The sequence below is a fragment of the Streptosporangium sp. NPDC051023 genome (genome assembly GCF_040689595.1).
Taxonomy (GTDB): Bacteria; Actinomycetota; Actinomycetes; order Streptosporangiales; family Streptosporangiaceae; genus Streptosporangium.
Genome location: NZ_JBFBCE010000074.1, coordinates 1 through 47405, shown reverse-complemented (window position 1 = coordinate 47405; position 47405 = coordinate 1). Strand labels below are relative to the sequence as shown.

General features: G+C 67.9%; 50 protein-coding genes, 2 tRNA genes and 1 pseudogene. 29 read left to right on the top strand and 24 right to left on the bottom strand.

The window, feature by feature from the left end; translation table 11 throughout:
- The 3 genes and pseudogenes from AB0395_RS35885 to AB0395_RS35875 all read left to right on the top strand — a co-directional run.
- Positions 1-894, top strand: a pseudogene (locus AB0395_RS35885) (phospholipid carrier-dependent glycosyltransferase); the annotation flags it as partial.
- A 111-nt stretch (positions 895-1005) separates the two neighbouring features.
- Positions 1006-2220 carry a hypothetical protein gene (locus AB0395_RS35880; protein WP_366288683.1) on the top strand — a complete coding sequence of 405 codons (1215 nt, stop codon included), beginning with the start codon at positions 1006-1008 and terminating at the stop codon, positions 2218-2220.
- A gap of 288 nt (positions 2221-2508) precedes the next feature.
- Positions 2509-3810 carry an AI-2E family transporter gene (locus AB0395_RS35875; protein ID WP_366288687.1) on the top strand — a complete coding sequence of 434 codons (1302 nt, stop codon included), beginning with the start codon at positions 2509-2511 and terminating at the stop codon, positions 3808-3810.
- A 122-nt stretch (positions 3811-3932) separates the two neighbouring features.
- On the opposite strand, the gene AB0395_RS35870 is transcribed toward AB0395_RS35875, so the two are convergent.
- A complete protein-coding gene (locus tag AB0395_RS35870; protein WP_366288681.1) occupies positions 3933-5042 on the bottom strand; it encodes a L,D-transpeptidase in 1110 nt (369 codons plus the stop codon).
- 411 nt (positions 5043-5453) lie between these two features.
- Positions 5454-6188 (bottom strand): Clp protease N-terminal domain-containing protein, encoded by a 735-nt coding sequence (locus AB0395_RS35865; protein ID WP_366288679.1) that lies wholly within the window; start codon positions 6186-6188, stop codon positions 5454-5456.
- A gap of 43 nt (positions 6189-6231) precedes the next feature.
- Here AB0395_RS35865 and AB0395_RS35860 point away from each other — a divergent pair, with 43 nt between their 5' ends.
- On the top strand, positions 6232-6384 hold the full coding sequence (locus tag AB0395_RS35860) for a hypothetical protein (protein ID WP_366288678.1): 153 nt from the start codon (positions 6232-6234) through the stop codon (positions 6382-6384).
- Positions 6385-6457: 73 nt separating this feature from the next.
- On the opposite strand, the gene AB0395_RS35855 is transcribed toward AB0395_RS35860, so the two are convergent.
- Positions 6458-6934, bottom strand: coding sequence for an NUDIX hydrolase (locus tag AB0395_RS35855; protein WP_366288676.1), 477 nt, complete (start codon positions 6932-6934; stop codon positions 6458-6460).
- Between the two features lie 108 nt (positions 6935-7042).
- On the opposite strand from AB0395_RS35855, the gene AB0395_RS35850 reads away from it, so the two are divergent.
- Positions 7043-7654 carry a DUF6461 domain-containing protein gene (locus AB0395_RS35850; RefSeq protein ID WP_366288674.1) on the top strand — a complete coding sequence of 204 codons (612 nt, stop codon included), beginning with the start codon at positions 7043-7045 and terminating at the stop codon, positions 7652-7654.
- A gap of 24 nt (positions 7655-7678) precedes the next feature.
- On the opposite strand, the gene AB0395_RS35845 is transcribed toward AB0395_RS35850, so the two are convergent.
- The gene (locus AB0395_RS35845) at positions 7679-8569 is read right to left on the bottom strand and encodes a LysR substrate-binding domain-containing protein (RefSeq protein WP_366288672.1); all 891 of its coding nucleotides are present in this window, start codon (positions 8567-8569) and stop codon (positions 7679-7681) included.
- Positions 8570-8667: 98 nt separating this feature from the next.
- On the opposite strand from AB0395_RS35845, the gene AB0395_RS35840 reads away from it, so the two are divergent.
- The 5 genes from AB0395_RS35840 (at position 8668) to AB0395_RS35820 (ending at position 11984) form a co-directional block, all read left to right on the top strand.
- Positions 8668-9033, top strand: a complete 366-nt coding sequence (locus tag AB0395_RS35840) for a nuclear transport factor 2 family protein (protein WP_366288670.1) — start codon at positions 8668-8670, stop codon at positions 9031-9033.
- 181 nt (positions 9034-9214) lie between these two features.
- Positions 9215-9736 carry a MarR family transcriptional regulator gene (locus AB0395_RS35835; protein ID WP_366288668.1) on the top strand — a complete coding sequence of 174 codons (522 nt, stop codon included), beginning with the start codon at positions 9215-9217 and terminating at the stop codon, positions 9734-9736.
- Between the two features lie 94 nt (positions 9737-9830).
- Complete coding sequence (locus AB0395_RS35830; RefSeq protein WP_366288666.1) at positions 9831-10292, top strand: hypothetical protein; 462 nt, start codon at positions 9831-9833, stop codon at positions 10290-10292.
- A 53-nt stretch (positions 10293-10345) separates the two neighbouring features.
- Entirely contained in the window at positions 10346-11212 is an 867-nt protein-coding gene (locus AB0395_RS35825) for an NmrA family NAD(P)-binding protein (protein WP_366288664.1), read from the top strand.
- A gap of 178 nt (positions 11213-11390) precedes the next feature.
- Entirely contained in the window at positions 11391-11984 is a 594-nt protein-coding gene (locus AB0395_RS35820) for a hypothetical protein (RefSeq protein ID WP_366288662.1), read from the top strand.
- A gap of 192 nt (positions 11985-12176) precedes the next feature.
- Here AB0395_RS35820 and AB0395_RS35815 read toward each other — a convergent pair whose 3' ends face one another.
- The 3 genes from AB0395_RS35815 to AB0395_RS35805 all read right to left on the bottom strand — a co-directional run bounded on the left by AB0395_RS35815 (position 12177) and on the right by AB0395_RS35805 (position 15438).
- The gene (locus tag AB0395_RS35815; RefSeq protein ID WP_366288660.1) at positions 12177-13316 is read right to left on the bottom strand and encodes an NAD(P)/FAD-dependent oxidoreductase; all 1140 of its coding nucleotides are present in this window, start codon (positions 13314-13316) and stop codon (positions 12177-12179) included.
- Positions 13317-13813: 497 nt separating this feature from the next.
- Positions 13814-14977: an MFS transporter gene (locus AB0395_RS35810; RefSeq protein ID WP_366288658.1), complete on the bottom strand. Its 1164-nt coding sequence runs from the start codon at positions 14975-14977 to the stop codon at positions 13814-13816.
- On the bottom strand, positions 14974-15438 hold the full coding sequence (locus tag AB0395_RS35805) for a GNAT family N-acetyltransferase (RefSeq protein ID WP_366288656.1): 465 nt from the start codon (positions 15436-15438) through the stop codon (positions 14974-14976). The genes AB0395_RS35810 and AB0395_RS35805 overlap by 4 nt, the downstream gene beginning before the upstream one ends.
- Positions 15439-15464: 26 nt before the next feature.
- Between AB0395_RS35805 and AB0395_RS35800 the strand changes: the two genes are divergently transcribed.
- Positions 15465-15992, top strand: coding sequence for a CGNR zinc finger domain-containing protein (locus AB0395_RS35800; protein WP_366288654.1), 528 nt, complete (start codon positions 15465-15467; stop codon positions 15990-15992).
- On the opposite strand, the gene AB0395_RS35795 is transcribed toward AB0395_RS35800, so the two are convergent.
- Positions 15971-16147: a hypothetical protein gene (locus AB0395_RS35795; RefSeq protein WP_366288652.1), complete on the bottom strand. Its 177-nt coding sequence runs from the start codon at positions 16145-16147 to the stop codon at positions 15971-15973. The two genes, AB0395_RS35800 and AB0395_RS35795, sit on opposite strands and share 22 nt — an antisense overlap.
- 46 nt (positions 16148-16193) lie before the next feature.
- Here AB0395_RS35795 and AB0395_RS35790 point away from each other — a divergent pair, with 46 nt between their 5' ends.
- Positions 16194-16946 (top strand): hypothetical protein, encoded by a 753-nt coding sequence (locus tag AB0395_RS35790; protein WP_366288650.1) that lies wholly within the window; start codon positions 16194-16196, stop codon positions 16944-16946.
- A gap of 599 nt (positions 16947-17545) precedes the next feature.
- Here AB0395_RS35790 and AB0395_RS35785 read toward each other — a convergent pair.
- Entirely contained in the window at positions 17546-17692 is a 147-nt protein-coding gene (locus AB0395_RS35785) for a hypothetical protein (RefSeq protein WP_366288648.1), read from the bottom strand.
- A 453-nt stretch (positions 17693-18145) separates the two neighbouring features.
- Between AB0395_RS35785 and AB0395_RS35780 the strand changes: the two genes are divergently transcribed.
- The 5 genes from AB0395_RS35780 (at position 18146) to AB0395_RS35760 (ending at position 21926) form a co-directional block, all read left to right on the top strand.
- The gene (locus AB0395_RS35780; RefSeq protein ID WP_366288646.1) at positions 18146-18355 is read left to right on the top strand and encodes a hypothetical protein; all 210 of its coding nucleotides are present in this window, start codon (positions 18146-18148) and stop codon (positions 18353-18355) included.
- A gap of 87 nt (positions 18356-18442) precedes the next feature.
- A complete protein-coding gene (locus AB0395_RS35775; RefSeq protein WP_366288644.1) occupies positions 18443-18970 on the top strand; it encodes a MauE/DoxX family redox-associated membrane protein in 528 nt (175 codons plus the stop codon).
- A gap of 36 nt (positions 18971-19006) precedes the next feature.
- Positions 19007-19564, top strand: coding sequence for a TlpA disulfide reductase family protein (locus tag AB0395_RS35770; RefSeq protein WP_366288642.1), 558 nt, complete (start codon positions 19007-19009; stop codon positions 19562-19564).
- Positions 19561-21459, top strand: a complete 1899-nt coding sequence (locus tag AB0395_RS35765; RefSeq protein ID WP_366288640.1) for an ABC transporter ATP-binding protein — start codon at positions 19561-19563, stop codon at positions 21457-21459. Before AB0395_RS35770 ends, AB0395_RS35765 begins: the two co-directional genes overlap by 4 nt.
- Positions 21456-21926 (top strand): S26 family signal peptidase, encoded by a 471-nt coding sequence (locus tag AB0395_RS35760; RefSeq protein WP_366288638.1) that lies wholly within the window; start codon positions 21456-21458, stop codon positions 21924-21926. The genes AB0395_RS35765 and AB0395_RS35760 overlap by 4 nt, the downstream gene beginning before the upstream one ends.
- A 343-nt stretch (positions 21927-22269) precedes the next feature.
- On the opposite strand, the gene AB0395_RS35755 is transcribed toward AB0395_RS35760, so the two are convergent.
- Positions 22270-22950 carry a hypothetical protein gene (locus AB0395_RS35755; protein ID WP_366288636.1) on the bottom strand — a complete coding sequence of 227 codons (681 nt, stop codon included), beginning with the start codon at positions 22948-22950 and terminating at the stop codon, positions 22270-22272.
- On the bottom strand, positions 22943-23506 hold the full coding sequence (locus AB0395_RS35750) for an RNA polymerase sigma factor (RefSeq protein WP_366288634.1): 564 nt from the start codon (positions 23504-23506) through the stop codon (positions 22943-22945). Before AB0395_RS35750 ends, AB0395_RS35755 begins: the two co-directional genes overlap by 8 nt.
- A gap of 95 nt (positions 23507-23601) precedes the next feature.
- Between AB0395_RS35750 and AB0395_RS35745 the strand changes: the two genes are divergently transcribed.
- Positions 23602-23997: a CGNR zinc finger domain-containing protein gene (locus tag AB0395_RS35745; protein WP_366288632.1), complete on the top strand. Its 396-nt coding sequence runs from the start codon at positions 23602-23604 to the stop codon at positions 23995-23997.
- 158 nt (positions 23998-24155) lie between these two features.
- Here the strand turns inward: AB0395_RS35745 and AB0395_RS35740 are convergent, their stop codons facing one another.
- Positions 24156-25808, bottom strand: a complete 1653-nt coding sequence (locus AB0395_RS35740; protein WP_366288630.1) for a hypothetical protein — start codon at positions 25806-25808, stop codon at positions 24156-24158.
- 178 nt (positions 25809-25986) lie between these two features.
- Between AB0395_RS35740 and AB0395_RS35735 the strand changes: the two genes are divergently transcribed.
- The 3 genes from AB0395_RS35735 to AB0395_RS35725 all read left to right on the top strand — a co-directional run bounded on the left by AB0395_RS35735 (position 25987) and on the right by AB0395_RS35725 (position 28213).
- Entirely contained in the window at positions 25987-26226 is a 240-nt protein-coding gene (locus AB0395_RS35735) for a hypothetical protein (RefSeq protein WP_366288628.1), read from the top strand.
- Between the two features lie 373 nt (positions 26227-26599).
- On the top strand, positions 26600-27055 hold the full coding sequence (locus AB0395_RS35730; protein ID WP_366288626.1) for a hypothetical protein: 456 nt from the start codon (positions 26600-26602) through the stop codon (positions 27053-27055).
- Between the two features lie 75 nt (positions 27056-27130).
- A complete protein-coding gene (locus AB0395_RS35725) occupies positions 27131-28213 on the top strand; it encodes a DUF6461 domain-containing protein (RefSeq protein ID WP_366288624.1) in 1083 nt (360 codons plus the stop codon).
- Positions 28214-28347: 134 nt separating this feature from the next.
- On the opposite strand, the gene AB0395_RS35720 is transcribed toward AB0395_RS35725, so the two are convergent.
- The 7 genes from AB0395_RS35720 to galU form a co-directional block, all read right to left on the bottom strand.
- Positions 28348-28421: transfer RNA gene (locus AB0395_RS35720), tRNA-Ala, on the bottom strand.
- A 68-nt stretch (positions 28422-28489) separates the two neighbouring features.
- Complete coding sequence (locus AB0395_RS35715; RefSeq protein WP_366288622.1) at positions 28490-29317, bottom strand: hypothetical protein; 828 nt, start codon at positions 29315-29317, stop codon at positions 28490-28492.
- Between the two features lie 124 nt (positions 29318-29441).
- Positions 29442-30095, bottom strand: a complete 654-nt coding sequence (locus tag AB0395_RS35710; RefSeq protein WP_366288685.1) for a GNAT family protein — start codon at positions 30093-30095, stop codon at positions 29442-29444.
- Positions 30096-30348: 253 nt separating this feature from the next.
- A complete protein-coding gene (locus AB0395_RS35705; RefSeq protein WP_366288620.1) occupies positions 30349-30822 on the bottom strand; it encodes a MogA/MoaB family molybdenum cofactor biosynthesis protein in 474 nt (157 codons plus the stop codon).
- A gap of 123 nt (positions 30823-30945) precedes the next feature.
- Entirely contained in the window at positions 30946-31416 is a 471-nt protein-coding gene (gene moaC, locus AB0395_RS35700; RefSeq protein ID WP_366288618.1) for a cyclic pyranopterin monophosphate synthase MoaC, read from the bottom strand.
- Between the two features lie 326 nt (positions 31417-31742).
- Positions 31743-32930, bottom strand: coding sequence for a gephyrin-like molybdotransferase Glp (gene glp, locus AB0395_RS35695; RefSeq protein WP_366288616.1), 1188 nt, complete (start codon positions 32928-32930; stop codon positions 31743-31745).
- Positions 32931-32953: 23 nt separating this feature from the next.
- Positions 32954-33853 carry a UTP--glucose-1-phosphate uridylyltransferase GalU gene (gene galU / locus AB0395_RS35690; protein ID WP_366288614.1) on the bottom strand — a complete coding sequence of 300 codons (900 nt, stop codon included), beginning with the start codon at positions 33851-33853 and terminating at the stop codon, positions 32954-32956.
- 23 nt (positions 33854-33876) lie between these two features.
- Between galU and AB0395_RS35685 the strand changes: the two genes are divergently transcribed.
- From AB0395_RS35685 to AB0395_RS35675, 3 genes are all read left to right on the top strand, one after another.
- Positions 33877-34458: a 5-formyltetrahydrofolate cyclo-ligase gene (locus tag AB0395_RS35685; RefSeq protein WP_366288612.1), complete on the top strand. Its 582-nt coding sequence runs from the start codon at positions 33877-33879 to the stop codon at positions 34456-34458.
- A gap of 51 nt (positions 34459-34509) precedes the next feature.
- Positions 34510-36015, top strand: coding sequence for a potassium/proton antiporter (locus AB0395_RS35680; protein ID WP_366288610.1), 1506 nt, complete (start codon positions 34510-34512; stop codon positions 36013-36015).
- Positions 36016-36134: 119 nt separating this feature from the next.
- Positions 36135-36446, top strand: coding sequence for an FmdB family zinc ribbon protein (locus tag AB0395_RS35675; RefSeq protein WP_366288608.1), 312 nt, complete (start codon positions 36135-36137; stop codon positions 36444-36446).
- A 485-nt stretch (positions 36447-36931) separates the two neighbouring features.
- Here AB0395_RS35675 and AB0395_RS35670 read toward each other — a convergent pair whose 3' ends face one another.
- Positions 36932-38926: an MDR family MFS transporter gene (locus AB0395_RS35670; protein ID WP_366288606.1), complete on the bottom strand. Its 1995-nt coding sequence runs from the start codon at positions 38924-38926 to the stop codon at positions 36932-36934.
- Between the two features lie 721 nt (positions 38927-39647).
- On the opposite strand from AB0395_RS35670, the gene AB0395_RS35665 reads away from it, so the two are divergent.
- From AB0395_RS35665 to mscL, 3 genes are all read left to right on the top strand, one after another.
- Positions 39648-40457: an S-methyl-5'-thioadenosine phosphorylase gene (locus tag AB0395_RS35665; RefSeq protein WP_366288604.1), complete on the top strand. Its 810-nt coding sequence runs from the start codon at positions 39648-39650 to the stop codon at positions 40455-40457.
- Between the two features lie 752 nt (positions 40458-41209).
- Positions 41210-41872: a flagellar biosynthesis protein FlgA gene (locus tag AB0395_RS35660; protein ID WP_366288602.1), complete on the top strand. Its 663-nt coding sequence runs from the start codon at positions 41210-41212 to the stop codon at positions 41870-41872.
- An 81-nt stretch (positions 41873-41953) separates the two neighbouring features.
- Positions 41954-42358: a large conductance mechanosensitive channel protein MscL gene (mscL, locus tag AB0395_RS35655; protein ID WP_366288600.1), complete on the top strand. Its 405-nt coding sequence runs from the start codon at positions 41954-41956 to the stop codon at positions 42356-42358.
- A 105-nt stretch (positions 42359-42463) separates the two neighbouring features.
- Here the strand turns inward: mscL and AB0395_RS35650 are convergent, their stop codons facing one another.
- Positions 42464-43564: a D-alanyl-D-alanine carboxypeptidase family protein gene (locus tag AB0395_RS35650; protein ID WP_366288598.1), complete on the bottom strand. Its 1101-nt coding sequence runs from the start codon at positions 43562-43564 to the stop codon at positions 42464-42466.
- A 982-nt stretch (positions 43565-44546) separates the two neighbouring features.
- On the opposite strand from AB0395_RS35650, the gene AB0395_RS35645 reads away from it, so the two are divergent.
- Positions 44547-44619, top strand: a tRNA-Arg gene (locus AB0395_RS35645).
- 217 nt (positions 44620-44836) lie between these two features.
- Positions 44837-45550 carry an HAD family hydrolase gene (locus AB0395_RS35640; protein WP_366288596.1) on the top strand — a complete coding sequence of 238 codons (714 nt, stop codon included), beginning with the start codon at positions 44837-44839 and terminating at the stop codon, positions 45548-45550.
- On the opposite strand, the gene AB0395_RS35635 is transcribed toward AB0395_RS35640, so the two are convergent.
- The 3 genes from AB0395_RS35635 to AB0395_RS35625 form a co-directional block, all read right to left on the bottom strand.
- A complete protein-coding gene (locus tag AB0395_RS35635; protein ID WP_366288594.1) occupies positions 45528-46889 on the bottom strand; it encodes a tyrosine-type recombinase/integrase in 1362 nt (453 codons plus the stop codon). The genes AB0395_RS35640 and AB0395_RS35635 overlap by 23 nt on opposite strands.
- Complete coding sequence (locus tag AB0395_RS35630) at positions 46886-47077, bottom strand: helix-turn-helix domain-containing protein (protein ID WP_366288592.1); 192 nt, start codon at positions 47075-47077, stop codon at positions 46886-46888. Before AB0395_RS35630 ends, AB0395_RS35635 begins: the two co-directional genes overlap by 4 nt.
- The coding region (locus AB0395_RS35625; protein WP_366288590.1) for a replication initiator at positions 47074-47405 on the bottom strand (332 nt) is incomplete at its 5' end. The genes AB0395_RS35625 and AB0395_RS35630, both read right to left, overlap by 4 nt.

Sequence of the window (47405 nt, the reverse complement as noted above, 5' to 3'; positions counted from 1 at the left end):
TGGCGGGTCGCGGCCGGGCTGTGCCTGGGCGCGGCCTGCGCGGTCAAGTGGTCCGGGGTGTTCTTCCTGATCGCCTTCGCCCTGATGTCCCTCCTCTGGGACGCGGGAGCCCGTCGCGCCGTCGGCCTGCGCAGGCCGTACAGCGGGGCCTTCGGCAAGGACCTGCCGACCGCACTGGCCGCGATGGGGGCGATCCCCGCGCTGACCTACATCGTCTCGTGGACCGGCTGGTTCATCAGCGCGACCGGCTGGGGCCGCAACTGGGCCCAGGCGACCTCCCAGGGCCCGGCCTTCTTCGTCTTCGACTCCTTCAGGTCATGGCTGAACTATCACTTCCAGGTCCTGAGCTTCCACACCGGCCTGTCGACCCCGCACAACTACCAGTCGGAGCCGTGGAGCTGGCCACTGCTGCTACGCCCGGTCGCGTTCTTCTACGAGAGCCCGAAGAACGCCTGCGGCGCCGAGACCTGCTCCCAGGCCGTCCTCGGCGTCGGCACCCCGGTCATCTGGTACGGCGCGCTCGCCGCCCTCATCGCCATGATCGCCTGGTACGTCGCCACCCGCGACTGGCGCGCCGGAGCCGTCCTGCTCGGCTACGTCGCGGGCTGGCTGCCCTGGTTCTACTGGGCCATCGCCGACCACCGCACCATGTTCATGTTCTACGCCATCCCCATGGTCCCGTTCATGATCCTCGCGCTCACCCTCGCCGCCGGGCTCATCATCGGCCCGGCCGACGCCACGTCGTCGCGGCGAATCGTCGGCTCCGCGGTCGTCGGTGGGTTCACGGTGCTCGCGCTCATCAACTTCTGGTGGCTCTACCCGGTGCTGACCGCCGAGATCATCCCCTACGCGGAGTGGAATTCCCGCATGCTCTTCAAGAACGGGTGGATCTGAGCGTTCCGCACATGATCCGCTTGGCACTGATTTCCTAGGGTAGGCGACGTGCACGATCCATTACGTCACGTTCATCGTCAGGGCAGGCCCGTATACGGCAGACTTCGAAGCATGCCTGCACCGGACGTGGCCGCGCTCCTCTCCGAGCTGGAGCGGTCCGAGCCCGACTACGCCGAGCACGCACGGAGCGCGATCGACTGGCTGACCGGCGGCGAGCCGCTGGAGACGATCACCGAGCTCAACGTGTGCGAGTTCCTCTGGTACACACTGCCGACCAAGGTCGGCGGTGACCGCGCGGCGATCGCCCGCGCGCTGGGCCGCCTGCTGCGTCTCGGCGGTCTCGAGCGTTATGCCACGCTCTGTACCTCCTCGACGACCACCAGGATCCTGCGCACCTACACCCGTGCGGGCGAGGACGCCGGAATGGCCGCCTACCAGAGCGCGCTGAGCGCGACCGGCGTGCTCCCTCCCGACGTCCCCGAGCTGCGGTGGAGCTCGATCATGGGGCCGGAGGAGCTGGGCGCGCACGGCGCGTGCTCAGCCGCGCTCGAGCTCGCCATCGTCTCGGGCGAGCTGGCCCCTGACTCACAGGAACGGGGCGCGCTGACCCGTCACTGGCTCACCACGCCCCGCCCCGAGCTCGGCGGCGACAACTGGCTCCACCGGGTCCAGGGCGAGCGGCTCAACCGCTGGGTGCTCGGCAGGGGTACGGCGTGGCGCGAGCTCGCGCAGCCCTTCGAGGTGTGCCTGCACGCCCCGATCCCGGCTCCCGCCGAAGATCACCTCGAGGCACTGCGGTGGCTGCTGAGGGTGGGCAGGATGCCCGGCGGCATCCCGCTGACCCAGCGTCACAACCTGGCCCGCTCCGTGCTCGCGGAGAGCACCTGGAGCGCCGCCGAGCTGGCCGCGGCCCGCGAGGTCGCCCAGACCCAGATGGGCGCGCTACGCCGCGCGGGCAGGCGGCTGGTGACCACCTCGGCAGGGCAGCGCCTGCTGGAGGATCCCGACCTGCTCTGGGAGACCGCGTCCGCCGCGCTGCTGGCTCCGGCGTCGGGAGAACACGAGTTCAGGGCCTCCGCCAGGGAGGTCGCGCTGATGCTGCTCGCGGACGGCTCTCCCGCCGACCGTGAGCACGTCGCAGCGGTGATCGACTGCGAGGAGTGGCAGACCGCCGAGGTCGACGCCTCGCTGGCGGAGCTCGGACAGCGCCTGGACGCCTTCGGCCTCAGGGTGGGGGGCAAGCTCACCCCCGCGGGCCGCGCCGCCGCCCTGGCCGCGCTGCGAAGCCACGCTCTGCGCCCCCGCCAGTACGTCAACCTGACCTGACGCCCCTTCCTCATTCCCCCATGGCCGGACCACTCACCCCCAACCGCCGCTCCCCACGACTAGACAGGCCTTCCTCCCAACACCACCCCGCTCCCCGACGACCAGGACAGGCCCCACCCCAGCGCCGCTCCGACTCACTGCCACGACCAGGCTCCCCATCCCGCGCCGGTACGGCGAGCGGTGACGCCGGCCTGTCCGGCGCCGGTCAACGGCGACACAGCCCGGTGAACACCCATGGCCATCATCCCAAAGCAGACTATTTAGCGGCATAACGGGCACTTGCCCGATGTGCCCGAACCCACCACCGACGAGCACGGCGAAACACCGCGAACGCCGCCGGCCCCGCCCGGCATCGCCCCCTCGCCGACCGGCTCGGCCCCCGCAACCCCCACCGCCTCCACCATCGCCTCCGTCGCCTCCGTGACCCCCGACGTCCCCGAGGCCGAGCCGATCCTCACCTCTGCGGGCCCCATGCGCCCTCCCGGGGCCCGGGAATCCAGGAGCAGCGCCGTACCGGCGGCCGAGAGCCTCGCTTCCGACCTCCCCTTCGGTAGGCCGGGCAGGCCGATGAGCGGCAATCCGTTCGTCTTCGGCTTCACCGCCGCCCTCGGCGTGCTCACCGCCTGGTGGCTGGTGCAGGCCGTCGTGGGCGCGAGCTCGGTGCTGATCCTCATCGTCGTCTCCCTCTTCCTGGCCATCGGCCTGAACCCGGCCGTCGAGGGCCTGCAGGAGCGCGGCCTTCCCCGTCTGGCCGCGATCACGGTGGTCTTCCTGGGCGTCATCGCGGTCTTCACCGCCTTCGGGCTGGCCGTCGTGCCGCCGCTGACCGCCCAGTCGACCGACTTCGTGCAGAAGGTCCCGCAGTACGTCCGGGAACTGCAGGACAACCCGCTGATCCGCGACCTGGACCAGCGGTTCCAGATCCTGGACAAGCTCCAGCAGTACGTGACGAGCGGCGACTTCGGCAGCCAGATGTTCGGCGGCGTGCTCGGCTTCGGCCAGGTGATCATCGGGGCGGTCTTCAACGCGCTGACGGTGCTGGTCCTGACGCTCTACTTCCTGGGCTCGCTGAACTCGCTCAAGAAGATGGCCTACCGTCTCGTCCCCCGGTCCCGCCGGACCCGCGCGAGCCTGCTCGGCGACCAGATCGTCGACAGCATCGGCGGCTACGTCGGGGGAAACCTGATCATCTCGTTGATCGCCGGAGTCACGACGTTCTTCTTCCTGGTCCTGATGAGGGTCCCGTACGCCCTGGCGCTCGCCCTGATCGTGGCCCTGACCGACCTGATCCCAATGGTTGGCGCCTTCATCGGCGCGGGGGTCGCCTCCATCGTCGGGTTCTTCGTCTCACCGACCGTCGGCATCGTGTGCGTGGTCTTCTTCACCGTCTACCAGCAGATCGAGAACTACTGGATCGCGCCGAGCGTCATGAGGAGCTCCGTCGACGTCCCGCCCCTGGCCACGATCGTCGGCGCCCTGCTCGGCGGCGCGCTGTTAGGCGTGGTCGGCGCGCTCCTGGGCATCCCGCTGGTCGCGGCGCTCCTGCTCATCGTCCGCGAGGTGATCCTGCCGAGGCAGGAACGGGCCTGACCTCCGTGGTACGACGGGCGCCCGCCGTACCACGGAGAGGCCACCCCTGAGGCGGCGAGATCGGGCCCGCCCCTCCTCTGGACGCGAGGTCAGGCCCGCTCTCCTCGTCGGGGAGGCGAGGGTCAGGCCCCGCTCTCCTGTCCCGACTGCTCCCCACCGTCCGTCGGGTCCGTCGCGGGGGGCGCACTCGAGGTCGGGGAGGGGGTCGGGGTCGGGCCGGTCGCGGGCAGCGCGCTGCCCTGCTTCCACTGCTTCCAGCTGAGCTGCCAGAAGCCCCAGCCGTTGCGCCAGTCCAGCTTCCGCTTGGTGCCGGCGATCTTCACGACGTCCCCGCGCTGGGCGATGCCGTAGAACCACTTGGCTCCGGCGGGCGTGGCGCGCACGCAGCCGTGGCTCTGGTTGGAGCGGCCGAGGAACTGGTAGTAGCCCGCGCTCTGGTGGACGTACTCACCGCTGTCGGAGATCCGCACCGCCCAGGGGATCTCCTCCTTGTAGTAGCGCGGGTCCTTGGGGTCGGTGACGCCCAGCCAGGAGGAGGTCATGGTCTCAACCGCCTTCTTGCCCATCGTGAGATGGACGCCGCTGGTGGTGAGATACACGTCCACACCATTCTTGATCATGCCGCCGCGGCCCGCGCTGATCGGGATGGTCTTGGCGAGCTTGCCGTCCCGGTAGACCTTCATCAGGTGCTTGCCGGTGCTGACCGTGGAGATGTTGGCCACGCCGATCGCGAAGCGGCGGCTGACGTCCTTGGCCTCCTGGTTGCCGGGGATCTGGTTGAGGCGGGCGGTGAAGAGGACCTTCTGGTGCGGCTTCCAGTAGGTCTTGGTGCGGTAGACGACCTTGCGGTCCGAGACCCAGCGCCACGCGCCCTCGACCGGCTTTTCCGCCTGGACCTGGAGCACTGCCTCAACCAGCGCCGGCTTGGCGACCGCCCTGTCGAAGGTGACGATGATCGGCGCGCCGACGCCGATCTTCTCGACGTCCTCGCCCATCGGGGTGATGTCGGCGATGCCGAGCACGGGCGTGCGCCGCGCGACCTTGACGGCCGCGCCTCCGGCGGCACGCGGGGCGTCCGCCTTGGCCGTGGTCTTGACGGGGGTGGGCGCGGGCGTGGACACGGGCGCAGGTGCGGGCTGTGCGGCCGAGCCGCCCTCCGCCGCGCAGGCCGCCACGGTGGCGACGGCAACGAGAGCAAGCGAGGCCTGGGCCGTCCGCCTGAGGGTCTTCACGGTCTGCTCCTCATATGCATGCTTTCGCGCCGGTTTCAGCCCTGGCGCGTTCCATATGTGAGACAACCGAAAACCGAAATATGCGTACCGGATCCTGTAACGATCAAATAACAGTGCGCTTGACAGAGTTTGGGGGAAATCCCCTCACGGTCCCGCAAACCCCGAAACCCCACAAAACCCCAGGGCCCCACGAGCCTCCAGTCCCCCGCCCCCTCCGCCCCTCGGGCCCTCCAGCGAGGCCGCGACCGGCACCGCCCGTGCCGCGGCCGACGGAGAACGACCGATCCGCTCGGTCATCCGTACGGCCGCGGCCGGATCGCGGGGAGTCGGAGGTCAGGGACTCAGGGGGTTAGGGGGCAGGGCCGTGCCCCCCTCGGCGCCCCCTCGGCGCCCGCCAGGCGCTCCTCGGGGTCACCCCTGCTCGCGGGCGGCGAGGAGGGCGGCCACGGCCTCGGCGATGTTCGCCTCCGCCGCCGCCTTGTCGACCCCCAGGCCGGAGAGCACGCCCTGGCCGTCTTCGAGCTCCAGCAGGGCGAGCAGGATGTGCTCGGTTCCGACGTAGTTGTGGCCCAGCTTCAGCGCCTCCCGGAACGTGAGCTCCAGCACCTTACGCGCCCGCGAGTCATACGGGATGACGTCGGGCACCCGCTCGGCCGCCGCCGGCAGCACGGCGGTCGCAGCCTGCCTGACGGCCTCAAGCGACACGCCCTGCCCGACGATCGCCTTCGCGGCCAGCGCGTCCGGCTCGCTCAGGAGCCCCAGCACCAGGTGCTCGGGGAGGGTCTCGTCGTTGCCCGCCGTACGAGCCTCGTTCTGCGCCGCCATCACGGCGTTCCTCGCCCGGTCGGTGAACCGACCGAACCCCTGGCTGGGCTCGAGGTCCGAAGGCTCGCCCTTCGGCACGAAACGCTTCTGGGCCGCCTGCTTGGTCACCCCCATGCTCCTGCCGATGTCCGTCCAGGACGCGCCGGAGCGCCTCGCCTGGTCCACGAAGTGGCCGATCAGGTGGTCGGCCACGTCGCCGAGGTGATCGGCGACGATGACCGCACCGGAGAGCTGCTCGAGAGCGTCGGAGTGGGCCTTCTTGATGGCCTCGATCAGGTCGTCGAGGCGAACCGTGTTCGTCATGCGAGTCGGATTCGTCATGCGTCAACCATAGGTTGACGATCCAGAAAACGTCAACCCTGAGTTGACGACACGGGTGCCCGGCGATCGGTCGGCGTCGACCGTCCTCGCCGAACGGCTCGGCACCCCGCTCGTGGAGTTCCCCGGCGACCACGTGGGCTTCCTGAGGTGTCCGGTCGAGTTCGCCAAGGCCCTCCGCGACGTGCTCGACCGCTAAGCGCTCCCCTGCCCGGCGCTCCCCTCCGCCGGGCGGTCACCCCTGCCGGACCCGGTGACCCGGCCCCGGCCGGTCACCGGGTTCCGAGCGTCCGGCCGTGCTCCAGATAGACGGTCTCCCCCCGCTCGCGAGCGGCCACCGCGGCCGTGACCCTGCGGGCCAGGCCGGGGACCAGCAGACCGTCCACGTCCCGCACCGGATGGAACCCGAAGGCGGTTATCTCGTTGTCGGCGAAGGTGACCTGCTCGAGCGTCCCGGCGTCGAGCAGCCCGCCGTCGAAAACGAAGAGGATCAGCTCCCCCGCGACCGGATCGGGAGCCCAGTCGGCGACGAGCAACCGGCCGATCGGCGGTCGGATGCCCAGTTCCTCGGCGACCTCCCGAACACACGCCTCGTACGGGGTCTCTCCTGGCTCGACGAAGCCTCCGGGAATGTCCCGCTGTGGTTTGTAGGACGGCTGGACGATCATGACCCGGCCGTCCGGGTCGAAGAACAGCGCGCCCGCGGCGGCTCTGGCTCTGACGAACGCCAGGATCTCCTGACCGCTCATGATCCCGACCATACGGCAGCCGGCGCGTGGCGACCGGACGTTTTTGTCGGTGACGGCTGCGACCATGTCGCGGGCGTGATCGAAGCGGCTGTGGTCGAAGGAGTGACGATGACGGATCCCCGAGCGGAATTCCGCTGGCTCTCGTGCCACGGGCCCCTGCATGACATCTACTGCGTGTCCTTCGTCCGCGGCCTTTCCCCACACGAAGTGCTGGCCCGGCTCGAAGTCGACACGAACACGACCGAGGAGATGACCTTCGACGAGCTGGACGACCGCGCCCTGAGGGGGGTCGAGGAGTTCGACGGCGAGGAGGCCGGTTACGTCGGTGCCGTGAAGGTCGCCGACTGGACCGTGCTCGTCGAGCCCTGGGGCTGGAGGGTCCCCGTCAATCCCGGTGTGCTCGATCGCCTCTCCCGGGGAAGCGAGGTCGTCTCGGTCAAGCGGCATGACTACGCCTCGGACCGCTTCGTCCACGCGATCGAGGGAAAGGTGATCCTCGGTTTCGAGCCCGAGGCGCCCCAGCACCGGGAGGGCAGTGATCCCCGGCGCTGGGAGGCCGCGATGCGCGAAGTCGGTCTGGGACGCCGCAGCTTCGACGACCCGATGCCCGACGACCCGATCGCGAGCGCGTTCGCCCTCGCCGAGAGGATCACCGGCGTCGCCTTTACGAAGAACGTGCTCGACATGCGCTTTCTCTGCGCCATCGCCCGCGAGGAATGACCACCTCTCCGGCCGTCCCACGGATCAAGCGGGGCGCGGGGCGGCGAACGCCCGCCTGCCGTACACAAGCAGTTCACGCACGGCGGGGTTGTGTGTGCTCCTCCAGACCAGGGCCAGCAGGGCGGGTGTTTCGACGTCGTCGATGGTGAGGGCGGTGAGCCGGTCGCGGTAGTGCGCGGCCATCGAGGCGCTGAGAACGGCGACGGCGAGCCCCCGGGCGGCGAGATCGGCGATGGCGTCCGCGGCGCTCGCCTGCAGCGCGATCACCGGCTGGAGGTTCTGTGCCGCGCAGGCCTGATCGAACACCATTCGCAGGCCGGTGCCGGGCGGCATGCACACAATCGGATGGGCACCCACGTCACGCAGGGTGACCCGCGACTGTTCCGCCAGGGGATGCCCGGGCGGGACCGCCGCGACGAGCCGCTCACTGATGATCGTCAGCGCGTCCAGCCCCTCGGGGGGTGCGGTCGCCGTCCCGACGAGAGCCAGGTCGACGGTGCCGGCGCGCACCTCCTCGACGAGCCGGTCGGAGTTGTCCTCCAGCAGGGAGATCTCCACTCCGGGATGCGCCCGGTGGAACGCGGCGAGGGCATCGAACAACGGCGTGACGGTGCAGCCGATGACCATCCCGACCGTGAGCTTTCCCCGGATCAGGCCGGTCACCTCACCCACCGCCTGGCCGACCGCCCCGGCGGCGGCGAGCGCGGCGCGGGCGTGTTCGAACGCGGCCTTTCCCGCGACAGTGAGGGTGACGGTTCGTGCCGACCGATCGAACAGCTCGGCCCCGAGCTCACGTTCCAGCTGGCGGATCTGGGCACTGACCCCGGACTGGCTGATGTGCACCCGTTCTGCCGCCCGGGTGAAGCTCCGTTCCTCCGCGACCGCGACGAAGTATTCCAGCTGCCTCAGCTCCATAACTACAGATTCTAGTTCTCATCAGATCAATCTGTTGGACTTCTGATCAGCGGGCGACCAGGCTGGAAGGTATCGCCATCCACCATCAGGAGGAACCTGTGACGGAGTACGAGAAGGCCCTGCGGCCCGAGGACATCACCCGCTTGTTCGTCGAGCGATCCAACGCCGGTGACGCGGCCGGAGTCGCCGCGCTCTACGAGGAGGACGCGGTGCTCGCCTACCCTCCCGGCGGCCAGACGGTTGGCCGCGAGGCGATCCGCGCCCTCTGGGAGAAGGTGCTGGCCAACGGTCCCCGCTTCGAACTGGAAGAACCGCTGCCGACGCTGGTGAGCGGCGACATCGCCCTCACCTCGACCCCGCCGAAGGACGGGAGCGGCGCCCGCGCGCAGGTCGTACGGCGCCAGCCCGACGGAAGCTGGCTACGCCTGCTCGACCAGCCCGAGTTCGTTTCCCCCACACACTGAACCGCCCGCCGTACAACACGCCTTACGCGCCGCCTTCGTCCGGTACTCGTCCCGATGGCGCACCCGATGCACCACCTCCGTCACTACCGGGATTCCGGTCCGCCGGACAGAGTCCCCGCGTGTTCCGCTTCAGGGTGCCGCGCGACTTGACCTGTAGGTAGTTAGCCGCCATATTAGTTTCATGAGTGACGAGGATGCGAACCTTGGCGCTGTTCCTACGCATGATCAGGCACGGCGGCAGATCGCACGGTACGGGCTTGATGCCGACCCGCAGGCAGTGCTTGTGGCGGTGCGCCTGATGGCCGCCGGAGCACAGCTGGACCGCGCATCCGAAGTGCACTTCTCGCGTTTTGGGCTGTCGACCGGTCGCTACCGTCTCCTGATGGACCTCGAGGACAGCGACGGCGAGAAGGCGCCGTCGCAGCTTGCGAAGAGCCTTGGCGTCTCGCGCGCCACGGTGACCGGCCTGGTGAACGGGCTCGAACGCGAAGGCCTCGTGGCCCGCCGCGCGTCCACGGAGGACGGGCGAGGTGCGGTGGTCGTCCTTACGGCACGCGGCGCCCAGCGACTGCGCGATATGGCCGGGGATCACTTCGCACGACTCCAGGAGTTGGTTGGCGGACTGGCCGTCGACGAACGCGGGCTGTTCCTGGAGCTCCTGGAAAGGATCACACAGCGGATCGGCGCACTGACCGCCGAGTAGCGTCCGCGCCCCACGAGAAGTGGCCGCCTTAAATGGTCGGAAGGCTCCCTATGACCAAATAGTTAGCCTCCTAATTATATTTTCGAGGAGTCGCGTGAGTCATACCCGCAAGACCGCCAAGCGCGGTTTCACCGCACGTCCGTTCACACTCTGGAAGGAGGTCGCGGTCGCTTACCTGTCCCCCGCGCTCACAGCCGGGCTCGGTGGATTCCTCAGCGGACAGCCCGAACTGACCGTGGCCGCCTTCACCTCCATCGGAGTCACGTCGGCCGTGGTGGCCGCCGTCGTCGGCGCATGGCTGCATCGCCGGGGTCGGCCGCGCCGGTGGACGACGTCGGTGCCGCGACCGGTACTCACCATCGGACTCGGTATTGCGGCTGCCGGAATCGCAGGCATGGCCGGGTGGTTCGCGTCCAATTGGCTGCCGTCGCACACATCGGTGCCCGACGCCTGGTGGCTGAAGCGGTTGCAAATCGACCTGCCATTGTCGGTCGGCCTGGCCGCCGCGATCGTCACCTGGCGGTGGCACGGCATGGCATCCCGGCAGCAGAAGTAACCCGGCCAATCTCCACCCGTTTCCCTGGACCCACCAACCACGAAAGGCACACGATGATCACCATCATGGGCGCGACCGGCGCCACCGGCGGCGCATTACTCCGGCAACTGGTCGCGCTGGACGTCCCCTGCCGCGCCGTCAGCCGCACTCCGGACACACTGCGCGCCGCGATCGGTGTGGAAACGCCGGTCGAGATCGTCGGCGCGGACGCCGCGGACCCCCGCGCGCTCCGCGCCGCGTTCACCGGATCCACACAACTGTTCCTCGCCATGGCCAACAGCCCGCGCCAAGTCGAACTGGAGATCAACGCGATAGACGCCGCAGCCGCGTGCGGGGTACGGCACGTCATCAAACTCTCCGCCCCAGCAGCCGAGCCCGACTCGCCGGTCGCCATCTCGCGCGGGCACTGGCGGGTTGAGGCACACCTCGCGACAACCGGCATGGTGGCCACGGTGCTTCGGCCGTACGCGTTCATGCAGAAGCTACTTTTGAACGCCCCAGCGGTCGCCGAGGGCGTGCTCATCGGGGCGATGCGCGACGCACCCTGCAACTACATCGACGTCCGGGACATCGCCGACGTCGCTGCGGAGACCCTCCTCCACCCCGGCCTTGCCGGGGCCACGTACGCGCTGACCGGCCCGCAGGCCTTCAGCTATCCGGCACTCGCCCGTCTTCTCGGCGAGCTGACGGGCCGGCCCGTCAGCTACATCGACCTATCGCCGAACGATTTCCACAGCCATCTCGTCCGAACCGCGCACATGCCGAACTGGCTCGCGAGCCACGTCGTGGAGATCCAGCAAATGGCCATCGAGCGTCCGGAGTCCCCCAACAACACCGTGGAGACCATCCTCGGCCGCCCCGCCCGAACCCTCGACGCCTTCGTCCGCGAGCATCTCTCCATGTTCGCGAGAATCACCTGACCGGCAGCTACCTCGATACCCCGGAAAAGACTGGCCTGTCCATAAGCGAATGGCCGCAGGACGACATCCTGGTCGTCCTGCGCGAGGACTTCTGCCTCTCGTCCCGCAGGAGGCTATGGCAGCGAGAAGAAGCACCATATGCGCATGTTTCATCTCCAACTTCCATCACAATGATCATGTGATCGACTACTACCGCAGTTTCTTCGAGCGGCATCAGTGGCTGGAGAACGGACTCTCCTGGACCGTGGTGCAGCCCCTCAACGAAGAGATCACGGTGGACGACCTCCTGCGGCGGCTGAACGGAGGCCGCGCCCCCGAGCAGCGCATCATGGAATATCCCCGAGAAGAGGCCATGGAGGAAAGTTGCCCCGTACTCCTCGTCTCCGAGGGAGAAGGAACCTGGGGCTTCCTCGAACTCGCCTACGGCTTCGGCCTGTCCGACCGCGTCCTCACCGAACTCAGCAGGGAGTCACGCGTATGGATGGTGACCTGGCACTTCAACGGGGGATACACGATCCTCTACGCGGCCGACGGCAAGATCAGAGCACGGATGTGCGACTTCATCTTCACCGAGCACAGGATTGAGGATGACGCTCCGAGCATTTTGGCTGACTTCCGCGCCATGCTCGACACGCTCGGCCCGGAGGACTACCGCGGTAAGCGCAGTGCGGCGTTCGCCTTCGTCGAGGCGGCCACCGGCATGGACCTGGACAGTGAGTTGCCGGATGTGGAGAACGCCCCCGTCGTCATCCTCGACAACCCCGATACCTGACCCAGTCATCGACCGACACCCCCGCCACGGGTGGCAGCTCACCCGCCCCGAAGACGTCCGCTGACTTTTCGCTGACTCCGATCCCTGAGCCCTCAGCGAACGCCACCCCGCGCGGTCCCGGCCGCTGACGACCTACACGTCACCTGAATAGCGAAAAGGCCCGGTTCCATGTCACAGGCGAGCCGGTCGGCGTTACCGGTAAGGGCGGCCGATCGCCAGGTCCGCGAGCCGTGGGTCGACTTCGGGAAACGAGCCGTCGCCGAACAGGACCCGTGCCGCCAAGGCACGGCCGGCACGACCGCGTAGCACGGTCACCGCCGCCTCTGCCGCGGCAGGGGATCGAATGCCGGCGAACACGTGGCGCAGCAACAGTCGGCCTCGGAACCGGTTCCGCAACGCGTCCCCGTCGTACCGGCTCAGCACGCGTTGGTCGCCAGTACGCAGGTACCCGGCGGTGACCGCCGCGGCCAGTTCGGACATGCGGAGGCAAGGGTCCAGCCCACCGGCCGTCAGCGGCGACACCGCGCCCGCCGCGTCTCCGACGAGCAGCCCGGCGGGGCACACCAACCGTCGCAGCACACCGCCGACCGGGATCGGACCACCTCGGCGCTCAACCGGCCCGGCCGGCGGTGTACTGCCGGGCGCATCTGCGGCGAAGGCGTCCAGCAAGTGGCGGATGCCGGTGCGCATCGCGTTCGGATATCCCGCGACGCCAACATGCGCATGCCGGCCGTCGTCGATGACCCATCCCAGGTACCCCGGGGCGATCCGGGGGTCCAGCACGCAGTGGAACGCCGGGGTGGTCGTGCCCGACGTGATCGGGTGGACGATCTCGGCACCGACGAGGAAGCGCCGGTTGACATCAAGACCGAGATCACGGGCCACCCGGGAGCGGGCGCCGTCCGCGCCGACGACGAACCGGGCCGTCACCGGTTCCGCACCCGCGAACCGCACAAAACCCATCGACGCGTCGACATACCGTACGCCCAAAAGGACTCGTGCCCCGGCCGACTCCGCCGCGCGGTGCGCGTGCTCGTAGACGGCCGCCATGTCGGCCACGCGGTACTCGTCCCGGTCGCTGGTGAGCCGGATCGGTGCCCGCCGCGACGGCGGATACAGCAGCACGTCCCGGACACCTGGCCCGAGCAGGTGATCCGGCACGTCGAAGTCATCAAGGGTGCGGCGCACGAAGATCCCTGTCGTGCGGATGCCCGTCGACAGCGACCTGCGACGGTCGACCACCATCACGTTCAGTTCCCGTCGCGCGAGCAGGCGGGCTGTGCGCAGGCCGGCCAGGCCCGCACCCACGACCAGTACATCCACTGTCTGCATACCTTGCGACGGTAGGGGCGATGCCTCATCCATACGCTGGTTTGCACGCTACCTGCCCCATACCTCCACACCGTCGCCACACTCGACGAGCCACAATCAGCCCACCCAGCGGCCACAGGACCTCGGAAACGAGGAAATCCCGCCCGATCAAGCGATCGGACGGGATCTCGTCAACCGTTCTTGAGCCAACTCAAGAACGACCCTTCGGTGAGGCGTTCACGGGTACGGCTGAGCTGTGCGAATCCGAGGGTTCGATGATCGCTTCCCGGATACGCAATGATCGTTTCCCAGTGCTTACAGTCCGCCGAGGAACTGATCTACTGCCGGCTCGCCAGGGGTCCCCGCTCCGGCGAGCCCGGCGTCGGAGGGGCTTCAGGCCGAAAACGTGGTGGCGCACGCACACTGCAGCATCTTCTGCGCAGCGATCCCGTGGTGACGGGCCTTCGCGAAGACGCCGGCCGTCGTCCGAGGACTGCAGCGGCTGACGTCCGAACCGGTCACAGCCGGGCTGTCGCCGTCAGGGTGACAGCGGTCAGCGCGGCGAGCAGGGCCCAGACGGGCGCGAAACTGCCGGTCAGGTCCGTGAGCAGGCCGAGCACGGGTGGCGCCAGGATGACCGCCACCTGGTTGACGGCCATGGCCAGGCCAAGGGCGAATCCGGTATGGTCCGGCGGCGCCGATTCGGCGGCGTAGGCGACCCAGGGGCCGTACCAGCCGATTCCGAAGAAGCCGAGCCAGATGAAGACCAGGCAGGCCACGACGGGGGAGCGGCCGATGGGGGTCGTCAACACGGTCGTCCCGATGATCACAGCGGCCAGGCATGTCAGGACGCAGGCGTAGCGGCCGGATCTGTGGCGGTCGCTCCAGGCCGCCAGGCAGATACGGCCCAGCGCGCCCGCGCACTGGACCGCGACGTAGACCAAGACCGCCGAGGCGGAGGCCATGGACGTCACCTCGTGCAGGTACAGCACGGTGAGGACGCCCACACCGCTGTGCACCGACACCATACTCGTACCGGACAAGATGATCTTCTTCATGTACGGTTCGCGGAGCAGTTCCAGCCGCACGCGGGACGTGGTCGGCATTGGGCGTTGGTCCGGTGGGCGGTGGTAGAAGGCCATGAAGGCGACGGCGCCTGACAGTGCGACGAGCGCGCCGGCCACGAGCGTCGACCGCCAGCCGAAGGCCGTTGCCAGTGAGGGAAGTGCGAAGGCGGCGAGGACGCCCCCGAGCGGGAGCCCCGCCTGGCGGATACCCATGGCCAAGCCACGCTGCCGGGCGTCGAACCAGGACGCCACCGATTTACTGCCGCCCGGCTGAATGGTGCTGTACCCCGCACCGACGATCAGCAGGACGACGAGCAAGGAGACATACCCCGGGGCCGCGCTTCCAGCGGCCAGCGCGACGGCGACCACAAGAGCGCCGATCCCGACGATCCAGCGTTCGTCGTGGCGGTCCAGCACTCGTCCCGCCACGAGTAGTCCGGCTAGAGGAAGTAGCTGAGCCGCCGACAGCAGCAGGCCCAGTTGGGTCGTGTTCAGCTCCAGGTCTCGTTGAAGGTGGACACTCATCGCACCGATGCCCTGCACGAAAAACGCGGCTGCGGCCTGAGTGAAAGTCGCAACCCCCAGAATGACCCAGCGGTATTGCGATGTCTTCACGGCTTCCAGCACAGCAGGGGATCGGGGTGGTCGGAGAAGCCGAGCTGCCGGTAGAGCGGTTCCGCCTCGTGGGAGGCGGTGAGGTCGACCCGTACGGCGTTGCGGTCGCGGAACCAATCAAGCAGGCCGAGCATGATCGCCCGGCCGTGCCCGCGCCGCCGGTACGACGGGTCGGTGACCATGCCGATGACGTGGCCGATCCTCCCGTTGCGGGAGTGGGGGCCGGGGAACCACTGTTCGATCGTGCCGATGCCGCAGGCGGCCAGGCCGGTGTCGCCGTCCACGACCAGGATCTGGCAGTCGGGTTCGGTCAGCTTCTGCTGGAAAATCCGTGCGAGCGCGTCGCGCCAGTCGTCACCGGCGTTCGCGGGGTTGAAGAAGTCGCCGCCGAGGTCGTCGAAGAGCAGTGCCCGGAGGCGGACAAGTTCTGGAATGTCGCGTTCTGTTGCTGTTCGCGTCATGACGTACAGGCTGATGTAATGAGCTTGTGCACCTCAACCCTTACGGCGCGGACGTGGTGAACTTCGCCGCGGAACTGGCGAACCGCCCGCCGACGAGCGCCGATGAACTCGCCGACCGCTGCCGCACGGCCGGTCTGGTGCTGGAACGCCCCGTCGAACCATCGGATCTCGACCAGACCCTCGCCGTCATCGACGCCTGGACGAAGGTCGTCGACGCCACGGGGGAGCACGCGAAGGCCGAGTTGGTCAACGAGATGCTGGCCCGGTCGGCCGCCTACCCCCGGCTAACCGACCACGCCCATGGTTGGCACCTGCACTATCGCGACGACCTGCAGCCGCTCGGCGCGGTGCTGTTCGCGCTGATCTCCGTGGGCACGGCGATGCACCTCGTCAGCCGGGGCATGGACCGGCTCGGACGGTGTGCCGCCGCCGGTTGCGAGACGATCTTCGCGGACACCTCACGCACCGCACGGCAGCGTTACTGCTCCCAGCCGTGCGCCAACCGGGACGCGGTACGCCGCCACCGCGCCCGTCAGTCCACCTCCCCCACCTGACCTGCCGGCAGGCGACGGTAGCCGGCGTCGTCGGCCGGCAGCTCGTCGTGGGTTCCGGTGGCGATCGTACGGCCGTCCTGGAGCATGGCCACGCGGTCGGCGGTACGGATGGCGGACAGGCGGTGAACGATGACCAGGGTGGTTCGGCCTTCCATGACCTGCGAGCGGCGAAAAGGATCTTGCAGACGGTAGTGACTGCCAGTGCTTTTTTACCGGGCCTTCGACCGGCTCACCAGCCTCCTCGACCCGGCCCGGCATGACCGCCGTGCCTGCCTGCCCCAGCACGAGGCCGACCGGCTCGCCACCGCCTGGGAAGACGACGACCTCGAGCATCATCGGCGGCGGGACCTGCTGCAGGAGATCGTCACCGCGCTCGTGCCGACCCCGGTGAGATGGGCCAAAGGCCGCGGCTGTCTGGCGAACTTCCAGGGCGACATGGGGCTCGACACTACCGCCGTCCCCGTCTTCGCCCGTCCGCCACGAGTCCGCCGTTCCACCGGCGAGGAAACAGCCTCCACTGAGATCACCACGAGCTGGCACTACTCCGCAGAGCAGGGCACGCCGGAGTTCGGCTACAGCGCCACCCTCACCGTCGCCGCCCGCACCCGCACCACCTGCGGCCCGTTCCCGCAACTCGCGCTCGGTTTCAAACTGGCCCTGGACTACAGGGTCAACCAGCGCGGAGTTCAAGGCAGCGTCCACGGTGCTCTGCTCATCGGTCACCTGTCCCGCTTCGACCGCCTCCGCCAGCGCGAACCCAGCCGACCAGCTGTCGTTGATCTGGCCGACACCCGGCAGCGGGCAGCTCACCCTTCGGCCAAATCCCGCATCCTGCCGCCGGCACCCGACAACAGACCCGGCGAGCTGCCGAAGACCTGCCGCAGCAGTCCATCACCCTGCACCCCGACGATCTCGGACACCCGGACAAGTTCCGCCAGGACCTTCCCTACCTGAACCCCGCCTGGGCAGGCACTTACCGCGCCGTCCGGGCCAACACCGAAGGGATCAGCGGCAGACTCAAAGCCCACGATCTCGACCTCGGCGACCCCAAGAACCGGCTCGCCCACGGCCGCGTCGCCCAGACCCTGCTGGTCGCGCTCACCATCACCGTCGCCAATGACCACTTCCTCGACCGGGATCCCGTCAACTACAGTCCAGCCGTTTCAAGAACGGCCCTCGGTGGGGTGTTCACGAGTGTGCGTGACGTGCGGTCGAAGCAGGGGTTTGTTGATCGCTTCCCAGGTTATGGATGATCGTTTCCCAGCTGCCTTCTCAGCGCCGGGAAAGGGGAGGACGCCGGGGTGGTCCGCTCGCGTCGCACTGAGATGGCGAAGGCCCCGCCGAATCTCGGCGAGCCCTTCGCGGGGTGCTCACTGAGCGAGTACATGGGAAACCGGGATCGTTTCCCGGAACGAAAGTGATTCTTTCCTCTCCACGCCTTGAGGTGAAGAGGCGCTAACGCGCTGCTTCAGATATGCGAGCCATCAGGCAGGGACGCTTCCCCTGGAGCCATTCACCGCTCAGCCTTGCTCCGGTGGTCCGGTCGACGACCGTCAACCAGCCGCCCTGCGGTCGTAGTCGTCGCCTCTTTCCTCGAACTCGGCGAAGAAGTCCGTCATAACCGCCGGTTCGGGCCACCGCCCCAGGTGGGAATGGCCGTCCGGCCGACCAGGAAAGAGCCCGTCGATCGTCAGGAACACTTCGCCTCCGATGGCGAGGGACAGACGGTTGACGCTGTTGACATTCCACCCGGCGCCGTAAACCTTGACTCCTTCGCCCAGTCGCGCCTCTCGGCTTCTGAATTTGGCAGGTAACCGTCTATATGTGGCAGAAAAGCCGCTGGATGGGTCAACCGCGCATGATTACGATTTCGGTAAATCACCAAGCCAAGGGATGTGAACATGGTTCGTATGCTCAAGGCCGCGGGCGATCGCATGCTCATGATGATGGCACCACGGACCGAAGCGGCCGCCGACCCGACATATGTGCAGTGTTACTGCAATGACTCGTACGGGCTGATGCAGCGAGTATGCGGCCCCGGCGGCTGCAGCGGATGGTCCCGCATCGGCGGGTGCCTCACGCCCACCGGCATGTACTCCTGCTGACGTGGATCTCCACAGGCCCCATCCCAACTCGAAATCACAGAGGTTCATGTGACTCGTCTGCTGAACAAGGTCGGGGACGCACTCCTCACTTTGACCGTCCCTCAAGCCGAGGCGGCCGCCGACCCGACATACCTGCAGTGCTACTGCAACGCCTGCAACCTCTGGCGGCGGATCTGCGGTCCCGGCGGTTGCAGCGACTGGGACCTCATCGGGCAGTGCACCGCCGGAGGCTGCAATCACGGGCCGTGGACCTGCTGAACGGCGGTCCTTCGTGACAGCACGCATTTCCTCTGAAAGGCCGACTCAATCGCGCCTTACCCATTCAGCAGGGGATTCGTGATATTGATGGCCTATTTGAGTTTCATATGCCGCCTGTTACTCGCCCTGGTGTTCTTCGTCGCCGTCGCCACTAAGGTGCGCGGGCGAAGTGATCTGGCGCAGTTCCGCGCCGCCGTCCGCGAGTTCGGCGTGGGGCTGCCTTGGAGCTCCGCCGCCTCGGGTGCGGTGATCGCGGGCGAACTGGTCGCCGCATCGTTGATGCTGATCGACGCCGTCGCTCCCGTGGGTCTGGGGCTCGCCGCAGTGCTGCTGGCGGCCTTCACGGGAGCGATCGGCTCGGCCGTGCGACGGGGCGCGACGACGAGCTGCCGGTGCTTCGGCGCGTCCGATCAGCCTTTGGGTGTGCGGCACGTGGTGCGCAACGTGATTCTCCTGTCGATCACGGCGGCGGGCATGACGGGGACCCTGCTGGCCCCCGGCGGAGTCGGCGGACTCGACGTGACCGCCCTGTTTCTCTCCGGTTTCGTGGCCGTCGTCCTGGCCACGCTGGTCATCGCCTACGACGACCTCGTGGCGCTGGTCCTCGTCCGCTGACCCCCTTTGGAAGCCTCTCAGGTTGGGAGTGTGTCGATGGATGCCGTACTGATCGCCGCTGTGGTCGTCGTCGGTCTTTTTGGCGTGCTCAACTTATTGCTGCTGCTCGCCGTCCTGCGCCGGTTGCGGGATTACGAGGCGAAATGGGCGCGGGCCGGCCTCGACCGGCTCGTGGAGCGCAAGTCGTCGCCGGAGTCCGGATACCGCGTCGCCGATTTCGAGGCGACGGCGCTCGACGGCGCCACGGTGTCTCTGCGCGATCTGGAGGCTCCACTGTTCACGGGCTTCTTCTCCACGGGATGCCCGTCATGCCGCGAGGAGGTTCCCCGTTTCATCGAGTACGCCGCCGCCATGCCCGGCGGCCCGGAGCGGAAACTGGTGGTGGTCTCCGGCACCGTGGAGCAGGGCGCGGACATCATCGACGCCGTGCGTCAGGTGGCGCGGGTGGTCGTGGAGCCGCAGGACGGTCCGGTGACCGGCGCGTTCGGCGTGCAGGGCTCGCCCACGTTCGTCCTGCTCAACCAGGACGGCACCGTACGCACGAGCGCGGTGAGCGTCCGCGAGCTGGCGTCACCCCAGGTCGCCGCACGGTGACGAGCGGACGCGGCCCCGCTGTCGAGACCACTGCCGACCTCACTGCCGACCATACCGGCAGCGAGACGACGTGGCGGGAGAGGGCGGTCGCCGCCCTGGGCATCGCGTGGCACGCCGGACCGGCCCTGCTGCTGACCTATCTGGCCGCCGCGCTCGTCACGGGCGCCACGCCGGTCGGCGTCGCCTGGCTGACCAAGCACGTGCTGGACGGACTGCTGGCGGGGCGGATGCCCATCGGCTGGCTGGTGACGCAGGCCGTCTTACTGGCGTGCCTGGGACTGGTCGCGGCGGCGCTGCCGTACCTCTCCCAGTACGTGCAGGCGGAGCTCGGCCGGGTCGTCCGATTCCACGCCCAGGACCGGCTGTATGAGGCGCTGTCCCGCTTCGGCGGGCTGGCCCGGTTCGAGGATCCCGAGTTCCACGACCGCATCGGCCTGGCGCGGCAGGCGAGCGGGATGGCGCCGCAGATCATCCTCGACGCGGTGCTGGGAGGCGTGCGCGCCACCGTCACCATGACCGGGTTCGCCGGAACGCTGCTGGCGGTGCACCCCGTCATGGCGGGGTTCGTGGTGCTCTCCGCCGCGCCCGCCGTGGTCGCCGAGCTGGCCCTGAGCCGCAGGCGCGGCGAGATGCTCTGGACGACCAGCCCCAACGTGCGCCGGGAGCTGTTCTACTCCCAGCTCATGACTGACCGCGCGGCGGCCAAGGAGATCCGACTGTTCGGCTTGGGCGACTTCATGCGGTCGCGGATGCTGGCCGAGCTGCGGCAGGTCAACGCCGCAGGGCGCGAGCTCGACCGGCGGACTTTCCGCACCCAGATGGGCCTGGCCGCACTCGCCGCCGTGGTGTCGGGCGGCGGGCTGGTCTGGGCCGTCCTGCTGGCCCGGACGGGCGAGCTGACCCCGGGCGACGTGGTCGTCTTCGTCGTGGCGGTCGCGGGCGTGCAGGCCGGGCTGTCCGGGCTGATCACGCTACTGGCGAGCGGACACCAGGGGCTCCTGCAGTTCGGCCACTATCTCGCCGTCCTGAACGCCGGCCCCGACCTGACGACGCCGGACGCCCCGTTGCCCGCCCGGTCGCTGAGGGTCGCGATCGAGTTGAAGGACGTCTGGTTCCGCTACGACGCCGACAAGCCGTGGGTGCTGCGCGGCGTCGATCTGCGCATCCCGTGTGGCGCTCTGCTCGCCGTGGTCGGCGTGAACGGCGCCGGCAAGAGCACCCTGGTGAAGCTGCTGTGCCGGCTGTACGAGCCCACGCGCGGGTCGATCACCTGGGACGGGGTGGACATCCGCCTCATTCCGGTGGCGGAGCTGCGTGACCGGATCGGCACGGTCTTCCAGGACCACATGAACTACGACTTCACCGCCGCCGAGAACATCGGCATCGGCGACCTGGCGGCGCTGGAGGACCGCGACAGGATCCGGGCCGCCGCGACCGCCGCGGAGGCCCACGAGGCCGTCTCAGGTCTGCCGTACGGATATGACACGCTCCTGAGCAGGCTCTTCTTCATGAACTCCCGGTCGGACGGTAAGACGGCGGGTGTGACGCTGTCCGGCGGCCAGTGGCAGCGGCTCGCCCTCGCGCGTGGCTTCATGCGGGGCAGGCGGGATCTGCTCATCCTCGACGAGCCCAGCTCGGGTCTGGACGCCGAGGCGGAGCACACGATCCACCGGCGGCTGGTCGAGCACCGGCACGGCACCACCAGTGTGATCATCTCCCACCGGTTGAACGCCGTCCGGATGGCCGACCACATCGTCGTCCTCGCTGATGGCCGGATCAGCGAACAGGGCACGCACGAAAAGCTGATGACCGTGGACGGCGACTACGCCCGGCTCTTCCTCCTGCAGGCGCTGGGCTACGACACCGGGCAGGAACCGCAGGCGGTCTCCTCGTGATCGGACCTCTCATCGCGATCTCCAGCCTCGCGGCGGCCACCGCTCTTCTCGCTCACCTGCGGCGGCGCTGGGTGATGGTGACCGTGAGCGGCATCAGCATGACGCCCACCCTCCAGCCGGGAGACCGGCTCCTGGTACGGCGGTGCCGCATCGCCGAGCTGAAGGTCGGCGATATCGTGGTCCTGGAGCCGCCCCGCCCGGTTCACCCGAACGGCGTCGTCGTCATCGCGCCCGCGCGGTCGCGTACACGGTGGAAGGTCAAACGGGTGGCGGCACTGCCCGGCGACCGGATCCCGGCATCGGCACACGCCGCGACGGGCGGCCGGGAGACCGTCCCGAAGGATTCACTGATCGTGTTCGGCGACGCCGACGAGAGCCACGACTCACGTCAGGTCGGCCTGTACCCCGGCGACCGGATCCTCGGCGTGGCTGTCCACAGGAGAGCCGGGCAGCCCCTGCAGCCATGATCGAATGCGAGCCGTTCACCGCCGAGGGACGGGCACTCCACGCCGAATGGGCGACCGGGCTGCGTACCTGGGCTGCGCATTCTCCATAGCCGTCACACGCGCTCGGACGAGCCCTCCAACCGCCTCACCGCCCCGGAAAACGACGAGATCCCGCCCGATCAAGCCGATCGGACGGGATCTCGTCGATATCCTCCAGGCCGTTTCGAGAACGGCCCTCGGTGGGGTGTTCACGAGTGGCCTTGGCCAGGGACGCAGAAGGCACCGTAGAGATCGCTTCCCTGATTGAACGTGATCGTTTCCCGGCGCGACAGGTCGGCGGGCAGCGCGTCCAGGGGGCCTGGACCTATTCTTCGGGGACGGAGGATTCAGGGATGGAGGACTGGACGACCTGCGGGTCGTCTACTGGCTGGCAGGCGGCTACCGGACCTTCTGCGACCTTGAAGTCCATCGAGCCCTCGCCCTTGTCATAACCCGAGAAGGTCATCACCATGGTGTCGCCGGGCTTGATCTGGTCACGGTAAATGGTGAAAGTGAGCGCCTCCGGGCTGGATTTGTATGTAATCAGTTTCTCGGTCTCCAGCGGTCGGTACTGGGCGCGTGGCTCCTTGCAGATCTTTCCAACCGGCACGAGGTGCACTACCGTCGGGACGCCGGAGGCGCGCAGATCCTCCTCCAACCTCTCCCTGAACTCCCTGACGTGGAACCGGTCCCTGAACTCGATGGTGATCGTGCCGTCAGGGTTCTCGATCACCGCGTAGGCGGGTGCTTCGGATCCGATGAGTGTCGGCGCGACCAGGCTCGCCACGACGGCCATCGCCGCCACGGCACCTGCCAGTGCGAGTCGCCGTCCGCTCAGTCCTGACAGTCCCAGCCGAACAGGCCCCCGCGCCGCTCGACCGGTGAGAAGGAATCGTGTCCATCGCGGCTTTCGGGTGGCTTCTTCAAGAAGCCGGAGGCGTTGGCGGGCCAGGGACTCCGGCGGCTGGTGTTCCAGTTCCCTGATGAGGGTCTTCAGTTCATCCATCGATGTCCTCCTTCAACGGGTTGACGCCGCCCAGGGCGTCGCGGACCTTGCGACGGGCTCGGTTGAGCCGCGATTTCACCGTGCCGACCGGGATACCGAGTGCCCGGGCCGCCTCCTCGTAGGTCATGTCGCTCCAGGCGACGAGAAGCAGCACGTCCCGGTCGCCCCGCGACAGCAGCGAGAGCGCGTGGAGCAGAGCCGGCCGCGCCCCCTCGGCGGTGAGGTCGTGCGTGATCGCTTCCTCAGGCCCGTCGACGCTCCGAACGGGGTCGTGCCGTTCCAGGGCGCGGTAACGGCTGACTTCGGCCCTGCGGTACCGGGTGATGAGCTTGGTCGCGATTCCGAACAGCCACGGCCTGGCATCGCGGTAGGAGAGGTCGTAAGACCCACGCCTCCGAAACGCGATCAGAAACGTCTCCCCGACGAGGTCTTCCGCGGTCTCGGGGCCGAGCCGGAAGGAAACGTACCGGTAGAGCATCGCGCTGTAGCGATCGAACAGGGCCGCGAACGCCTCGGGATCGTCGAGAGAACCCGCAATGATCCCGGCATCATCCACCGCGCGCAGCGTATCGGTCACCATAGAGGACCTTGTCCGGTCATTAGCACCCTTTCTGCGATGTCGTCAGCTATGTCTTGCCACGACCGCCCCGAGTGTTCACGGCTCAGCCTTGCGCCCTCTGCCGCCGTTCATCGTCTTCAGGCTGGATCCGGCCCGGCACGACCGCCGCACCCGCCTACCACAGCACGAGACCGACGTGCTCGCCACCACCTGGAAAGACGGTGATCCCGACCACACCCACAAGCAGGACCTGTTGCAAGACGTCGTCACCGCGCTCGTGCTCAGCCCGGTCCGCTGGGGCAAAGGCCGCGGCCACCTGGCAGGATTCCGCGGTGACGTCGGCATCGACACCACCGCCGTCCCGCGGTTGCGAGACGATCTTCACGGACACCTCACGCACCGCACGGCAGCGTTACTGCTCCCAGCCGTGCGCCAACCGGGACGCGGTACGCCGCCACCGCGCCCGTCAGTCCACCTCCCCCACCTGACCTGCCGGCAGGCGACGGTAGCCGGCGTCGTCGGCCGGCAGCTCGTCGTGGGTTCCGGTGGCGATCGTACGGCCGTCCTGGAGCATGGCCACGCGGTCGGCGGTGCGATGAAGAGCTGACGGCCGTGCCCGGCCCGATGGCCGGACACGGCCGTCAGGTCAATCGACCATGATCTGATGGACGGCCTTGGCCGGCCCGGCCGTGGCCTCTCCTGACCACAACGCGAGGTAGCTGTACCTGCCGGCGGTGGCGGGCGTGTCGGTGAACGTGTACGTGCCGTCGGCGTTCACGCTCACCGGCGGCAACTTGACGCTTCCATCGCTGACGTTGTCGATGTACACGCTGCGCTGCACGATGAGCGTGGCCCCCGGCGAGGGCGGCTTGCCACCCGCCGTCAGCACGCCGGTCAGCACCATGGCCGTGCCGACGACGCCTGACTGCGGCCCGTTCATGGTGAGGGTGGATACGTGCCTGACCGTCACGGTGACGGAGGCGTTGCTTCGGCGGTAGTGGTCGTCGCCGTCCCAGAACACCAAGTAGGTCACCTCGCCGATGTCCGACGGCCTGTCCTCGAAAGTGAACGTGCCGTTCTTCTGCGTCGTCACGCCGGCGATCGGCTCTTTCGTCCCATCGAGCAGGCGCCGGGTCACCGCGAGCGGCTTGAGCCCGAGCGCCTTGCCGTCGGTGCGGGTGAGCCGCCCCTCGACGGTGACCGGCGAGCCGGCATACACGCGCGCCGGGGCCGTCACCGTCAGCTTGGATGCCGGCAGTGCGACGCCCGTCACCCGCCACAGCAGCAGCCGGTTCGCGGAGCTCCGCAGCAGCACGAAGACGTCCGGACCGGAGAACGCGACGCCGTCCGGGAGCAGTTCGGCGTCCAGCTGGTCGGCCGCGAACATCGCCGCGCCGGTCGCGGCGTCGTAGAGCGTGAGGTCGGTGCTGCCCCACTGACGTCCCGCGGCGAGATAGGCACCGCCCGAGCCGAGCGCCACGGCCGACGGATACCCGTCCCAGCCGTCGCCGTCGCCGTAGGTGCCGGTCGCCGCCAGGGTCCTGGTGTCGTACCTGGTGAAGTGACCGGGGGTGTCGGCCGCGGAGAACAGGGTGGTGCCGTCGGAGGTCAGGGCGAGGTCGCGCAGGTAGTCCATGCGCCACTTCTCGCCGTCGATCGTGCCGCGCAGCTCCGGAGTACCGTCGTCGACGTCGTAAACCAGCATGTCGGCGTGGTGCAGGCTGGTCCGGCCGACCACGAGCGTGTCGCCTGCGGCCACGAGCACGGGAGCGCGCAGGTGCTCACCTCCGACCGCCACCGGCGCCGGTGTGGCCGCGCTCAGATCCAGGCCGACGACGCCGCCAGGGCCGTTGTCGCACCCGTGCCCCACCCACAGCCGCTCGCCCAGCAATGCCAGGGTGGACGGGCACGGGTGGGCCGACAGGTCGATCCGCCGGGTGACGGCGAGGCTCGCGGTGTCGATCTCGGCCACCTCGTTCGAGCCGGTGAGCGCCGCGTACAGGCGGGTGTCGTCCGCGTTGATGGCCAGCTCGCGGACACCGGACAGGCCGGTGACGACGCCGGTGAGGTTTCCGCCGGTGTCAGCCACGATGATCCGGTCGTCGGCGGAAACGAACACCCGGCCGCCGCCGACGGCCAGGTCGGCGGTGTAGGAGTCGAACGTCACCCCGAGGTCGGTCGTGGTGTCGGCTGCCGAGGCGGCGGGGGCCGCAACAGTGAGCAGGCCGGTGAGCAGGGCGGCGATCAGGCCGGCGGCGCTGCAGTGAGCGGCTAATCGGCGAACCAGTGGGTGGTGCACGAGGACCTCCTACACGGATGGGAACATACGTTCTAATAACGCCTTGCGGGTGCTCCCACGTCAAGATCGGCTGATCGCGCGACACCAAACCGTGATCAAGTACGCCCCCCGCTCCGGTCGAGAGAGCGTGTTCTCGAGGGGAAGGCAGGGCTCTCCCGTGCGGAACCGGGAGGAACCGTTGGCCGCTGACCTGATCTCGACCACCGAGGCCCGGCTCTACCGGGTCCCCGACGCCATGCGACAGCTCGGGCTGAGCCGCAGTGTGATCTACGAACTGATGCACTCAGGGCGGCTGCGCTCGATCCTCGTGCGGGCCATCTCCCACGCCCAAGCCCGCGACAAGGTGAAGCGAAACGTCGCGCTGCTCTGCGAGATCCCCAGGGGAAAGGAGGGGCGGCGGCGACATGTGAGCCGTTGAGAACATAGTCACTCAGAAGATCAAAAAGGCCGTCTCTGATCATCAGAGACGGCCTTTGAGCTCGGTGGAGATGAGGGGATTCGAACCCCTGACCCCTTCGATGCGAACCCTGGTGGGACCTGCCGGGCCTGCTCGTCGGGTGCCATCCGGTGTCGTCAGGTACGGCGCCGATACCGTCTGATGATCTCGGCCACGCCCCCGTGTCAGCGGGTTCGCTGACTTTTCGCTGACTCCACTCAACTCCCCTCCGACAAGGACCGTGGCCGGGGAGAGCACTCTGCTTGTGCCCCTTCCCCTGGAGCCGGCCTGGATGTGTCAGTCCCGTACGTCATGATCGGTACGCATATATCCGGTAGCCCTCTCAGAGAGTGCCTTGGCAGAGGTCATCAAAGCACTTCTTGATCCTGGAAAAATACAGCGGTATCTGAAGGGGATCGCAGACGTCGAAGCGGAGCGGAGTCTCTTCGAGCTCAGCACCCATGGGGAGATCTGGGCCGAGAGCGGCCCCGACGCCATCGCACTCGACGCCGCTCACTGCGATCACGCTCTCATTAAATACGAGCTCTGGGACAGCGAGCCGGTCGCCTTGAACTGGGACGAGAGCTGGGCGGGAAGCGTCCATCTGACCTCCGGAAAAGTCTTCGCGGTCAGCCCCTATTCCGGAGACCTCGCCCACCACGAGGAGTTCGATCTTGGCCGTCGAGATCGAGAATGGCAGCTCAGGGTGTACCGCAAGCTGCTCAGCCACGAGGATTTCACGACGCACGTCATCGGCTTCGCCCTGTTCAAACTGCAGTTCTGGCCCCCGTGGACACTGTCCCACACATGAAATGATCTTCAATGTGGCGAGGGCATGGGAGTGCTCGTCGCATCGACATCGCCAGCCTTCGCTAAGGAGCGCCCCATGGATCCGATCCACACGCGATACGCCGAACTTCTCGAAGCCGGTTTCCCCAACGGCCAAGTGTGCCTGACCTGGTGTCAGAACAGTGACCTGGAGGAGGTCGCCCGCCGCTTCGGCGCGGCTCCGGAAACGGGTCTGTGGGCCACAGTCGACGACCTCGAAGACCTGGAGTTCGAGCACGGAGAGGAGTTGGTCGAGCTCACCACGATGGGCAAGTGGACGATCGCCATGGAACCCGACGGCTTCCAGGGAGTGCGAGCTGCAGTTCTGGAGCCCCTGTCGGCCAGCGGATGTGCCTTCAGCGTGTTCTGGAATGGAGAGCTGGACAACGAGGTCGCCTACGCCGTCGACGGCCGGATCGTCACCTCCTTCGACCTGATGAATATCGGAGAACGCTCCGGCAGCGACCCGGCCGCCCTGGATGAGCTGCTGGATCAGGTCGGTCTGCATGACGGCCTGCCAGCACAGGCGCGCAAGGCACGGATCCTGGCCCTGGGCGAGGCGATCAGCGGACAACGCCTGACTCCGCAGTGGCTGCGTTCTGATCAGTTCACAGTCCTGGTCGCCGACCCACTGCCCGACCCCCTCGTACCTGCCGCCCTGTTGAATCCACGCGCGCCCTTCCTCGACGAGCCGGAGATGAAGCGCATTCTCGCCGACCCCTCGCCGACCGTACTGCTCGACATCACCAAGCTGGCCGTCTCCTTCACCGTCGCCGTGATCGACCTGGAGGACTCACTCGGCGAGAAGACACTGCAAGTGCTGGAGCACGGCGAACACTCGCCCGGCGAACGCGAGGCGTTAAAGTCGCACCTGACCCGGCTGCGCACCGAGACCGACCGACAAGCCGTGCGGACCCAGGCGCGCTCCACATCGGGTACAGGTGACGAGGCGAGGCCACTGTGGCGAAGGAGCGCCGCGCTCGTTCTCCTGGAGCAGGCTCTGGGCCCTTCTCCCATCGACGCGGCCCGTTCCGCTGCTGAGCGGGCCGGGAATTTCTGTGCGACCAGGACAGATCACATGCGCCTACATGTGCTGAGCAACGTCGTCGCCCGCATCGCATACGACCTGCGACACCCCTGACCGGCCCTGGGTTCCTCTCTCAAAGATGTGCGTATCTACCGGCAACCGGCACACATCCCAGAATCTACTGTCACCTGGACCCCGAACAATGAGAAGGCCCGGCTCCATGACCTGGAACCGGGCCTTTCGTCTTGTGGAGATGAGGGGATTCGAACCCCTGACCCCTTCGATGCGAACGAAGTGCGCTACCGGACTGCGCTACATCCCCGAGACGTCCCCTAGATTAGCAAACATCCAGAGCCTCTCGCGCCATCTGCCCGTCAGGGGCATGGAAGATCAGTCGCCGACCGCGCGGCGTGCCGCCTCGGCGTACTGGTCGAAGAGCTCGTCGCGATGCGCCGCCAGGTCGATGATCTCGGCAACCGGGCGCCGAACCTGCGTCTCGGCCCTCCGGCGGGCACGCTTGGCACGTTCCGCACGAGCCTGAGCGGCGGCTCTGCGGCGCTCGGCGTCGACCTGCACCGAAACCCTGAGGATCGCCAGATAAAACCCCAGAAGGCCCACAGAGGGCGCCACGCCCCACCAGGGAATGATGTGGACTGCGGCCGTCACCACCGAGGCGATGATCAACAGCACACACCACAGGGTCAGCCGCCTGCGCTTGGCGACCTGCACCGCCCGGCGACGCCGTTCCGCGCGCCTGCGGTCGGCGACCGACCGCCTGGCCCCGGGACCGGGACCGGGACCGGGACCGGGACCGGGACCGGGACCGGGACCGGCCGGAGGCTGCTGCAAGCGCGGGGCGGAAGCCGAGGACGCGCGATCCGGTGTCTCGGAAACCCCACGGGAAGGCGCCGAGGACGGGATCGGCGCGGACACCGATGAGGAGGCGGGCGACGAGGCCGGGAGAGACGACGCCTGCACGGACGCGGACGAGGGCTCGGGCAGGGACACCTGCATGACCGCCGAGGAGGAGACCGGCGGGAACACGAGGTCACGCTTCGTCTCGATCGAATCGTCGTCCGGCGACTGCTCGTCCTGGACGTACGGCTCGGCGCTGTCGTGAAACTCGGTGAAGGTGGTCCGGTCGCGGCGCAACCACATGGGCACGAGCACGCACAACCACATGACGACAATGGCCAGGTACAGAAGAACACTGCTCACGGCCACCTCCGGGCAGCATGAAAACGCCTAGGGTCCCTTGGCGTCTTCAATGTGCTCACGTCACGCACAGTAAGACCGCGTGTCACTATTTGACGAGTATTCAGTGCGGTGTGTCGCGAGATCTTCAAACCTCTTCATGGGGAGCGCCACCGTGGGCCGCTGCCTCCCGGGCCCTGCGCCAACGCACCAGCAAGCCTCTTGGTGCGTCTTCGACCGTGAGAGCGTAACAAATGTGGTCACGCCAAGCGCCATCAATGTGCAGTTGGCGCCGTCTTATGCCTTCTTCCCTAAACCCAAGCTTTTCAACCACCCGGCGGCTCGCGTGATTTTCCGGGCGGATATTCGCCTCAACTCGGTGCAGACCGGTAGTGAAGAAACAGTGGTCCACCGCCATGGCGACGGCGGTGGGGATGACCCCCCTGCCCGCCAGCGCGCCATCGACCCAGTAGCCGATCTGAGCCGACCTGGCCGAGCCCCAGACGATGGCACCGATGGTGAGCTGCCCAGCGAAGGCGCCCTGGTAGGTGACGACCCAGGGCAGGGCGAGTCCTTGTCTGGCCTCCCTGCGCAGGGTTCCCGCCATCGAGATGTAGGGACCGAGGCCGGTGCGGAACAGCGGGGTCTCCGGGTTGCCTGGTTCCCAGGGACGCAGCCAGTTGGCGTTGCGCAGCCGCGCTTCGCGCCAGACACGAACATCTCGCAGGCGCAGCGGCCGAAGTCCCACCGGGCCTTCCGTCAGAGTCACCGGCCAGCCACGAAGTCGATCCACGTTCTCCATCATCTCCCGAAGACACGCCGTCGTGCCATGGAGTCCCCTGGCCCTGTCGGAGCCGACGGAGCACCGGCCCGACGGTGTGTGACAGGCGGGCTGCGAGCCGGGTCCCACCGGGAGACATCGGCCCTGTGAGCGTAGGCGGAGGGCGCAACGGCTCCGCAGGCACGGCAGTCGCCTCCTGTCGGCGCCAGAAGGTCGCACCGGCTCCGTCCGCGTGGGGGAACACGCCCTCACCGTCGGCACGGAGCCTGCGCCGTCAGCGTGGGTGGTCCCCGCCCCTGATCTGGTCGACCGCGTGCTTGAGGACCGGTGAGAGCACCGCCATGCCGTCGCGGACCCCGCCCGAGGAGCCGGGGAGGTTGACGATCAAGGTGTTCGCCGCCTGCCCCGCGAGCCCGCGGGACAGGATCGAGGTGGGCACCCTGTCCCGGTTGGCCTGGCGCACGGCCTCGGCGATGCCGGGAATCTCCCTGTCGAGCACCCGCGCGGTCATCTCCGGGGTGAGGTCGGCCGGGGTCAGGCCGGTGCCGCCGGTGGTGACGATCACGTCGTACCCCTCGGCGACCCCGGACCGCAGCGCTTCCTCGACCGGTTCGCCGTCGGGAACCACACGCGGGCCGTCCACCTCACATCCGGCCGCGGCGAGCAGTTCGGCCAACAGCTTTCCGGATTTGTCCTCGTATATCCCGGCGGAGGCCCGGTTGGACGCCGTGATCACCAGAGCTCTCATGCGGTCCATCCTCCCAGTCCACCACCCCACCACAGCCCAGTCGGAGCCACGGCCCTTCCTGTGGAGACGACCGCGCGCCCCGCCGTGGCCCAGCCACGATCATGGCCCTTCCGGCCGCCCCGCCTACGGCCTCGTCCAGCTCCCGGTCTTGCCACCGGTCTTCTCCTCGACGCGGACATCGGTGATCACAGCCGCCGGGTCGACCGCTTTGATCATGTCGATCAGCGCCAGCGCGGCGACCGAGACGGCGGTCAGCGCCTCCATCTCGACCCCTGTCCGGTCAGCGGTCCTGACCAGGGTGGCGATCTCCACTCCGTCCTCGACCACGGCCAGCTCGACCTTCACGCCGTGCAGCGCGATCGGGTGACAGAGCGGGATCAGGTCCGGGGTGCGCTTCGCCCCCATGATGCCCGCGATCCGCGCGGTGCCGATCGCGTCGCCCTTGGGCACATCACCCGACCGGAGCAGGGCGACGGCCTCCGCGGACAGCAACACCTTTCCGGTGGCGCGGGCCGTACGGACCGTGACGTCCTTGGCCGAGACGTCCACCATGCGCGCGGCGCCGGTCTCGTCGATGTGTGTGAATCCACTCATGCGTCCACCATTCCCCACACCTCGGGGCTCGCGGCACCGTCACGGGGGACGGCGACCTCCGTACTCGTCACCACGTTTCTCCAGCATGGATGCCTCGTCCTTCAGGGCGGGGAGGAGGTGCGGAAGGGTCCCTCATGGTGTTCTCCGGACTTTCTCTGCGGGGCTTGTTGCGGTGATGGGGTCGGCGATAACCAAGCCGGCGTTGTGTGACCGCCCCAGGGCATGGGGTGGCAGCGCGGGGAGCCCTCCAGCCTCTGGGCGGGGCTGTGAACCGCGAACCACCCGGCTTCGGCCGGGAATCCCAGTCCTTCGGGGCCGGGAGGATGTCAAAGCGGGATGACCTCGACGGTTGTCCCCTCCGGCACGTCGGTCACGTCCTCGGGGACCACGATCAGCGCGTTCGCCGAGGCAAGGGCGGCGAGCTGGTGGGACCCCTGCCTGCTCACCGGGGCGACGGAGCCGTCGGCGGTGAGCACGGCACGTAGGTAGGAGCGCCTGCCCGCGGGTGAGCGGAGCGGGGAGACGGTCACGGCCCGCACGGTGGGCGTGGGGCCCGCGGGCAGGCCCTGCATCTTCCGCAGCGCGGGCCTGACGAACAGCATGAACGACACGAAGGACGACACAGGGTTGCCCGGCAGGGCGAAGATCGGGATGTGGTCCTGGCCCACGACGCCGAACCCCTGCGGCATCCCCGGTTGCATGGCGACGCGGTCGAAGCGAACCGTGCCGAGAGGGCTGAGCGCCTCCTTGACCGGTTCGTACGCGCCCATCGAGACACCACCACTGGTGATCACCACGTCGGCCCGCAGAAGCTGGGCGTCGAGCTGGTCGAGGAAGCTCGCGGCGTCGTCGGCCACGATCCCGGCCCGATAGCCGTCACCGCCCGCCTCACGGACCGCGGCGACCAGGGTGTAGCTGTTGGACTCCCAGATCTGGCCCGGCGCGAGGGGCGTGCCGGGCTCGGCCAGCTCAGCGCCGGTCGAGATGACCACGACCCGGGGGCGGGGCCGTACCAGCACCCTGCGGCGGCCGACCCCGGCCAGGACGCCGAGCTGAGCAGGGCCGATGAGAGTGCCGGAGGACAGCACCACGTCACCGGCCCGCACGTCCTCGCCCGCCATGCGGATCGCGTGCCCAACGGGCGCGGGCCGCCCGATCGCGACCCGCGCCGTGCCTCCGTCCGTCCACTCGACCGGGATCACCGCGTCGGCCCCCTCCGGCATCGGGGCGCCGGTCATGATGCGCATGGCCGTGCCAGGACCGACGACCAGCGGCCTGCCGTCGCCGGCCGCGATGTCGTCGATCACCGGCAGCGTCACCGGAGCCTCCGCGACGTCCTCGGCCCGTACGGCGTAGCCGTCCATGGCCGAGTTGACGAACGGCGGCAGCGGGACCGGAGAGGAGACCTCCTCGGCCAGCGTGGTGCCCAGCGCCCCTTCCAGCTCTATCTCCAGCGGGGCGAGCGACCGCACGGTGAACAGGATGTCGGCGAGATGCTCGTCGACCGATCTCATGGAACTCGTCGGAGTCGTTGAACTCATCGGGACGCCAGGAACTCCTTCAGCCAGGGCAGGAACTCCGGCGCCAGGTCAGAGCGGTCGGCGGCGAACTGAACCACCGTACGCAGGTAGTCGAGCTTGTTGCCGGTGTCGTAGCGACGGCCGCGGAACAGCACACCGTGCACGGGCCCACCGTCCTCCGTGCCGCGGGCGGCCAGAGTGCGGAGGGCGTCGGTGAGCTGGATCTCGTTTCCGCGGCCTGGCGGGGTGTTCTCCAGGACCTCGAACACGGCCGGGTCGATCACGTAGCGGCCGATGACCGCCCAGTTGGACGGGGCCTCCTCTGCGGGGGGCTTCTCGATCAAGTCGGTGATCCGGACCACGTCGTCCTCCGCGGTCGGTTCGATGGCGGCGCAGCCGTACAGGGAGACCTGTTCCTTGGGGACCTCCATCAGCGCGATGACGCTGCCGCCGTGGGTTCGGCGCACCTCGATCATGCGCTTGAGCAGCTCGTCACGGTAGTCGATCAGGTCGTCGCCGAGCAGGCAGGCGAAGGGGTTGTCGCCGACGTGCTGCTTGGCGCAGAGCACCGCGTGGCCGAGGCCTCGGGGCTCGCCTTGCCGTACATAGTGGAGGGTCGCGAGATCCGCGGGTTCACGCACCTGGGAGAGACGTTCGTCGTCCCCCTTGGCTTCGAGAACGTCCTCCAGCTCGATCGCCCGGTCGAAGTGGTCTTCGATGGAACGCTTGTTCTTGCCAGTGACCATCAGGACGTCGAGCAGACCGGCGGAGACCGCCTCCTCGACGACATACTGGATGGCGGGCTTGTCGACGATGGGCAGCATCTCCTTGGGAGTTGCCTTGGTCGCCGGAAGGAAGCGGGTGCCCAGGCCCGCGGCAGGAACGACGGCTTTGGTCACGAGATCGAAGTCGGCCATACGAAAACGATAGTGGAGGGGTTGTGGACAAGCCGAGGCTGCGGTCGGCGATCAGGGCCGCGCGCACCGCGGTTCCCGAAGACGTGCGGCATGCCGCCTCCGTCAGGACTCGAGAGGCGCTGCTGGACCAGCCATGGGTCCAGATGGCGGGGCTCGTCGCGTGCTACTGGTCGATCGGCACCGAGCCCTCGACCCACGGGCTCGTGTTCGCGCTGTGGAAGCACGGCGCGACCGTGATCCTGCCGGTGCTCCGCGACGACGACGATCTCGACTGGGCGGTTTACGACGGCCCCGACACCCTCGCCCCGGGGCGTTTCGGGATCATGGAACCGGTCGACACCCGGCGGGGTGTCGACACCATCAGAACCGCCGCGCTCGTGATCGTGCCCGCCCTGGCGGTCGACCGGTCGACCGGGGTACGGCTGGGCCGCGGCGGCGGCTCCTACGACAGGGCGCTGGCGAGGGTCGGCCCGAATGTGCCGACGGTCGCGCTGTTGTACGAGGGCGAACTACTGGAAGAGGTCCCCGCGGAACCGCATGACCTGCCGGTTCGCTACGCCGCACAGCCGAACGGCATCACTCGGGTGGTCCCGGGGCGTGCCTGACGAGTCGGTGCAATACGACACAATGGTCCCTGAAGTTGGAGAGGGGGCCAGGTGGGATTGGACGTCTGGCTGCTTCTCGGGGCGGGGATCGTCATCGCGGCGATCGTCGCGGTACGGATCGCGCATCGGAGTGGCCTGCCGAGCCTTCTGATCTTTCTCGGCTTCGGCCTGCTCGTCGGCGAGTCCGGCCTCGGGCTCCAGTTCGAGAACCCGGTGCTCGCCCAGCAGATGGGCCTGATCGCCCTCGCGATCATCCTGGCCGAAGGTGGTCTGACCACCAACTGGCACCACGTGAAACGGTCCATACCCACCGCGCTCGTGCTCGCGACCGTCGGGGTCGGAGTGAGCATCGCGGCCGTGGCGGCCTCGGTGCACACGCTGCTCGGCATGGACTGGCGGACCGCGCTGCTGCTCGGCGCGATCCTCGCGTCCACGGACGCGGCGGCCGTCTTCTCCGTCCTGCGCCGCCTGCCCCTGCCCTCGCGCCTGGCGGGCATCCTGGAGGCCGAGTCCGGTCTCAACGACGCGCCGACCGTCATCGCGGTGATGCTGCTGAGCGCCGCCACCTCGCCCAGCCTTGGGCACGCGCTGCTCCTGGTCGTCTTCGAGCTGGTCGTCGGCGCGGCCGTCGGCCTGGCCGTCGGCCCGCTCGGCGTGTACGCGCTGCGCCGCATCGCGCTGCCGGTCTCCGGCCTGTATCCGATCGCGGTGCTCGCGCTGGCGTTCGTCGCGTACGCGGGCGGCGTGCTCCTGCACGGCAGCGGCTTCCTCGCGGTCTACCTGGCCTCCCTGGTCATGGGCAACTCCCGGATGCCCCACCGCGCCGCCTCCAGGGGGTTCGCGGAAGGAGTGGCCTGGCTGGCCCAGATCGGCCTGTTCGTCATGCTCGGAATGCTGGCCAGCCCGTCGGAGATGCCGTCGGCGATCGTCCCCGGCCTGGTGGCCGGGCTGATCCTGGTCGCGGTCGCCAGGCCGCTGTCGATCGTGCTCTCCGCCATGCTGGTACGGATGGCACAGGTCGACCGGCTGAACTGGCGGGAGCAGGCCTTCCTGTCCTGGGCCGGCCTGCGCGGCGCGGTGCCCATCGTGCTGGCCACCATCCCCTGGGCCGCGAACTCGGTGCACAACGGCACCGCGAAGCTCGTGTTCAACGAGGTCTTCGTCATCGTGGTCGTCTACACCCTGATCCAGGGGCCGACACTGCCCTTCCTCGCGAAGACGCTCGGCCTGTCCACCCCGGACGAGGCGCGCGACCTGGAGGTCGAGTCGGCGCCACTGGAGGAGCTCAACGCCGACCTGCTGCAGATCAGGGTTCCGCCGACCTCGAAACTGCACGGTGTGGAGATCTTCGAGCTGAGGCTGCCCACCGACGCCCAGGTCACACTGATCGTCAGGGACGGCAGGACCTTCGTGCCCGCGGACTCGACGAGGATCAGGGTCGAGGATCAGCTCCTGGTGGTGACGACCGCGGCGTGCAGGGAATCGGTCGAGCGGCGGATGAAGGCGATCAGCCGCCGGGGTAAACTCGCGGGCTGGTTCGGCGAGCAGGGCAGGTAACCACCCAATTACCGGATGGAATGCGACAGATCCGACTCGCGTTTATGCTTGTCGGCTGCCTATCATTAGCAGTCGCGTCACTAGAGTGCCAATCGGCGCGAACCGAAGAGGAGGAGCGCGTGCCCACCTACCAGTACGCCTGTAGTGCATGCGGCAACGAGTTCGACATCGTCCAGAAGTTCTCCGACGACGCGCTCACCGAGTGCCCGACCTGCGCAGGCGAGCTTCGCAAGGTGTTCTCGGCGGTCGGCATCGTGTTCAAGGGGTCAGGTTTCTACCGGACGGACAGCCGGTCCTCCTCGTCCAGCACGGTGAGTTCCGGCGCGTCCTCGGCGGCCGGCTCGTCCACCGAGTCGAAGTCCACCGAGTCCAAGCCCGCGGAGTCGAAGCCCGCGGCGGCCACGAGCAGCCCTGCCCCCGCAGCCTCCTGAGGCCGCCCGTAGAGGGCGGAAAACGACACGGGGCGAAGAACCCGACGACCGTTCGGGAGCAGCGGCCATCGGGGGCGACAGCGTTCGGGGCGGTCTCCGTCCCGGGAACGACGACTGTTTCTGAAGTGACGGTTCGTCCAAAGAGTGACGGCTGTTTCGGGGGCGGTGGTCTCCGTTCCAGAAGCTCTGGTTGTTTCCAGAGCGACGGTTGTTTCCAGAGCGGCGGTTGTTTCGGCGACGGCGGCATCTGGACGGCGGCTGGGCGGGCGTTTCGGAAACGACAGCGTCCCGGGAGCGACGACCATTCGGCCACGGCGGCCATTTCAGAGGTGGCGGCCGTTCAGGAACGACGGTCATACGGTCGTTCGGTCATTCGGAAAGGGCTGCCGTTCGGAGGACCGGTCGCACAGAAAGCCGGTGGGCCCGGAAGATCGGTCGCGCAGAAAGTCCGGTGGGCTCGGAAGGCCGGTCGCCTGGAAAGGCGATCAGCCGCCTCGGGGACGGTCGGAGGCTGAGCCGAGCATCTCGTGGGTAAGCCTGTCCAGCAGTTCGCGGAGCCCGGGATGTCGCGCGGGGTTCCAGTCGTGGACCATCCGCCTCAGTCCTTCACGGGCCTCGGTGACCAGCACCCCCGCCACCTGCTCTCCGGCCAGGGTGAGTTCGAGGCACGTCCCGTCGTTCGTACGGCGGACCAGGCCCCGTGCAACGAGCAGGTCCGCGTACGGCCTGCCCTCCTCGACCGTCACTCCTGCCCGATCGGCGAGTTCGGCGCCGGCCTGAGCACCTCGGGTGCCCAGCCGGGCGATCAGCCACACCGAGCCCGGCGGCAGGTCGAGATGGGCCATGTCGCCAAGACGACGGTAGTAGTCCCTGCGCATCTCCGCGTCGGCCAGCCGCCACAGCCCGCGTTCGACCTCGCCGAGCGAGGAGCGCTCCGTGGACACGGCGCCGTAGCATTCGCCCAGGTCGGCAGGTTTGGTGGTCTCGCGGAGCGGCACCTCGGGCAGCAGCCAGGCCACCGCGAAGGCCACCAGGGCGATCGGCGCACTGTAGAGGAACACCTGGGCGATGGCGTCCGAGTACGCCTTGAGGAACGCGGCGGCGGTGTCGGTGGGCAGCTTCCCGATGACCGTGGGGTCCGACTGGACCGCCTTCTCCAAACCTGCCGGGAGCCGTACCGTCTGCGACAGCCGTACCAGGTCGTCGGTGAGCCGTGAGGTGAAGATGCTCCCCGCGATGGCGACGCCGAAGGACCCGCCGATGGAGCGGAAGAAGGTGGCCCCCGAGGTCGCCACCCCCAGATCCTCGAAGCCGACGGCGTTCTGCACCACGATCACCAGCACCTGCATCACCAGGCCGATGCCGATGCCGAGCACGAGCAGGTACACGCTCAACTCGAGGACCGAGATGTCCTCACGGATGTGGGAGAGCAGATAGAGCCCGAGCGTCGTGATCGCGCCGCCCGCGATCGGGAAGGCCTTGTATCTCCCCGTGCGTGTGATGATCTGCCCGCTGATGATCGAGGTCACCAGCATGCCCGCCATCATCGGAAGCAGGTGGATGCCGGACAACGTGGGCGAGACACCCTGCACGACCTGGAGAAACAGTGGCATGTAGGTGAGCGAGCCGAACATCGCGAACCCTACGGCGAAACCGATCAACGACGCCACATTGAAGGCTTTCACCGTGAAAAGGCGCAGCGGCAGCACCGGCTCCCTGGCCCGCTTCTCCACCTGCCACCAGAGCACGAGCAGGACCGCCGCCGCGGTCGCCAGCCCGATGACGACCGGGTGGCTCCAGGGATGGGTGGTCCCGCCCCAGGTAGTCATCAGCACCAGGCAGGAGGCGGCGGCGCCAAGCAGGACGATGCCGAGATAGTCGATGACGTGGTGGGTCCGCCCCGCGCTCGACGGCAGCACCGAGGAGATGACCGCCAGCGCGAGAACCCCGACCGGCAGATTGACGTAGAAGACCCAGTGCCAGGACAGATGGTCGACGAACAAGCCGCCGAGCAGCGGCCCCGCGACACTGGACACGGCGAAGACCGCGCCGAAGAACCCCTGGTACCTCCCGCGTTCGCGGGCGGGCACGACGTCCCCGACGATCGCCTGGGCCAGCACCATGAGCCCGCCCCCGCCAAGCCCCTGCAGCGCGCGGAAGCCGATCAGCTGGCCCATGTTCTGCGACAGGCCGCACAACGCGGAGCCGAGGAGAAAGATGACGATCGCGCCCTGGAACAGCTTCTTCCTGCCGTACTGATCGCCGAGCTTGCCCCACAGCGGCGTCGAGACCGTCGAGGCCAGCATGTAGGCGGTGACCACCCAGGACAGTTCCTCGAGGCCTCCGAGGTCGCCGACGATCGTCGGCAGCGCGGTGGAGACGATGGTCTGGTCGAGAGCGGCCAGCAACATACCGAGCATGAGCGCGCCGATGACGAGTCCCAATCCTCTCTCAGGCCGCCGGACCCCCACATCAGTCATCCGCCCCGCCACCTCACCCACCCCGTCACCCCCTGCCCCGCTACCTCATTCGCCCCATCAACTCCACCCCGCCACCTCACCCGCCCTGTCACCCCCTGCCCCGCTACCTCATTCGCCCCATCAACTCCACCCCGCCACCTCACCCGCCCTGTCACCCCTGCCTTGTCACCCTTGCCATGTCACCTTTGCCCGCCCCGTCACCCCTGCCTCGCCACCTCACTCACCTCGCCACCAGGTTTCCTGGCCGCACCACCAGAGCCCACCATCGGCCAACCGGGACCATCCCCCACCACGTTGACCACTCGTCTTCATCCCCGTCACATTCGTGATCGTCTTCACCGAGTGGCGATCCTTGAGAGCGCCGGTACGGCGAGCGGCGACGGCAACCGGAGCGAGACCGCGTCCATGCCGCTGGAACACAGCATCACCGAGGCCAAACGCACGGCCTCACCCGGCTGAGCCTCGAGACCGGTGCGACCGAGTTCTTCCAGCCAGCAAGGAAGCTGTACGAAAGGTTGGGATTCGACCACTGCAAACCCTTCGCCGACCAGCGGCCTGACCCCGTACAGCGTGTTGATGACCAGGTCGCTCTAGAAGATCTTGATCCCCGAATCCTGCTGTCGCCCCAGTTATCCACAGGGTAGCCTCCAGGGATTTTCCGTTATCCACAGACCGGGCCAGGGCTCCTCAACAGCTCGCCGGTAACGCTAACCTCGGCGCCATGGTCACCAACGCGGACATCGGAGTCATCGGCGGCTCGGGCTTCTACTCTCTGCTCGACGACGCGACAGAGGTCGAGGTCACCACCCCCTACGGCCCGCCCAGCGACGTCATCACCGTCGGCCGGATCGGAGCACGGTCAGTGGCTTTCCTGCCCCGCCACGGCCGCGACCATCGCTTCCCCCCTCACCTCATCCCCTACCGCGCCAACCTGTGGGCTCTGCGCTCCCTGGGCGTCCGCCAGGTTCTCGCTCCCAGCGCGGTCGGCTCCCTGCGCCCCGAGCTGGGCCCTGGCACCCTGGTCGTGCCCGACCAACTCGTCGACCGCACCTCGGGCCGCCCACAGACCTACTACGACACCGGTGGCGTCGTCCACGTCTCCTTCGCCGACCCCTACTGCCCCGCAGGCCGAGCGGCGACCATCGACACCGCCCGATCCGCCGGATGGGAGCTGGCCGAAGACGGCACCCTGGTGGTCATCGAGGGTCCCCGGTTCTCCACCCGCGCCGAGTCCCGCTGGTTCACCGCCAATGGCTGGACGATCGTCGGCATGACCGGCTTCCCAGAGTCTGTTCTCGCCCGCGAGCTGGCCCTGTGCTACACCACGCTGTCCCTGGTCACCGACCATGACGCCGGTGTCGAGGCCGGTGAGGGCGTCACCCACGAGGAGGTTCTGGCCTTCTTCGCCACCAACATCACCCGTATGCGCTCCTTGGTTGCCGACGTCGTCACCGCTCTGCCCGAAAAACGCACCTGCCCCTGCCCCGACGTCCTGAACGGCCTCCCCCTTCCTTTCGAGCTCCCCGGCTGACCTCTCAGGCTCCACACGTCCTTCGCTCATATGACCTTTCGCCCTCAGCGCGACCCCGTACGGCGGCCCCAGCAGCCTCCCCCGACCCCTGCCCGCCGTACGGACTCCCCAAGAGCCCACTTCCCCCTGACCGCACGCCTCTCTTTCGCCTTCATCGCCCGGCGGCCCCCCGACCTCCAAACGGTGACTGCACCTTCACCATGCTTCGAGACGCTTCAAGGCCTCCTATCGCGCCGACAGGACCGGAGCGACACAAAGACCAACACCAACAAAACAACGTGCAACCCGGCGAACACCGGCGGACACTCGACCACGACGGACACTCGATCACAGCGGACACTTGACCGGTCGGGCAATCGACCACAGCGAGCACTCGACTGCCCTCCCCTGACCGCACTCCCTCACCTTGACCGCGCGACTTTCCCTGCCCAACCGGGCTTCCCCTGACAGCGCGCAGGCGTCGTGACTCTCCTTTGAGCCTCTGCGGCACCTTCCCCACCCCCTCGGCCGTACGACGTCTTACCCCTGCGCGGCCCCGTACCCCTGCCTGACGTCCGGTTCCCCTGCCTAACGTCCGTCCAGACCGACCCCGGTCAGCTCCTTGAAGGGCAGCTGCGCTCGATACGCAGCGGCATCACCCAGCCCTCCGCGGCGCCCACCATCGCCGACGCCCCCCGAACACCACCCACCTCCTCACCGATCACCGATGCCCATTTGCCCCCAATGCTCGGCTCTTCTCGATGGAGTCAGTCATGCGTCCCATCCATGACCTCAGCGCCCCCACCCCTACCGTCTCCACCTCCCGCCGCCTCACGGCTTTCCGCCGTCTTGGCGATCGCCGTCATCGCCTCATCGCAACCGTTGTCGCCGCTCTGGCAATGGCCTGCGCGGTGATCGGCCTGCGACCGGACACCGCGTCGGTGACCGTGCTCGCCGCGGCCAGAGACCTTTCTGGAGGCGCGCTGGGAGCCGCCGACCTGAAGGCGATCGCCCTGCGCCCCGAGACAGTCCCCGACGGCGCCCTGAAGCCCGGCACACCGATCACCGGAAAGATCCTGACCGGTCCCATGCGACGCGGGGAGCCATTGACGGATGTCCGTCTCCTCGGCCCCGGTCTACTGACCGCCCAGGGGCGAGGAACGGTAGCCACCCCTGTCCGGGTCGCCGATCCGCAAACGGCACGGCTGCTGTCTCCCGGCGACGTCGTGAACGTGCTCGCCGCCCCCTCGACCTGGGATGGCTCCGCTCCCGCCCGTACCGTGGCCGAGGATGTCACCGTGCTGGCCACACCAGGCGGTGAACCAGACCGGGGCGCGCTCGTCGTGCTGGCCACCACGGCGGCACAGGCCGTCGAACTCGCCTCGGCCCAGGCGGGTGGACGCCTGTCGATCACAATCGGTTCTCGCGTAAGGTAACTTAACCGACACCTAGAGTAGCGACACCTTCACGGCACCGCCCTGCGGACACCGGATAGAAGCACAGGAGGAGGGGGAACCATGATCGGCGGATTCAAGAAGTTCCTGCTACGCGGCAACGTGGTCGACCTCGCCATCGCGGTGGTCATCGGCGCCGCGTTCACCGCGATCGTGAACTCCTTCGTCAAGGACATCCTCACGCCGCTGATAGCCGCGCTTGGCGGCCAACCAGACTTCTCCGGCCTCACCTTGCGGATCGGCGCAGGTGAGATCAAGTACGGCCTCTTCCTCAATGCCCTGATCTCGTTCCTGATAGTGGCGGCTGTCATCTACTTTCTCGTTGTCCGCCCCTACGAGAGCATCTCGGCCAGGTTCGCCAGGCAGGAGGAGAGTGTCCTGCGCGACTGCCCGGAGTGCCTCTCAGAGATACCCCGGGCCGCTGTCCGCTGTGCCCAGTGCACCGCCCCGGTCAGACCCGTCCCATGACGACACCTGGAACACCCATGGCGACACCGGAAACGGAGACCGCGTCCCATGACGGCGCCTACAACGGCGTCACTCCCGCGCCCGACAGAAAACGGGACACAAGACCTACAGAAGAGACCCGAGCTTCGGGTCATACTCCCAGTGCCACGGTTCAAAAGGACTGACGTAAGCCCATTTCGGATGCATCCAGCCAAACTTCTTGCTGTTGGCCTCCAGCCAGTTGAACTGCGCCGACCGGAACTGCTCAACTCCCCCGCACAGGTCGACGGCGAGCCCGAGGCCATGATTGCTGCGGCCGGGGACGGCGGCAAAACCCGGCCTGCGATAGTAAACCGACTGCTGTTCGGCAAGGCTCCGATAGCTGTCCGTCACACACATGGACTTGCCGAACCGCCTTCTGTACGCCTCGTTCAAGCTGATGAACGCGATCGCCGCATCGCCCCGCAACTCTTTACCTCGCTGCTGGAGCGGGCAGAGGTAAGCCTTGGGGATCAGGCCGTTGGGAAAGTCGCTCAACGAGGTCGCCCTCGTCGGGTCACATCCCGCCGCGGGGTTTCCCGACTTGTCGACCTTGATTCCCAGCTTCACCAACGCCTGCGTCAGCGACTTCACAATCTTGGCGGAGCGCGCCCTGAGCGTCTCGATCTCGGCGCCCATCTGGGCTTCCGCCAGAAGATTGCCCGCTCGCAGTTCCTGCGCCTCCGCTGCCAGACGCTCCCGCTCCGCCTGAAGGCGAGCGCCGTCGCCGAGGACCTGGTTGCGCTCGGCCGCGATCTGACTGACGTCGGCCATCGCTCTGAGGGTTGAGGCATCCGCGTCACCGGACAGAAAGAAAGCCGCGTCGCTGCCGATGGGTCGCTGGTAGAGCTGCCCCACCAGATCTGACAGCGGCTGCCGTACCTGAGCGAAAGCCCTCTCCGCGGCCTGCAACTCACGCAGCTTGGCAGCGAGTTCCTTCTCCGAGGCCTGGATCTTGGCACGTCTCTGTTCCAGCGCCTTCGTCGCGTCCTCGAGGTCTTTCGCGGCCTTCTCCGCCTCACGCCGCAGTTCAGTGAGATTGACGGGTTCACGAAGGGCCTCGGTAGGGCCGGCCGGAGCCGTCAGACTTGTCGCCTCGGCGAGATCGGTTGACTCACTGGCGACGACCAGCCGGGCCTCTGCCTGCATCGGGCTCGCGGCAGCCGCCCCCGGGAAGAGGGAAGACATCGTCGCGACGACGGCGACCAGACCCGCTGATCGACGAGGTGGCACGTTCGACCCCTCCGTTTGCGAACTCGTGACCTGGGTCAGGCACGCACGTTACTACAGCCCGCCAAGTGCCTGGGTCAGACTCACTACAGCTGATATGCGCTGAACACCCCATTTAGCGCTCCCGCAACTCAGGTCTCTCGTCGCGCTTGCTCCTTACAGACCTCCCACAACCAGGTCTCCCGCCACTCCGTCGGGCAGCCGAACGTGTCGTCCGGCGGCTCAGACTGTGGCGCCTGTCTCACATGCGGCGCCGGAGATTCTTCGCGGGGCACCATCCTCCGCGCGACCGAAGGGACCTCCGCGGGAGACGCATCGGCCGCAGAAGGGCGCACATCCGCGTTAACCACCGGAGGCGCCCAGCCGCCATAGATCCGTTCCGGCCGATAGGGAGGAGGGACGATCCTGGGCTCCAGGACCACGCTCCGCACCGGCGCGACCGAGACCGGCACCATGGCAACCGTGCTCCCCGCTCCCCCGTTTCCCGGGCCGCCCACCACCCCCCACGCCTCAACCTCTCCCCCGCCCCCCGCTTCTCCTGCCCCCGCCCCGCCCCGACCCCCGGACCCGCCCCCTTCGCGAACCCCGGACCCGCCCCCTTCACGAAGCCCACTCTCCCGGGGCCCCACCCCGGCGACGATCCCCCGAGCGGCCGCCTGATATCCGGTGAGCTCCGCCACCAGGAGCCCCGCCGCCAGAAGCGCGGGAGCCAGCATCGCCCCACACAGCACCAGCGGCCGTAGCGCCCGATGCCCCCGGATCCGCTTCCGTCGCCGTTCCGTCACAGAGCGCGACACTAACCATCCCCGCCGCCACGACACTCAGCCACTTGCCGCCCTTTTACCGGAGCTCAGCGAACCAATAACCCATCGATCGGCAACCGACCCCCCTCCAACCACACATCCACTCCACACTTTCGCTACTCTTACAGGGAGCCCCTGCCTCCGTAGCTCAGGGGATAGAGCACCGCTCTCCTAAAGCGGGTGTCGCATGTTCGAATCATGCCGGGGGCACTCTTCTTCCAGCGGGTATGCGCTTGACCTGCCGCTTAGCCTGTTGCGCCTACCCGCCCTCATGCAGCCGAGAGCAGTCGCGCGCAGCCGTAGGTCAGTGATCACGGGACATACGCGGGACGATCTTGAAGGCGTTCGCCCACTTCACCGGCCGGTTTCCGGGCGTCTCAGGGCTGATTCGCCATGGGGCGGGGACATGTCTCTAAGGTGAGACACCGTGCACCGCTTGGCCCTCTTCGACCTCGACAACACGCTCATCGACCTGGATGCCGCCTTCCGCGTGTGGGCCGAGGAGTTCGCCGCGGAACGGGCGCTCACGGCGGAAGCCGTTGACTGGTTGATCGCGCTTGACCAGAGCTGCCTTCCGCATCGTGAGGTGTTCTTCGGCAAGGTGCGGGAGCGGTTCGGACTCCCCGATCCGGTCGAGGAACTGTGGGCCGCGTACCGTCGCCGCATGCCCCACCTCGTTCACTGCCGACCCGAGGTGGTGACCGGCCTGACAGAACTACGGGCCGCAGGGTGGCGGGTAGGGATCGTCACCAATGGCACCGCGGACAACCAGTTGGGGAAGATCCAGCGGACCGGACTGGCCGAGGTGGTCGACGGCTACGCCCTGTCAGGGATCGAGGGCATCCGCAAGCCCGAGACCGGGCTGTTCGAGATCGCCGCGCGGCGATGCGGAGCGAGCCTGACGGAAGAAGGGTGGATGGTCGGCGACCACCTGACCAAGGACATCGCTGGAGGCCGTGCGGCAGGACTGCGAACCATCTGGGTCGACCGTGGCGCCCATCCCGACGACGCTAACCAAGCCGATCATGTCGTCACCGACGTCATCGAGGCCATCGCGATCCTGCGAGAACGAGAAAGGCCCCGGCACGAGACCGGGGCCAAGGACAGACGGGGACGGATCATCCCCCGAGAGCACCATTGATCTTTCTGTTGATGTGGTCCTGCTGACCGTCCATGCACTTGGCGTAGACCCGCAGCAGGACATCCACGCTGTGACCGGCGCGCTTGGCCACCTCAGTGGCTGGAACCCCCGCGTTCAGCCAGAGCGACACGGCCGCGTGGCGCAGGTCGTACGGCCGAGCGGCTAACGACGACTCCAGTTGCACCGGGGACAGAGCGAGCTTCCGTGCCCCCTGCCAGACGTAGGAGTAGGCAGAGCTGGAGTAGGAGCCGTCACCGGCGGTACGGAACAGCCTGCCATCCTTCGCCGTGCCGTAGGTCTCGACGTGCTCCCGAAGGATGGCGACGAGGACCGGTGGAATCGGGATCTCACGCGTCTCCTTCTGCGCCCGATGCTTGAGACTGCGCGACTCGTGGGTCTCCCCCGAGTTGGTCCATCGCTTCGTCGCCTGTGGCCGGGCACGCTCCAGGATGATCCTCCCCCAGTCCTCAGGGGGCAGAAGGCAGTCCTTCAGGCGTAGATCCGCCGCTTCCTCCGGGCGTAACGCCGCGTAGTAGACGCAGGCGAACATCGCCCTGAGCCGCGGACCACGCTCGCGGCCAACCTTGGGCACAGCATCCAGCAGTTTCCTGGCCTGAACGGGATTGACCACGGTGCGAGGGTCGACGACCGTGACCGCCTTTGGCGGAGCCCACTTGATCTCATCCAATGGGTTGCTCGTGAACACCTTCTGCTCTACCGCTTGTTCCAGAAGGTGACGGAAGATCGCCCGCTTACGCCGTACCGTGTTGGCCCCCGCCTCCTTGTCTGCGAAAGTGACCGAGATGGCATCAAGGGCCGTCCGGAGCACACGCGCCTCCCCGAGCGCCGACAGCGGGAGGGATGCCTTCTCCAGCCACCGCAGGGCCACGGCCTGTGCACTGTCCAGGTCGGCCCGTCGCCCTTCGGGAAGGAGAGCATGGGTGCGGAGTACCTCCCGCAAGGTGTCGGAGTCGGGACGCCCCGGCACTTCAGCCGCCAGCGCAGGGACGAGCGACAACAGCGCGTAGGCGTCCGTCTCCCGGGTCCTGGCCGCTGAGCTACGCCACCGGCCGAGAACGTAAGACTGCGCGAACTCCAGGAACGAAGGCCCCGAGGGCTCCGGCGCGAGCATCGACACCGGCAGCCCGGTTGCGATGTCAAACGCCTCCCCTGCCCTTGCCGCCTGTCGCAGGTCGGCCAAGAAGCTGGATGCCAGCCCCTTGGTCCGATAGCTCTTGGACTTGGGCTTGCGGGCCACCGTCCATCGAACGATGAAGGGCGCCACCTTGTCCGGGCGGTGCTGGATCTCGCTGAGCTTCACGTCGTAGCTGGTGCTCACGCCGCCTCCCGGTGAGAGGCGAGCCACACCATGAGGTCACTGCGCCAGATACGCAGTTCGTCGTTCGGGAGCCGAACACAGACGGGCGCACGGCCGAGTTCGCGCCAGCGGTAGAAGGTGCGACGGGAGATCCCACCCAGCTCTTCGAGGACCTCAGCGACGGTCAACAGCTCATCACGTCGACTCATCGGGCACCTCCCTCCATCCCTGAGGAGGAGGCGGGCGGAGTTCCGGTAAGCGCGGCTGCCAGAAGTGCGTCACCGGCTGACAGGCCCTTTCCGGCGTACTCCCAGTGGGAGATCACGAGGACGGTGTCCTCGTCGAGGATCGGGAGTCGACCAGTCGTGATCTCCTCCCCACGTACGAAGGCAGCACGAGCCGCGCGGAGTTTGCCGAGGGTGGTGGAGTAGCGGCGGGACTTGGTGGAGAAGTGGGGTCTGGCAAGATTTTCGTGATGGGGTGACGGAACGTCATCGTGGTGGCATCGTGGCCATTGTGTGAGGACCTTCTGCGCCT

Excerpts from the sequence above, each read along its gene's own strand:
- AB0395_RS35845 (WP_366288672.1), bottom strand. The coding sequence starts at position 8,569 with ATGGAGCTGAGGCAGCTGGAATACTTCGTCGCGGTCGCGGAGGAACGG.
- AB0395_RS35770 (WP_366288642.1), top strand. The coding sequence starts at position 19,007 with ATGGATGCCGTACTGATCGCCGCTGTGGTCGTCGTCGGTCTTTTTGGC.
- AB0395_RS35710 (WP_366288685.1), bottom strand. The coding sequence starts at position 30,095 with ATGGAGAACGTGGATCGACTTCGTGGCTGGCCGGTGACTCTGACGGAA.
- AB0395_RS35650 (WP_366288598.1), bottom strand. The coding sequence starts at position 43,564 with ATGTCTTCCCTCTTCCCGGGGGCGGCTGCCGCGAGCCCGATGCAGGCA.
- AB0395_RS35850 (WP_366288674.1), top strand. The coding sequence starts at position 7,043 with ATGACGGATCCCCGAGCGGAATTCCGCTGGCTCTCGTGCCACGGGCCC.
- AB0395_RS35660 (WP_366288602.1), top strand. The coding sequence starts at position 41,210 with ATGCGTCCCATCCATGACCTCAGCGCCCCCACCCCTACCGTCTCCACC.
- AB0395_RS35755 (WP_366288636.1), bottom strand. The coding sequence starts at position 22,950 with ATGGATGAACTGAAGACCCTCATCAGGGAACTGGAACACCAGCCGCCG.
- AB0395_RS35705 (WP_366288620.1), bottom strand. The coding sequence starts at position 30,822 with ATGAGAGCTCTGGTGATCACGGCGTCCAACCGGGCCTCCGCCGGGATA.
- AB0395_RS35775 (WP_366288644.1), top strand. The coding sequence starts at position 18,443 with ATGGCCTATTTGAGTTTCATATGCCGCCTGTTACTCGCCCTGGTGTTC.
- AB0395_RS35815 (WP_366288660.1), bottom strand. The coding sequence starts at position 13,316 with ATGCAGACAGTGGATGTACTGGTCGTGGGTGCGGGCCTGGCCGGCCTG.
- mscL (WP_366288600.1), top strand. The coding sequence starts at position 41,954 with ATGATCGGCGGATTCAAGAAGTTCCTGCTACGCGGCAACGTGGTCGAC.
- AB0395_RS35825 (WP_366288664.1), top strand. The coding sequence starts at position 10,346 with ATGATCACCATCATGGGCGCGACCGGCGCCACCGGCGGCGCATTACTC.
- glp (WP_366288616.1), bottom strand. The coding sequence starts at position 32,930 with ATGAGATCGGTCGACGAGCATCTCGCCGACATCCTGTTCACCGTGCGG.
- AB0395_RS35670 (WP_366288606.1), bottom strand. The coding sequence starts at position 38,926 with ATGACTGATGTGGGGGTCCGGCGGCCTGAGAGAGGATTGGGACTCGTC.
- AB0395_RS35665 (WP_366288604.1), top strand. The coding sequence starts at position 39,648 with ATGGTCACCAACGCGGACATCGGAGTCATCGGCGGCTCGGGCTTCTAC.
- AB0395_RS35795 (WP_366288652.1), bottom strand. The coding sequence starts at position 16,147 with ATGGAAGGCCGAACCACCCTGGTCATCGTTCACCGCCTGTCCGCCATC.
- galU (WP_366288614.1), bottom strand. The coding sequence starts at position 33,853 with ATGGCCGACTTCGATCTCGTGACCAAAGCCGTCGTTCCTGCCGCGGGC.
- moaC (WP_366288618.1), bottom strand. The coding sequence starts at position 31,416 with ATGAGTGGATTCACACACATCGACGAGACCGGCGCCGCGCGCATGGTG.
- AB0395_RS35725 (WP_366288624.1), top strand. The coding sequence starts at position 27,131 with ATGGATCCGATCCACACGCGATACGCCGAACTTCTCGAAGCCGGTTTC.
- AB0395_RS35630 (WP_366288592.1), bottom strand. The coding sequence starts at position 47,077 with ATGAGTCGACGTGATGAGCTGTTGACCGTCGCTGAGGTCCTCGAAGAG.
- AB0395_RS35855 (WP_366288676.1), bottom strand. The coding sequence starts at position 6,934 with ATGAGCGGTCAGGAGATCCTGGCGTTCGTCAGAGCCAGAGCCGCCGCG.
- AB0395_RS35880 (WP_366288683.1), top strand. The coding sequence starts at position 1,006 with ATGCCTGCACCGGACGTGGCCGCGCTCCTCTCCGAGCTGGAGCGGTCC.
- AB0395_RS35835 (WP_366288668.1), top strand. The coding sequence starts at position 9,215 with ATGAGTGACGAGGATGCGAACCTTGGCGCTGTTCCTACGCATGATCAG.
- AB0395_RS35865 (WP_366288679.1), bottom strand. The coding sequence starts at position 6,188 with ATGACGAATCCGACTCGCATGACGAACACGGTTCGCCTCGACGACCTG.
- AB0395_RS35805 (WP_366288656.1), bottom strand. The coding sequence starts at position 15,438 with ATGACGCGAACAGCAACAGAACGCGACATTCCAGAACTTGTCCGCCTC.